The following is a 56,192-nucleotide window of genomic DNA, read 5'->3' on the forward strand; positions in this document are numbered from 1 at the left end:
ACGGAGTAGTTGGTCCGGTGCATCTCCCGGAGGATCTGCTCGCGCGCCTCGGGCCGGGAGTCGTAGAACTCGTCCACGAACGCCGGGTAGTACAGCTCGTTGGTGAACTTGCTCGACTGGTCCGAGCTCAGCCCGATGGACCGCATCAGCCAGGCGACGTCGCTGTCGGGCAGGTCGTCGCGCAGCGCCCGGAAGATCTCCGCCGCGCTCTGCGAGCTGCCCACCACGGCGACGCGGTACGGCATCTCGCCGGACAGCTCGGCGACGCGCTGGCGGTACTGGGTGCTGTGGACGACACGGTTCGGCGGCAGGTCGGCGAGCGCCGGCGGGATGTTGGCCTCGCGGCTACCGCCGTACACGAGGTACCGGCTGGTGATCGTGCTGCCGTCGGCGAGCGTGGTGACCCAGCCGGTCACCACCCCGGCCTCGTCCCGCCGGGCGCGCATCGAGACGACCTGCTTGCCGAGCTCGATCCGGACCTTCTCGAGCGACCCTGCGACCCAGCGCAGGTACTCGGTGAACTCCACCCGGTACGGCGTGAAGGTGCTCATGTTGACGAACTCGTCCATCCGCCCGGTCTCGAACAGGTGGTTCAGGAACGAGAACCTGCTGGTGGGATCGCGCTGGGTGACCAGATCCTTGAGGAACGACACCTGGCTGGTCGCCCACGGCATCAACATGCCCTGCTGCCAGGCGATCGTCGAGTTCCGGTCGATCAGCAGACTGTTCGCCGCCAACTCCGGCGCCAACTCCTCGAGCGCCACCGCCAGCCCCAGGTTCGACGGCCCGGCACCGATCGCCAGCAGTTCGACTTCCACGCTCTGTACGGACATCTACGCCGCCCTCGTCTCGGGTCTGAATCACCTCCCTTCGAGAGCACCTGACCGGCGTCCGCTGATACACCGACCCTGTTCACCATGGTTTCGGGGAAGCAGGATGCGGTCGCGGACGCGGTCAGGAGCGACAGCTCAGCTGAGGCGGCGGGCCGGGGGGACAGGGTGGACCGGCTGGCCGGGGGCGACGGTGTTTTCGATGGTGCCGAGGGCGGTGACCTCCATGGTCACGGTGTCGCCGATCGCCAGGGACGGGGGGACTCGCTCGCCGCCGTTGCGGCCCCAGAGCTCGACCAGGCAGCCGCTGCCGCAGGTGCCGGAGCCGAGGATGTCGCCTGGGTGGACCACGGTTCCGCGGCTGGCGTAGGCGATCATCTCCGGGAACGACCAGGCCGCGTTGGCCAGCGAGTCCTTGCCGATCGCGGTTCCGTTGATCGACACCGACATGGTGAGGTCGAAGCGGTCGCCCTGGCGGTACGGCTCGAGTTCGTCCGGGGTGACCAGGTACGGGCCGAGGGTCGAGGCGGTGTCCTTGCCCTTGGCCGGGCCGAGGCCGATCCGCATCTCGTGGATCTGGAGGTCGCGCGCCGACCAGTCGTTGAAGATGCTGTAGCCGGCGATGTGCTTCTCGGCCTCTTCGACCGGCAGGTTGCGGCCCTCGGTGCCGATGATGGCGGCGACCTCCAGTTCGTAGTCCAGCAGGTTCGACCCGGGCGGTACCGGGACCGGCTGGCGCGCGCCGATCAGGCTGTACGGGTTGGTGAAGTAGAAGGTCGGGATGTCGTACCACTCGGGAACGACCGCCGGCTCGCGGATCCCCTGGAACGAGCCCTCGACGTGCTGCTCGAAGATCATGAAGTCGCGGATCGACGAAGCCTTGATCGGCGGCAGCAGGGCTTGCTCGTCCAGGTTGACGGGTGCGGCACACCGGGCCAGCACTTCCTGCTCACTCGGCTTGGCGGCCAGTACTTCGAACAGGTCGGTGCCGGCCGGCAGCGGATGCAGCCGGTCGTCGTGTACGAGTGCCTGCCGGTACTGCCCGTCCAGTAGCAGTGCTGCGAATTTCACGAGTTCTCCTCGGGGTCGTCGATGATGGCCACGGCGCGCGTCCAGCCTGCGGACGCGGCGTGGATCTTGTGCGGGAAGCAGGAGATCTTGAAGCCGGTGGCGGGCAGGGCTTCCAGGTTGTGCAGCTTCTCGATATGGCAGTAGCCGATCTCGCGGCCGGCCTTGTGGCCTTCCCAGATCAGCGAGCCGTCGCCGGTCTCGGCATACTTGCGAGCCGTGTGGACGAACGGCGCGTCCCAGCTCCAGGCGTCCGTACCGGTGACCCGGACGCCCTGTTCGAGCAGGTGGATGGTGGCGTCGCGGCCCATCCCGCAGCCACGGGCGAGATAGTCGTCCTCGCCGTACCGGACGCCCGCGCTGGTGTTGATCACGACGATCTCGAGCGGGCTGAGCGTGTGCCCGATCCGCTTGAGCTCCAGGTCGATGTCATCAGGCGTGACCACGTAACCGTCGGCCAGGTCGCGGAAGTCCAGCTTCACGCCGGGCTGGAAACACCATTCGAGCGGTACTTCGTCGATGGTGATCGCCCGTTCGCCGTTGTCCATCGTCGAGGCGTAGTGGTACGGCGCGTCCAGGTGGGTGCCGGTGTGGGTGGTCAGCTTGATCCGCTCGATCGCCCAGCCCTCACCGTCGGGCAGTACCTCGGGGCCGGCGCCGGGGAAGTGCGTCAGCATGTCGGCCACGCTGTCCTGGTGGGTGATGTACTCGATCTCCGGGGTCCCACCAGGCGGGTCGGAGGCGATACCGGACATCAGCGACACCGAGATGTCGACGAAGGTGGTCATGATGCTCCTTCGGTTTCGAGCACGGCTCGGGCGGGGACTCGCGCGGGGTTGCTCAGGTTGGGGAGCGCCGTCATCACGACTGCCCCGCAGAGGAAGATCCCGGCGCACAGGAGGAGCCCGGTGCCGAGGCCCGCTCCGGTGGCCAGGGCGCCCAGGGCGAACGGCGCGAAGGCGGACACCCCGCGGCCGACGTTGAAGCAGAAGCCGGCGCCGGTCGCTCTGACCCGGGTCGGGTAGAGCTCGCCGAGGTAGGCGCCGAAGATGCCGCTGAAAGCAGCGAAGAAGGCGAACAGCGGACCCAGCCACAGCAACGCACTACGGTCTGCTGCCACTACATAGAGAGGCAAGGTCAGGCCCACTCCCACGAGCGACAGGACGAGGGCATACTTGCGGCCGATCCGGTCGGCGATCAGCCCGAAGACGTTGTAGCCGACGAACATGCCCAGGTTCAGGACCGTCATGAACAGGGCGACGGTCGCCGTCGGGATGCCTCGGTCGGTGTGCAGGTAGGTCGGCAGCCAAGTCGACGCACCCCACCAGCCGAACAGGGCCAGCGATGCGACGGCAGTGCCGAGCAGGGTCTTGCGGCGAAGATCGGCGGAGAAGATCTCGGTCACCTTCACCGGCGTGCTCTTCTGCGCGACCCATTCGGCGGACTCCTTGAAGAAGAAGCCGATGATCAGTATCGGCACGATCACGCCTGCCCCGGCCAGGAAGAACAGCAGCCGCCAATCGGGCAGCAAGGCAGCGGCGACGACGGCGGCGATCGCTCCACCCGCTGGGAACGAGCTCAGCACGAAGGCTGCTGCCCGGCCCCGCTGGGCGGTCGGCCAGGTTTCGACCACGTACGTCGACACCACGCCCCAGACGCCGCCGAGGCCGAGGCCGGCCACGAAGCGCAGTACGAGGAACACCCCGAAGCTCGGCACCAGGGCGAGCGCGGCGGTGAAGACCCCGAAGACCGCGAGCGAGAGCATCAGCGCCCGCTTGCGGCCGTAGTTGTCGGCCAGCCAGCCGACGGTCAGGCTGCTCACTCCGATGCCGAGCAGCGTGGCGGTGGCGAGCAGACCGCCTTCGGCCTTGGTCAGCCCGAACTCCAAGCGGATGTCCGGGAGCGCGAAAGACAGCAGCAGGATCTCCAGCGCATCGAACATGTAGGCCACGAAGGCGCCACCCAGCACCACCCATTTACCGGAATCTCTCATCCGGACCAGTCCCTTCGGTTAACGCCGTGTTTCGGTCCCGAGAATCCAGACTGTACGTACGTTCAGTGTGCTCGGCAAGACCCAAACTGTACGTACGTGCAGTAAGCTTTTTCGGGAGAGAGCGAGGTGCCGGATGACGGAGACTGCCGAGGGCGGCAAACGGATGGTGATCCTGCGGGCCGCGGAGAAGGTGTTCGCGCAGGACGGCTACCACGGAACGACGATGCGGCGGATCGCCGCCGAGGCCGACGTGAAGCTGTCCCTGGTCGTCTACCACTACACCTCGAAGCTGGCGCTGTTCGTCGCGATCTTCGAGCACCGGCAGTACGTCAACGAGCAGCGGCTGGCTCAGCTCCGGGCGATCCCCGACCTGAGCGCGCCGGATGCCGTCGAGCAGATCGTGCACGCATTCGTCGACCCGGTCCTGGTCCTGCACTTCGAGCCGGAGGACGCCTGGTTCGCCAAGCTCGTACTACGTGAGGCCGGCGACCCGTCGAACCAGGACCGGCCGGTCCTCAAGGTGCTCTTCGACCCGATGGCGCGCGAGTTCATCGAGGCCTTCCGCGAGGCGCTGCCGGGCAAGCCCGACGGTTTCTACCAGTGGGCGTACCTGTTCTCGGTCGGCGCGCTGACCCAGAGCGCCTCCGAGGACCGGGTCCGGAACCTGACGGACAAGGCCTACCTGGAGCAGAAGCACGACCTCCTTCGTTCCTACGTCACCGCGGCCCTGCGCTACGGCTGAGCCTCGTGGAACATCCGGCTGGGGCGGGTGGTTGAGTGTCGGTGTGCATGGTGAATACAAGGTGCCCGGTGGGAAGCTGGTCGTAGCCGATCTCGACGTCGTCGACGAGGTGGTGCGACGGGCCCGGATCAGTGGGGACTTCTTCCTGGAACCGGATGACGCCTTGGAGCGGATCAACGGAGCGTTGGCCGGGGTGCCCGTCGAGGCGCCGGTGGCGCAGCTCGCGGCGCGGGTCCGGGGCGTGCTGGGGGATGGCGTCGAGATGCTCGGGTTCTCGCCGGAGGCCGTCGCGGTCGCGGTACGGCGGGCGCTGACCGGGGCGACGGCGTGGACGGATCATACCTGGGAGTTCGTGCACGACGTACCGCGCGAGCCGGCGCTGCAGATGGCGCTGGACGAGGTACTGGCCGAGCAGGTCGGATCGGGCGAGCGCCCGCCGACGTTGCGGATCTGGGAATGGGCGTCGAACGCGGTCATCATCGGCAGCTTCCAGTCGCTGGCCAACGAGGTGGACCTGGCCGGCGCCGCGAAACACGACGTGACGGTGGTACGGCGGATCAGCGGCGGCGGCGCGATGTTCGTCGAGCCGGGCAACACGATCACGTACTCGCTCTATGTGCCCGAGTCGCTCGTCTCCGGGCTGTCCTTCGTCGACTCGTACGCCTTCCTCGACGACTGGGTGGTCGGCGCGCTGAACGAGCTCGGCATCGCCGCGACGTACCAGCCGATCAACGACATCACCTCGCCGGCCGGCAAGATCGCGGGCGCCGCGCAGAAGCGGTTCGCGGGCGGCGCAGTCCTGCACCACGTGACGATGGCGTACGACATGGACGCGACGAAGATGGTCGAAGTACTGCGCATCGGCCGCGAGAAGATGTCGGACAAGGGGACCAAGAGCGCCAACAAACGCGTCGACCCCCTCCGCAGCCAGACCGGCCTGGAGCGCACTGAGGTCATCAAGCGCCTAGTCGGCACATTCGCTGGGCGCTACGGCCTCGCCGACGCGACCATCGACGAAGAAACGGTCGCCGAGGCCCAGCGCCGCGTCGAGACCAAGTTCGGCACCGAGGACTGGCTGACCAGAGTCCCGTAGTCGCGCGATGCGCGGGAAGCGGTGTGATGTCGCAGGACATCGGTGACGGTTCTGCATCAGGACATCGGTGACATTGCGTGGGGTGTTGGTGGTGACACTTCGGTGAGTCGTTGGCGTTGGTGATGCCTGGGGCCGGTCGACTGCGTCGGTGCCGAAGAACGAGCTTGTTGATCCTCGTGTCCGTCTCGCGATCACGCAGTGGCCGCCCCGTGGGGCGGTGACGATCTTCTGTGCCGAGCACCGCACGTGGCCGCCCATGGCGTGCCGCAGCGGCTGCTGTCCGACAACGGGTCCGCGCTCAACCCGTCGCGGCGTGGACTCCTGGGCCAGCTCGTCGTCCACCTGATGGCCCTGGGCGTGGAGCCGATCACCGGCAAGCCCTACAAACCGACCACCCAGGGCAAGAACGAACGCTTCCACCAGACCCTGTTCCGCTACCTCGACAAGCAGCCACTGGCCGCCGATCTGGCCCAGTTGCAGGCCCAGGTCGACACCTTCGACCACATCTACAACACCCAGCGCCCCCACCAAGGACTGCCCGGCCGCGTCACACCACTGACCGCCTGGCAGGCCACCGCGAAGACCGAAGCACCTCGCCCCACCCGCGACCCGATCCGCCGTCCCGTCAACCGGCCCCGACCCACCCGGACACCGCTCCCCACAGACCTGCCCGACGACACCATCGTCAAAAAGCTGACCAGCAACGGCGTCTTCATGCTGAACAAGGTCCAGTACATGGTCGACGGGCGACGAGGCTTCCAACAGGTCCTCGTCATCACCGCCGGCGACAAGATCACCGTCACCGACCTCGAAGGCCAGATCCTCATCGAACACACCAAGCCCGCGCCCGGAGTGACCTGCGTCGGCAACGGCCACCCCCGCGGCCCACGCCAAGACCCCTGAACCGTCACCGATGTCCTGATCCAGAACCGTCACCTATGTCCCGAGACATCACAATGCGCGGGAAGCGGCGATTTGATTTCAATCGAACAGGTGTTCTAATCTAGGCGCATGAATACCGGTGTGGCCGATCGCGAGTACGGCGGGCAGTCGTTCGCCGCTGAGGTCGATGCGCTGTTCGAGTCGGGTGCTGTCTGTGCGCCTGAGGATCCGGATTGTCCTGCTGGGCCGAGGTTCATCGACGAGGTGGGCTTCTTCGGTGATCTGCCACCGTTGTCGGCGGTCGATGTGCTCGAGTGGGAGTTGTGGGCGGGAGTCGAGCAGGACGAGGCTGAGCGAGCCCTGCTGGAGGCGAAGGCGCCTGCGTGGGCGTTACTTCCACCTGGTCCTGAGCTGGCTGCTGCTTTGGCTCAGGTCCGCCCTCAGGTGCTGTCTCCGATCGCGTTGATCGAGTTCATGAAGGCGACCGCGCGGTTGACGGCCTGGAGTGAGTCGATGCGGGTATCGGCGATGGCTTCGTTCTACCGGCAGCGCAAGGCCCAGGCTGTCGAGTTGCCGCGCCCGAGCGAGATCGACTCCAATGGCCGCCCGGTGGATCCGGAGCGGTCGTGGGCCGCGGAGATCGCCTGCGCTTTGAAGCTGTCCCCGCAGACCGTCAGCGGCCATATCGATACCGCGTTGCGTCTGACGGGTGTCTTGTCGGCTACCTATACCGCATTGCGCTGCGGTGCGATCAGTTTGTCGAAGGCGATCTCCATCTCCAACGCGACCCGTGCCCTGGGCGATGCGAAGACCCGGGCCGTGGAGGCCGCGGTGCTGAAGCGGGCCCCGTCGCAGTCGCACGCCAATTTGCAGAGGTCGCTTCGACGCCAGGTCTCCAAGTACAACGCGAAGGACGAGGCCGACCGCCACCGTGAAGCCAAGGCGACCCGAGAAGTCCGCGTCGTGCCGCTGCCCGACGGGATGGCCGGCCTGTGGATCGTCAACACCGCCGACAAGATCCAGCAGATCTGGATCGTCATCCAGGCCATCGCCGACCTCGCCAAGCGACACACCCCCACTCCTGGCCCGGCAACCGCCGCCACCCCCACCACGACACCGACCGCTCCCGGTGCGGACCACGGCGTCCGCGGTGAGGACCAGGGCGCCCAGGGTGGGGATCACGGTAGTTCGAGCGTTGGGGGTTCCGTTGACGAGGAGGTCACCGCGCCAGGGGCCGCCGGCCAGAGCGAATCCGGGCGGGAGACAGATCAGCCCCGCGAACAGGTCGGTATGGATCAGCCCTCTGCGGACCGGCGCAGCGCGGATCACCGTAGTGCGGATCAGCGACGGGCCGATGTCGTCACCGATCTGTTCGACTTCATGTTGTGGAACGGACTCGATTGGCTCGGGCGACGACTACCCGACCAGCACCGACGCCGACCACACATCGAAGTCCTCGTACCGATCACCACCCTGCTCGGCATGAACGACGAGCCCTGCGAGCTGACCGGATACGGGCCGATTCCTGCCGAGATGGCTCGAACCATCGCCACCGACAGCACCTGGCGACGCATCCTGACCGACCCGACCAACGGAACCGTCCTCGAAGCATCCACCACCCGACACGACCCCGGGATGCTCGTCTCGGAGACCCTGCTAGCAGCCCATCCCACCTGCGACTGGCCGAACTGCAACCGGGCCGCCCGCGAATGCGACCGCGACCACGGCATCCCGTTCACCCAGACCGGACTCACCAGACTGACCGACCTGCGCAACTACTGCGAACTACACCACGTCATCAAAGACACCCCCGCCTGGGGCTGGGCCGCCACCAACAACCCAGACGGCTCCACCACCATCACCACCCCCACCGGCCACCGCTACACCACCCCACCCGCAACACCCGGCCCCATTCGCGAATCCGCACCAGCCTCCACCCCCAAGCCCGACGACCCACCACCGTTCTGAGTCGGCGGGGTCACCACACTGCTGCGTGGGCGGGGTCACCACACTGCTGAGTCGGCCGACCCCTCAAGGGCCCAGGCTCCTAGGAGAGAAGATGGGCTTTGTCGCCCCGGTTGATGGTGCCCGCGGTGCTGGGGACGGCGTAGGTGCCGAGGCAGGGCAGTTGGCCGAGGCCGAGGATGTCGAGCCGGTTCGCTGCGGCGAGCGTCCGCAGGATCTGGGAATCCTTGGGCAGCTCTTCCTGGGCGAGATTGGTCATCACGCACCGGGGAACGGGCAGTTCCACGCCGAGCACGACCACCGGCCCGACGGTGAGGCGCTTGCCCACCCAGTCGTTGTCGATCAGGCCGTCCGCGCTGGTGTCGAGGATGATGTTCATCCGGAAGCGGCGGGTGTCCCAATAACCGCCTGGGTACAGCGTGGCGAGCTGCCGGAGGCTGGCGGTGGTCAGCACAGACACCGGGAAGAGGTCGACCAGGGCGCCATCTGGTACCGGAGACGGTCTGCCCAGGGCGGCGAGCAGGGCGGCGCCCAGTCGCTGGTCGACGACGACGTTGCGGTCGCCGCGTGGATTGAAGATGTCGGCCTCGGGGTGGTACTCGTCGATCGTGTACTCCGGGGGTGCCGCGGTGATCAACGCGACCTCGCGCCCGAAGAAGTGGGAGAGGATCGCGTCGACCTCAGGGGCGTCCGTCCGGACCGAGGTGCCGTCGGCGAGCTCGATCCGCGCGGCCGGGATCGGCTGCCCGGTCCGCACCGGTTCGACGTACGACGCCCGGCAGCCGAGCAAGTCTGGCCAGCGCTTCGGGTGCTTGGCGCTCGCGACCTTGCCGGTGGCGACGTCGAGCAGGCCGTAGGCACGGTCGCCGAGGATGCCGCCGGTCGTCACCTCCAGCGAGTCGACGCGTTCCCCCAGCATGGACTTGACCGGGAACAACCACAGCTCACCGACCGAGCCGACCTGCTCGCTCTCATTCATGGGCAGCCCTTCGTTCCTGGTCCGACGAGCCCACCGGCCCGAGTGTCCGGAGGGTGTAGTTGTTCTGGAAGAGTCCGCCGGGATCAAGGCGCGCCCGAACCGCCTGGAATTCGGCCCGGAAGAAGGTCTCGAACTCCATGCCCCGGTACTGATGCACAGCGAGGTAGCAGGTCTCACCGCTGGTAGGCGGTCGACAGATAGGCGTCGTCGGAGGCGGTGAACCGCACTTCGAACGGCAGCAGGATCGGCAGTTTGCGGCGTTCCACCACCGCGAGCTCGGCCACCTCGCCGGACGCTGTCACCAGACGCATCCCGACGACCCGGGCCGACAGGTTCGGGGATGTCGCCCTGGTTCGCCAGGGCGCCAGGCCGCTGCGTTGGTCGACCTCGAGAACCCCTGCAGACCCGAGGTGTCGACCAGCATGCCGTCGCTCCGGCGCACAGTGTTGATCGCCGGTCCAGTTGCTCCAGGTCATGCTTCACCACCTCGGATGTCCAGCCGCGCTGCGGAGTACGTCGACCGTAGGCGCTGGGCCGGGTGTGACAGAAACACCGGTTCGGCGCGCGAGCTACAGCCTGGAGACTGTGGATCGCAGCAGTTACAGTCGGCTGACTGTGGATCTCTCCCCGCGCAAGCTCCGGTACTTCGTCGCCGTCGCCGACGAGCTGCATTTCGGGCGTGCCGCGAGCAAGCTCTACATCGCGCAGCAGTCACTGAGTGCGCAGATTCGTGAGCTGGAGGACGAGGTCGGCTGCCAACGGCTGCATCGGACCACGCGGAAGGTCGAGCTGACCGCGGCCGGCGAGGTGTTTCTCCCTGCTGCCAGGAAGTCGCTGGCGGTCGCAGACCAGGGCGTCGAGGATGCGCGGAGGGTGGCGCTCAAGGCCGGGGCGTCCGCCACTCCCGGGCTTCACCGCCCGCTCTGACGCTCTGAGCAGCCCGGTGCACTGCGCCGCAGATTCTTAGTCGAGTCACAAAGTGGGCCGGGATCGTGGTGCCCATGACAGAAACTGTGAGTTTGCGGCGGCCACGAAGGCAGCCCCGGCCCGGTCCGCCTGCGTGGGCGGCGCGGCTGGTTGCCGATGGCATGGGCGTGCTGGCGATGGCCGCGGTCGTGGTGACGACGTGGATCTGGGCGCGGAATGGCGGGATTCTCCAGACCTTCGTCTATCTGGAGTATTTGGTGGAGTCGCAGGCGCTCTACACCGGGCTGCTGTCGCAGGTGCTGATGGTCTTGATGGTGCTGTTCATGGCCCGGATCCCTTGGGTGGAACAGTCCTGGGGGCACGATGTGCTCGCGCGCCGGCACAAGTGGCTGGGCTACGTGTCGTTCTGGCTGGCGATCACGCACACTGTTCTGTTCGCTCTCAACCGGGTTCAGCGATCGCCCTCGGAGTGGGCCGGGGCGTTGTGGCAGTTGTTCGTCACGGACCCATGGATGCTGTGGGCAACGATCGGCACGCTGCTCATCATCGCGGTCGTGATCACCTCGATCCAGATCGCCCGCCGCCGGTTGCGCTACGAGTCCTGGCACCTGCTCCATCTCTACTCGTACCTGGGGATGGCCTTCGTCGTGCCGCACGAGATCTTCGACGGCCAGCACTTCCACGAAAGGTGGACGCAGCTCTTCTGGTGGGGCCTGTACTTCGGTTCGCTCGCCGCGGTCCTCATCTGGCGGGTCGTGGTGCCGCTGTGGGTGTCCTGGCGGCACAAGCTGGTCGTCGAGGACGTGGTGGCGGAGACACCGAGCGCCTTCTCGATCGTGCTCCGCGGCCGGAAGCTCGATCGGCTGCGGACGAAGTCGGGCCAGTTCTTCATCTTCCGCTTCCTCGGCAGCCCGGGTTGGACCCGCGGTAACCCGTACTCGATCTCCGCCGCACCCACCGACGGCGATCTACGGGTCACGCTCGAAGCGGGTGGCGACGGCGCCGAGCGCGCCCGCACGCTCGCTGTGGGCAGCCGAGTGCTGATCGAGGGCCCGTACGGAACGATGACGGCCGCTCGTCGCCGGCACCCGCGCATGGTCATGCTCGCCGCCGGGGTGGGGATCACGCCGTTCCGTGCCCTGCTTGAGGACTCTGACTACCAGCCCGGCGAAGCGACCCTGATCTACCGCTATACCAACGACGAGCACGCCATCTTCCTGGCCGAGCTCACCGAGCTGGCCGAGCAGCGCGGCATCGAGCTGGTCCTGCTCCCGGGCCGCCGGCGCGACGACGGCTCCTGGCTGCCCGACGGCGTCGACGGAACCGACGTCGAGGCGTTGAAGCGGTTCGTGCCCGACATCGCCGACCGCGACGTGTTCGCCTGCGGTCCCGTGCCATGGCTCAAGTCGGTCCACCGGGCCGCGCGCCGGGCCGGGGTGAAGACCCGCGACTTCCATGACGAGGACTACGCCTGGTGAACCCCTCACCCGGCCGACTACCGAAAGGACAGACCATGCGACGCCTCACCTTCTTCGCCGCCTCGATCGTCTCCGTGCTCGTCATCGCCTACGGCAGCTGGCTCAGCTCGGCCGAATCCGGTGCCTCGGGCAACGGAGGAGAGGGCCACGGCACCGGCCAGACCGGTAAGCCCGGCGAGGCACCCAAACGCTGACTTCCCCCTAGTACAAGGAGATTCGGACCATGAAGAAGATCATCACGTTCGCGGTTGCCACGGTCGCGCTCATCGGCGGCGCCATCGGCGTACAGGCGTTCGCCACGACCAGTCATGACGAAGACAAGCAGCCGCCCGCGGTCACCCAGACCGCACCGGCCGACGGCTCGACGACCAGCCCCAGCGCGGGGGCCACCAAGGAGGACGACGGCGAGCGCGAAGGCTCCACCGAGGACCACACCGGTAAGCCGGGCGAGACCAAGTAGCAAATGCGGGCGCCGGGGATCAGCTACCACGTGATCCCCGGCGCTTTCAGCGTGGTACTTCGGGAAGCTGGTGGTCGGGGTTGATCGGGAGGGCGAGGATCGCGCGGAGGCCCGAGCCTGGCGCGTCGGCGAGGGTGAGGGTGCCCCGGTGGAGGTCGGCCTGTTGCTGGGTCAGGGCGAGACCGAGGCCCGAGCCGTGGCTGCGCGGGTTCGGGCCACGGGCGAAGCGTTCCTTCATCGCCTCCCGGTCCGCGGCCGGGATCCCGGGGCCGTCATCGCTGATCGTGATGAAGGCCTGGTTCTCGTTGCGGTGGAGCATGACGTCGACCCGGCCGTCCGGCTTGCCGTGCAGGGCGGCGTTGTCGAGCAGGTTGTCGATCGCGGTCCGTAGGCCGGCCTGCCAGCCGTCGAGGTACGGCGGCCGCATGTGGTCGACGGTGAGCCGGTACGTCGTGTGCGGATGGCGGTGACCGGCGTGCCGGACCGCCTCGTCGAGCAGATCGGTCAGATCGAGGTTGGCGCGGGCGGGTAGCGCACCGGCATCGCCTCGGGCGAGCGTCTGCAGGCCCTCCAGCAGGGCGGTGATGCGATGGTGCTCGGCCAGCGCCGCGGTCAGGATCTCCAGCCGCTGTTCCGGCGGGAGTTGCGGGTTGCGTTGGAGCGTTTCGAGGTTGATGCCGAGGCTCGTCAGCGGAGTACGCAGCTCGTGGCCCGCGTCGGCGGTGAATCGCCGGGTCGACTGGGTGCTGGTCTCCAACTGGCCGAGCATGCCGTTCAACGCAGCCGACAAGTCGGCCACCTCCTGAGGTCGCGTCTCGTCGGGAAGCCGCTGGCCGCCGTCGGCGGTACGGATCCGCGCCGCTCCCGCCCGCAGGCGTTCCAGCGGCTGCAGCACCAGGCGGGCGACCAGCCAGACGCCTGAGCCGGTAGCAAGCGTTGCCGCGATCGCGACGAGGGTGACCAGCTGGGCGTTGTCGGACAGTCGCTCGTCGATCGGGGCGAGATCCTGCAGTACCTGCAACCGTTGACCGGATCCATCGGACAGCGTCCGGGTCAGCGATCGCCAGGTCTGGTCTCCGACGCGAAGGGTGGTGTAGCCGTCCTCGGCCGGTACAGGTAGAGACACTGCGGGCTGCGCACCGCGTTCGATGATCTGGGTGCCGTCGATCAGCCGGACCAGCGACTGGCTACCGGCGAGCAAACCGCCGTAGTCGTCGTCGTGGCCATCTTCACTGTCTCCGTGGTCTCCTTGCGACCGCAGTTTGTCGACGTCCTGACCGGCCCGCTCAGCCTGGGAATCCAGCTGCTGGTCGACGTCGGCGCGGTCGCGATGATCGATCCGGACGACGATGAGCAGGCCGGCCAGGGCGACCACGATCATCACCAGCAGCGCCACACTGGCGGTGATCTGGGCCCGGAGGCTGCGCGGGACGAGGTTCATGGGCGCAGTACGAAGCCGACGCCGCGGATGGTGTGCAGCAGGCGGGACTCGCCACCGGCCTCGAGCTTGCGGCGGAGGTACCCGATGAACACGTCGACCACGTTGGTGTCGACGTCCCAGGTGTAGCCCCAGACCTGCTCGAGCAGTTGGTTCCGGCTGAGCACCTGGCCCGAGTGATGCGCGAAGGTCAACAGAAGATCGAACTCGCGAGTGGTCAGCCCGAGATCGCGCCCCGACCTGCCGGCGACCCGCCGAGCGGGCTCAATGGTCAGCTCACCGAGCACGAGCGGCCGCTCCTGACTGGTCGCGTGCAGCCGAACGAGTGCATGCAACCGGGCGGACAGCTCGCCAACGGAGAACGGTTTGACCACATAGTCATCAGCCCCGGCGGCAAGCCCCGCGACCCTGTCGTCCACTTCGTCCCGCGCTGACAATATGCAGACCGGGATGGTCCGCCCATCGGCACGCAGCCGCCGAACGACCTCCACACCGTTGAGCCCAGGCATCATCACGTCGAGCAGCACCACAGCCGGCAACTGAGCCCCGATCTCCACCAGCGCGGCTTCCCCGGTCGAAGCCTCCCGCACGGCGAACCCCTCAGCCGTCAGCCCGAACCGCAACGACTGCCGAACCCCGGCGTCATCATCGACAACCAGCACCTCGGGAACAACGATGGCGACACCTCCTCGTCGAGCAACCAGTATCCGCTCGCCAGTGTCACAGCCAATCCACAAAACAGATTAAGAACCCTCAGTGGAGGTCGTCGGAGAACGACTTGGCTGCTTGGGTGAGCATGGGGACGGCGTGGTGGAGGAGGTCTTCGGTCATTCGGCCGGCGGGGCCTGAGATCGAGAGGGCCAGGCGGGAGGGGGCGTCGGGGACCGGTACGGCGACGCAGCGGACTCCTTGCTCCTGTTCGCCCTCGTCGAGGGCGTAGCCGTCGGCCCGGGCCTGGTGGAGTTGGGTGGTGAATTCGTCGACGTCGGTGATGGTCGTCTCGGTGTGTTTGGGCATGCCGGTGCGGTGGAGGAGGTCGCGGACCTCGGGCTCCGGTAGCTGGGAGAGGATCGCCTTGCCGACCGCGGTGCAGTGGGGGAGGACCCGGCGGCCGACCTCGGTGAACATGCGCATCGAGTGCCGGGACTGGACCTGCGCCAGGTAGACGATCTGGTCGCCGTCGAGCATCGCCATGTTGGCCGATTCGCCGAACTGGTCGACCAGGTGGGCCAGGTGCGGGCGGGCCCAGACGCTCAGCATGTGCGAGGAGGTCTCGCCGAGGCGGATCAGCTTCGGGCCGAGGACGTACTGGCGGGACGGCTCCTGGCGGACGTACCCGAGGTCCACGAGCGTGCGGACCAGGCGGTGGATCGTCGGCAGGGGCAGTCCGGACGCGGTGGCGAGCTGGGACAGGCCCATCATGCCGCCCGCGTCCGCCATCATCTCGAGCAGGCCGAAAGCGCGCTCGATGGATTGCACGCTTCCGGTGCGGCTCTTGGTGCCCGTCTCTTCCGCCACAACAGTGCCACCCTCCTGGAAACTTCCGGATCACGGAAGTTTAGCCCCAGCTGGCGGAATAGCTAGGAGCGCAGCGGACGGCGGGCGAGTTTGGCCAGGCCGGCGGTGTCGACGCCGATCAGCCGATCGAGCTCCTTCGTGTCGACGGCGCCGCACTCGAGCCCACGGAGTACGAAGCCAGCGAGGGCGGCAGCCGTCGCAGGCTCGTCCAGGTAGCCAGAGTCGCCGCCTTCGACATAGGCGCGCAGCCGGGCGGCCGCAGTGTCGAGGCCTTCGCGGTAGAACAGGTACGTCGCGACGTAGCGGCTCGGCAGTTGGGCCGGGTGCATGTCCCAGCCCTGATAGATGCCGCGGACGAGCGAGCGCAGTACGAGCCGCTTGTGAAGCCGCCAGGCGGCGTGCACCTTCTCCCGATCGCCGACCGGGAGCACGTTGGTGGAGCCGTCACAGACGAACACCCCCGTACCTGCCGCGGCCAACTGCATCACGTCCTTGGCATGGTCAGCGACCGGATGCTCCATGCTCTGGTACGCCGCCGCGACGCCCAGCGAAGCCGAGTAGTCGTAGGTGCCGTAGTGCAGGCCGGTCACTCGCCCCGCGCCGGCTCTGATCATCCCGGGCAGGGGAGTCGTGCCATCCGGGCCGAGGATCGCCTGCGGCGTCTCCACCTGGATCTCGAACTTCAGCGACCCCGAAGACACCCCGTATGTGCGCTCGACCGCCTCGAGCACGATCACCATCGCCTCGATCTGCTCGACCGACGTGACCTTGGCGAGCGTGATCACGAACCCATCCGTCAACGCACCGGCTCCGGCCAGCTCGCCGACGAACAGGTTGAGCGTCCGCACCCCGCGGCGACGGCTGGGCGCTTCGAGCGATTTGATCCGAAGACCGTGGTACGGCGGCGCCGTTCCCGCCTTGACGAGCTCGGCCAACGCCCGGGCAGCACCAAGCGCAGCCTCATCCTCCTGCTCGTCGGGCCGGTTCCCGTAGCCGTCCTCGAAGTCGATGCGCAGATCCTCGATCGGCTCGCGCTCCAGCTTCGCCCGGACCCGCTCGTACACCTCGACTGCGTGATCGGCCGGCAGGTCGAGCGCCTTGGCCAGGTCGTCCTCCGACTTACCGTGCTCGTCGAGCGCGGCCCGAGCTTGTGCCGCCCACTCGCCCACGGTCGCGGCGTCGAACCGGTCGGCGGGCACATAGACGGTGTGTACCGGCTGCCTGACCCCGCGATCGCCCGGGTAGAGCGACGTCAACGCCGCGTCTGCCGCTGCCAGCCGCTGGTCCAGTTCGGCAAGGAGTGCGTCTTCCACTGGTGCGCCTCTCGATCCTCTTGGTCAGGTCGCTCGGGTGACAAGGGTTTGCTGGGTCTTCGCTACTTGCCGGGCCAGGGCGGATTCGTCGACGGTGATGACTGCGTCATGTTCTACGACGGGCCGTCCGTTGACCAGCAGCAACTCCAGCGGCGGTGGGGTGCCGAGGATCAGCGCGGCCACGGGGTCGGCGATGCCGGCGTGCGCGAGGGTGTCGAGGCGCCAGACGGCCAGGTCGGCCAGCTTGCCGACTTCCAGGGAGCCGATCTCGTCCGAGCGGCCGAGGATGCGAGCGCCGTCCAAGGTGGCCAGCTCTAGTGCTGTACGGACGTCGAGGGCTTGGGGGCCGCCTCGGGCTCGGGCGAAGAGCAGGGCGTGGCGGGCCTCCTCCAAAAGGCTTCCAGCTTCGTTGCTGGCGGCACCATCCACGCCGAGACCGACCGGGCAACCGGCTGCCCGCAGGTCGGCGACGCGGGCGATACCGGCGCCCAGACGTGCGTTGGAACTCGGACAGTGGGATACGCCGGTGCCTGATTGGCCGAGGCGTTTTACCTCTGCATCGTCGAAGTGGATGCCATGTGCGAACCACACGTCCGACCCGGTCCAGCCCAGCTCAGCGGCGTACTCCGATGGCGTACAGCCGAATCTCTCGTCGCACCAGTCGGCCTCGTCGGTGGTCTCGGCGAGGTGGGTGTGCAGCCGGACGCCCTTGCGGCGGGCGAGTTCGGCCGCCTCGCGCATGAGCTCGCCGGTGACGCTGAACGGCGAACACGGTGCGACCACGATCTGCAGCATCGAGCCAGGCGCGGGATCGTGCCAGCGGTCGATCGCTGCCTCGGTGGCGAGCAGGATCTCGTCACGATCCTCCACCACCGAGTCGGGCGGGAGCCCACCGTCCTTCTGGCTGAGGTCCATCGAGCCACGCGCCGGGTGGAACCGCAGTCCCACCTTCGCGGCGGCGGAGATCTCCGCTTCCAGCAGGTCGCCGGCGCCGCGCGGAAAGACGTAGTGGTGATCCGCCACCGTCGTGCAGCCGGTGCGGGCGAGCTGGGTCAGCGCGCCCTGGGCCGCCACGTGCACGGACTCCTCGTCGATGCCGGCCCAGACCGGGTAGAGCGTGTTGAGCCAGCCGAAGAGAGTCGCGTCGGCGGCGAGGCCACGCGTCACCCACTGGTACAGGTGCTGGTGGGTGTTGACGAAGCCGGGCGTGACGAGGCAACCGTGCCCGTCGATCACCCGGGCTCCCTCGTACGCCGGTGCCGGGCCGGGGTCGACCGCGATGATGCGGTTGCCTTCAGCAACTACGTGGCCGGTGGTCAGTTCGCGTCGGTCCCGGTCGAGCGTGACGACGGTTGCGCCGTCGATGACGATCAACAGAACCCCGGTACCGCGTGCCAGGCCGCTCCCGCATCGCTGGCGTCGTCGCGCACCACGCTGGCCTCGATCAGCCCGTAGGGCCGGTCGGCGGCGATGAAGACCTCACCAGGGTTCTCCACGTCGAAGGGGCTCAGGTCGACCAGGAAGTGGTGCTTGTTGGGTGCCGAGAACTTGATCTCCGCGACCTCGGGGTGCTGCTGCAGGACGGCCTCGCCCATCCCGTACAGGGTCTGCTGGAGCGCGAGGCTGTGGATGCGGGCGAACTGCTCGAGCAGCAGACCCTTGATCTGGTCGTACGACTTGTCCCAGTCGACCTCGGTGTGGTCGTAGCGCCAGCGGGCGACGAGCGAGGTCGCCAGGATGCGGTCGTCGGTCTCCTTCAGGGTCGTGTACTTGTCCTTGAGGAAGCCGTGGAACTCCGAGCCGGTGGACTTGAGCACGGTGAGGTCGCGGATACCCGACACCACGTACGCCTTGCGGGTGTCGCCGCGGCCCTCGACGTTGACGACGGTCGTACGGATGCCGCTGCCGCTGCGGACGAACGAGTGGTCGTGGCCGGTGCCGTCGACGGAGATCCGCTCCCACGGGTACTCCTCGATCTCGACCCGGGCGCCGTCGGCCGCTTCCGAGGCGTTGAGGAACTGGTCGCCGAGGGTGAGGGCGAAGTCCTCGATCGCGCCGATGCCCTTCTCCTTGGCGAAGGCGAAGGCGGTGTTCTTCTGGCTGTCCGTCGGCAGTACGTCGGACTGGTCGCCGGTCGTGTGCGCGTTCTCGAACCGGCCGCGCAGCGCGGAGGAGACGCTGAGGTCGCGGATCTGGTGCCGGGGGGTGTCACGGTAGATGCGAACGACCCGGCTCTCGGCCTTGCCGTACTGATTGGCTCCCAGGTGGATCGCCATCGGATCAGCTCCCTCGATAGGTGGAAAAGGCGAACGGGCTGAGCAGCAACGGAACGTGGTAGTGCCGCTCGTCGGTGATCAGGAAGGTCACGGTGACCTCGGGGAAAAAGAACTCTTGGCCAGACGCGCGCCCGTAGGCGGCGACGTCGAACCGAAGTTGATAGGTGCCAGGTGCCAGCGCTTCGGCGGTGAACTCGGAGATCCGCCCGTCCTGGTCGGTGGTGTTGCTTCCGACAACCTCGGGTGGGGTGATGCTGGAGAGCTGGACCGTAACTCCTGGGGCGGGTTTGCCTAGGGCGGTGTCGAGGATGTGGGTGCTGACGGTGCTCATGCGGGGACCTCTCGGTCGGCGGTGATGAGTTTGGCCAGGCGGAGTAGGGCTATCTTGCGGAGTTCTTCGCGTACTACGGATGCCTCGGTGCTGGGGTCGTTCGTCAGGCGCCGGTGAAGAGCAGTGAGCATTTCGTCGGCTGACAGGCCGGTGGCGCAGATCAGGAAGACCCGGTTGAAGCGGTGTTCGTAGTCGCGGTTGCCTGCTGCGAGAGCTGCGCGGACCTCCGGGTCGTCGCCTACCCCCGACTGTTCCTTGCGGGACCAGGCGGCTTCGGTGGTGTTGCCGGTGGTGCGGTCCCCGATTCGGGGGTGGGCTGCCAGGGCCAGGGCGACTTCGTCGTCCGAGAGAGCGCGGGCTGCCTGGTCTGCGACTTCGGTGAGCGCGTCGGCGTCGGCGTACGGGCGGCCGGCCAGGACACGATCGACCCAGCTCGGGACGTCGCAGCAGGCGGCTAGTCGGGGGCGCAGTTGGGCGGCTGGGGTGGTGTTGAGGTCTTGCAGGTTCATCCCGCCTCCACGGAGGAATCGGTCAGCAGGCGGCCGTCGATCCAGACGGCGCGGATGTCGGCGGGAGTGCCGAGCGTGAAGACCCGCGCCAGAGCGTCCTCGGCATCCTCGGCGTGCTCCAGCCCGACCGCCAGCGGTGAGCCTGCGGCCGGCCGCAGGAGTTGGGCATCGAAGCGCTTGCCGACACTCAAGTCACCGACCTCGCTGAGCCCGAGCGCCTCCGCACCGGCGGCAGTTGCCAGATGCAACAAATGTGCCGAGTTGAGTGGAAGACCGTGATCGCCCATCAGCTGCTGACAGAAATAGGCCTGCAAACCTTCCTTCAGCAACGAGAAGCCGGTACCAGCGCCGACATCCGACCCGAGCGCAACCCGTACGCCGTGCTCGAGATGCCGCGTGAGCGGGAACAGCCCACTCCCCAACGCGGCATTGCTCGTCGGGCAGTGCGCCACCGTGGCCCCCGCATCCGCGAGTAGTTTGAGCTCGCCGTCGGTCGGGTGGACATTGTGCGCGAGCACACTCCGATGGTCGACCAGCCCGTGCTTGTCGTACGTGCTGACGTAGTCGCTGCCACCGAAAAGCTCCGCCACGGTGGCGATCTCCGCCAGGTTCTCATTGAGGTGTGAGGTGAACAGCGAGCCCGGGATCTCCGCCAGCATCGTGTGGCAGGCCGCGAGGAGATCGTCGGTGCAGGACAGCGAGAAGCGTGGCGTCACGGCGTACCGGTTGCGCCCGACGCCGTGCCAGCGCGACGCCAGCGCGAGCGACTCGGTGTAGGCGCGCTCCGGCGTGGTGAGCAGGTCCGCGCGGATGATCCGGTCGCTCACGACCAGCCCGCTGGTGATCCGCAGGCCGACCCGCGAGGCAGCCGTGAAGAGTGTGTCGACGGCCGATGCGAAGTGCGCCCCGAAGACCAGCGCGCTCGTCGTACCGGCGGCCGCGAGACCGCTGACGAACTCATCGGCCACCCCCGACGCATACGCACCGTCAGCCATCCGCGCTTCCGCGGGCAGCGCATACCGGTCGAGCCATTCCAGCAGCGGCATCCCCATCCCGCCGACCGCGCGGATCTGCGGGAAGTGCACGTGCGTGTCCACGAACCCGGGCAGCACGAGGCCGCCGGTCAGGTCGACGACCCGCTCGGCGGGGTGTGCGTCGCGCAGTTCCGCGAAGTCCCCGCGGGCGGTGATCAGCCCGTCCTCGACCAGTAGGGCGGCGTCGGTGGCGACGCGCAGTTCGCCACCGGTGAACGGGTTGTGCGGGGTATCGAGGAACGTGCCTCTGAACAGGGTCATGCTTTCGCCTCACGGTGAACCGGCGCGGAGTTGCGCTCGGCAACGAACAGTTGGAGCAGCCAGGCGGCCACGCTGACCGCGATCACGGCCGGCTCCTTGCCGGGCAGGTCGGACAGCCCGATCGGCGTCGTGATCGAGTCGATCGCCTCGACCGAGTTGCCGTCGTCGGCGAGCTTCTGCCGGAACCGGGCCCACTTCGCGCGGGACCCGATCAGCCCGATCGTCGCCAGCTGCCCATTGCGCAGGGCGGCATCGCAGAGGGCGGCATCCTCCGCGTGGTCGTGCGTCATCACCAACGCATGCGTGCCCGGCGGCAACTCGCCGACCACGAGCTCCGGTAGCACCGGTACGTGGTGCACATGCACCCCCGCCACGGCGTCATCAAGCACCGACAACCGCGACGCCACGAGCTGATCCGGTCGCGAGTCGATCAGATGCAGCTCCAGATCGTGGCGGGCCAGGATCCGGGCCAGCTCGAGACCGACATGCCCGACCCCGAAGATCGCGACCGACGGCACCACCGGCAATGGCTCCAGCAGCAACTTCACCTCACCACCGCAACACTGCACCGCCTGCTGGTACGGGGCCTTGTCCGACAACGCGAACTCCAGTACTTCGGGCTCGCTGCGACCCTCAGCCAGCAGAACCCGCGCACGGTCGATCGCCACCGCTTCGAGATTGCCTCCGCCGACAGTCGCCCAGATGCTGTCCGCGGAGACCACCATCTTGGCGCCGGCGTCCCGAGGCGAATGCCCACGGACCGACACCACGGTGACCAGCACGCCAGGCCTGCGCTGCTCACGTAGCCGCTGCACAGCTCGCATCCACTCCATCTCGATCACACCCCACTCAACCTGGCGCATCGTGCCTTCTCCAGCGCCCAGAAGACCGCCTCCGGCGTAGCCGGGCAGCCCAGGTCAACGCTCGTACCAGCCGGGCCGAACGCCGCAGCCGCCTGTCGCAACGCCTCGCGTACGGAGAAGGCGAGCATCAGCGGCGGTTCACCGACAGCCTTCGAGCCGTAGATCGCGCCGTCCTCGTGCGCCTTCTCCAGCAGCCGGACGTTGAAGACCTCCGGCATCTCCGAGAAGCTCGGCAGCTTGTACGTGCTGGCCGCCTGCGTCGCCAGCCGCCCACGATTCGGCCCGTCGCTCTCGTCCCAGCGCAGGTCCTCCAGCGTCAGCCAGCCGGCGCCTTGGACGAAGCCACCCTCGATCTGCCCGATGTCGATCAGCGGGCTCAGGCTGTCGCCCACGTCGTGCACGATGTCGACCTGCCGCAAGGTGTAGGCGCCGGTGAATCCGTCGACCTCGACCTCAGCGGCCGCGACGCCGTACGCGAAGTACTTGAACGGCTCGCCGCGCATCGCATTGGCGTCCCAGTGCAGACCCTCGGTCCGGTAGAAACCGGCCGCCCACAGCTGGACCCGCTGGAAGTACGCCGCGTGCACGACCTCTTCCCAGGTCAGCGTCTCGCCGTCGAAGGTCAGTCCACGGACGGTGCCGTCGACGAAGCGGACGTCGTGCGCACCGATCCCGAGCTTGCCACCGGCAACTTGTTCGAGGCGCTCGCGGATCTGGTCGCAGGCGTTCTTGATCGCCGCGCCGTTGAGGTCGGCGCCCGAGCTCGCCGCGGTGGCCGACGTGTTCGGCACCTTGTCGGTCCGGGTCGGCGCCAGCCGCACGCGCGCCAGTGGAACGCCCAGGGTCGTGGCTGCCACCTGCAGCATCTTGGTGTGCAGCCCCTGGCCCATCTCGGTGCCGCCGTGGTTGATCAGCACCGAGCCGTCCTTGTAGACGTGGACCAGCGCGCCGGCCTGGTTGAACGCGGTGAGGTTGAACGAGATCCCGAACTTCACCGGCGTCATCGCCACCGCGCGCTTGGTGTGCTCGCTGGCCGCGTTGAACTGCGAGATCTCGGCCTGGCGGCGGGCGATCTCGCCGTTCTCGATGACCTCGCTCCAGCACGCCTCCAGTCGCTCGGCATGACGAACGGGCATCCCGTACGGCGTGCTGTCCAGCGGCTGGTACAGGTTGCGCCGGCGCAGCTCCATCGCGTCGTACCCGAGCAGCGGCGCGCACCGGCCGAGGAGATCCTCGATGACGAGCATGCCCTGCGGTCCGCCGAAGCCACGGAAGGCGGTCTGCGACGTCTTGTTCGTCTTGGCGATCCGGCCGTCGACGCGGACGTTGGGGATCGAGTAGCTGTTGTCGATGTGGCACATCGCGCGCGCCAGCACCGGCTCGGACAGGTCGAGACTCCAGCCACCGTCGGCGGTGAGAGTGGCTTCGAGAGCGAGCAGATGGCCCTCGTCGTCGAAGGCCACCCGCCAGTCGCTGTGGAAGCCGTGGCGCTTGCCTGTCATGGTGACGTCCTGCGTGCGGTTGAGCCGCAGCCGCACCGGCCGCCCGGTCAACGTCGCACCAAGAGCTGCGATGGCTGCGAACCCGTGCGGCTGCATCTCCTTACCGCCGAAGCCGCCGCCCATCCGGAGACACTGGACGGTCACCGCATGGCTCGCGACGCCGAGGACGTGCGCGATGATCTCCTGGGTCTCCGACGGATGCTGGGTGCTGCTCTGGACGAAGATCTGGCCGCCCTCGTCGATCAGCGCGAGCGCAGCATTGGTCTCCAGGTAGAAGTGCTCCTGCCCGGCGAACTCGAACTCACCTTCAAAGACATGCGGAGCCGTGGCGAACGCAGCCTCGACATCCCCGCTCTCGAGATGCCGCCCGATCCCCTGGAAGTTGCCCGCGGCAATCGCTTCGCGAACGCTCACCAGCGAGGGCAGCTCCTCGTACTCGACCTCGACAGCCAAGGCGCCGAGCCGGGCAGCCTCCAAAGTCTCGCCAAGCACCCAGCAGATCGCGTGCCCGTGGAACATCGCCTCCGACGGGAACAACGGCTCGTCATGCTTGACCCCGGCATCGTTGATCCCCGGCACATCCTCGGCGGTCAGCACCCGGACCACTCCCGGTACGTCGTACGCAGGCTTGACCCGGAGCTCGACGATCCGGGCATGAGCATGCGGAGACTGAACCGGCCAAGCGTGCAAGACATTGCGCGTGCGGAAGACGAGATCGTCGGTGTAGAGCGCCTCGCCGGTCACGTGCAGCGCCGCGCTCTCGTGCGGCAACGGCAGTCCGACGACTGCGTTCTCAGGTCGTAGCGACAGCGAGCTCATGCGTGGACCCCCTCGGCGGCGAGGTGCTGGGCATAGAAGCGGAGCAGCGACTGGCCGAGCATCGCCGACCGGTACGCCGAACTGGCGCGGTGATCGTCCATCGGGGTCCCCTCGGCAGCCAGTACTACGGCCGCTTCGCGGACGGTCTGCTCGGTCCATGGCCGGCCGGTCAACGCGTCCTCGGTCGCCCTGGCGCGCAACGGCGTGGCGGCCACTCCGCCGAGCCCGATGCGCGCCTGGCGAACGACGCCGTCGACGACCTCGACGCAGTACCCGAGTGCGACGCTCGAGATGTCGTCGAAGCGTCGCTTGGCGATCTTGTGGAACGCGGACATGGATGCCAACGGCAACGGCACCAGGATGGCCCGGATCAACTCGTCCGCAGCCTTCAACGTCTGGCGATACCCGGTGAAGTAGTCGGCCAGCGCCACCACGCGCTCACCGCGACGGGAGGCGAGGACGAGCGACGCGTCGAGAGCCAGCAACGCGGGTGGCGTATCGCCGATCGGTGAGCCGGTGCCGAGGTTGCCGCCGATCGTGGCGCCGTTACGGATCAGCCGTGACGCGAACTGCGGGAACAGCTGCCCGAGCAACGGCACCCGCCCGGCGAGCAACTGCTCGATCTCGCTCAGCGTCAACGCGGCGCCGATGCGCACCTCGTCGTGGCCGAAGCTGAACTCCCTCAACTCGGACAGCCGGTCCACGCCGACGACCAAGGCCGGCCGGACGCCGCGAATGTTGACTTCCACCCCGGCGTCGGTCGACCCGGCGACGATCCTCGCGTCAGGCCGCTCGGCGAGCACCTCGAGTACATCGCTCAGGCTCGCCGGCCGGAGGTACTCCGATCCGTTGACCGACAGTTTGGTGGCAACCGGCGGAGGTGGCGGGCTGGACCTGCGAGCCGCCAGCGCGTCGTCGGCGGCGGGCTCACCAAGCGCATAGGCGGCATCCCGGATCGGGCGGTATCCCGTGCACCGGCAGAGGTTTCCGCTGAGCGCATGGAGGTCGAACCCGTTGGCCCCGTGCTCGTGGTCGCAGTGGCCGTCAGCGGGCGGCGTACGGTCAGGCCGGTAGTACTCCGCGGCCATGCTGCAGATGAAGCCTGGAGTGCAGTAGCCGCATTGCGATCCGCCCCGGATGGCCATCTCCTGCTGCACCGGGTGCAGCTCGGTGCTCTTCCCCAGGCCCTCCGAGGTGACGATCTCCTGTCCGTCGAGGGACGCCACCGGGATCAGACAAGCGTTGATCGCGGTCCATTGAGTCGGAGTCTCGATCCCGGGACGGGCGACGAGGACCGAGCAGGCGCCGCACTCGCCTTCGGCGCAGCCTTCCTTCGCGCCCGTCAGGCCGCGGTCGCGGAGCCAGTCCAGCGCGCTCGTGTGGACGGGCACACCGTCGAGGCCGGCGTCCTGGCCGTTCACCTTGATCGTCGTCATGGTCTGCTCCAGCGGGTCCGTGCACTGTGGATCGGGTTCGCGTCCTGGAGGAAGTCGTCGAAGCGATAACCGGCGATCTTCGCGATCTCCAGCAGGGCGGCGGCGTGTTCCTGGTTCTCGCAGTTGGCGAGCCGCACCCGGCCCTGCTCGACGATCCGGTCGAAGGAGTCCGCGTCCCGTACCGAGATAACGAGCGGGAAGCCGAAACGCTCCTTGTACTCCGCGGTGAGCGCCGCCAGCTCGTCCCGGTCGGGCTCGGCCAGGAAGGTCAGGCCGCGGGCCGACTGGTCCCGCAGCGACGCCTCGCCGCTGAGGCCGTCGGCGACCAGTTGCGACCCGAGCTGCGGGTAGGCGCCGATCAGCTCGCGCTGCTCCTCGGGCGAGCCGGAGAAGAGCGCCTCCTGGAACGACCGCCGCAGCGCGTGGGTGTCGGCGAACGGCCGCATCTCCCAGGCCCGCTCGACCATCCAGTTGGGTCCCTGGAACAGGTCGGCGAAGGTCTCCACGAACTCGTCGCGGGTCATCTTGTTCACCTGGTCGAGCCGGATCAGGCCGCTGCGGTTCGGCTGGCCGGCCACCGCGGGGCCGAAGTCCTTGCCGACGTGGTGGAAGAGGAGGTTGAGCCCGATCGCGGTCAGGCTGCCGAGCGTGATGCCGCTGCCGAAGATGATCTCGGCCCAGTCCGGTACCGCCTGGGAGATCTGCGGCTGCGCCGTGACGTACATGGCCAGGCCGACGCTGGTCGCCACGATGACGACGTTGCGGTGGTCGTTGAAGTCGACCTTCGCGAGCGTCTGGAAGCCGACGACCGCGACGGTGGCGAACATCGCGAGCGCGGCGCCGCCCAGGACGGGGTGCGGGATGCCGGCCACGATGGCGCCAGCCTTGGGCACCAGGCCGAGCAGGATCATGATGGCGCCGGCCGACGCGACCACCCAGCGGCTCTTCACCCGGGTCAGCCGGACCAGACCGACGTTCTCGGCGAAACACGTGTAGGGGAAGGAGTTGAAGACCCCGCCGATCGTGGTGGCCAGGCCGTCGGCGCGCAGCGCCCGGGCGATGTCGTCGCGGGTGATCCGCTTCTGCACGATCTCGCCGGTCGCGAAGACGTCGCCGGTGGTCTCCACTGCGGTGATCAGCATGACGACGATCATCGAGATGATCGCGGCGATCGAGAACTTGGGCCAGCCGAAGTAGAACGGCGAGGTGACGCCGACCCAGGCCGCCTCGCCCGCCGCGCCGAAGTGCGCGTCGCCGAAGGCCCAGGCGACCAGGGTGCCGACGACCAGCCCGGCCAGTACGGCGACCGTCGCCATGAAGCCCTTGAAGACCCGCTGGATCAGCACGATCAGGGCGAGCGTTCCGAGCGCGTAGGCGAGGTTCTTGCCGCTGGTCGGGTCCGAGGTCGGACCCGCGCCGCCCGTCGCGTCGCCGGCGGCCACCGGCAGCAGGGCCAGCCCGATGATCGTGATCACCGAGCCGGTGACGACCGGTGGGAAGTACCGGATCAGGCGGCTGAAGTACGGGGCGATGAAGAAGGTGGCCAGGCCGGCGACGAGGACCGCGCCGTAGATCACCAGCAAACCGTTGGTGCCACCGCCCGCGGCCAGGCCGATCGCGATCATCGGCGAGACCGCCGTGAAGGTGACGCCCTGCAGCAGCGGCAGCCGGACGCCGACCTTCCAGAAACCGACCGACTGGATGATCGAGGCGATCCCGCAGGTGAACAGGTCGGCGTTGATCAGGTGCACCAGCTGCGCCGTGCTCAGGCCGATCGAGTTCGCCAGCAGGATCGGCACGATCACCGCGCCGGCGTAGAACGCGAGCACGTGCTGGGTGCCGTACACGGCGAGCCGCCCGGGCGACAGGACCTCGTCGACGGGATGACGGGGAGCGCGGCTCGGTCGTGGTTCTGCCTTCATCGGGCACCTTCCAGGGGTCGCGGCGGATCTGACCTGCACGACAGCTTGGGCTCAGGCGAGGTCCGATTGCACCCGAGAATCCTCCGAACTTGCGCCGTTTCGCAGGGGCCGGATTTGGAGGATCCTCCAACTGTGTCCGCGCGGAGGGGTCCGCTCAGAGCGACTTGAGGGCGAGGAACACGTCGACCCGGTCCTCGAACTGCGACAGATCGCGACCGGTCAGTTGCTCGATGCGTTCGATCCGGTACCGGACGGTGTTGACGTGCAGGTGCAGCGCCTCGGCGGTTCGCGACCACGAGCCCGACCAGGCGAGGAACTCGTCCAGCGTGGCGATCAGGTCGGCGCGGTTCTTGCGGTCGTGCTCGAGGACCGGCCCGAGCACCCGGTGCGCGTAGGTGCGCCGGACGTCGTCGGGCACGGTGGCGAGCAGGAGTACGTGCGAGGCGACCTCGTCCGAGGTGACGACGGCGACGCGGGTACGCCCGGCGAGCGCCGCCCGCTGGGCGAAGCGCGCCTCCTCCAGAGCGCCGGTCAGCGCATCGACGGTGGTCGCGGCACTGAGGCCGACGGTGAGTCTCGCCTTGGCCAGGCCGGGGGAGAGCCGGCCGAATGCCCGGCGCAGAAGGTCCGGGAGCCCGGGCGAGGACGGCAGTAGTGCGACGAGCAACCCGTCTCGGCTCGCTGCGACCACGGCTGGGCCGACCGTGAGGGCGACGTCCTCGAACAGCGTCAGCGCGATGTCGACAGGGCCGTCGTCCCGCAGCTCGGCCACTGCGACGGCCATCGGCTGACCGGAGTGCACGCCGGCTTGCCGCAGCCGCGTGGCCACTTCGGCCTGGGAGCCACCGGACTCGACCAGGGCCAGCGCGTCGGCGACCAGCGGCCGTAGTGCGAGCCGGCCCTCGTCGCGGCGTACCCGGTCGAGTGCGGCGATGGCGCACAACTCCTGAACGGCCTCGACGTGGGTGCGGGACCACTGCGCGTGATCGCCGTCGACGACCAGCAACCAGGCGGTGAGCCGGTTGCCGAGACCTGACCCGATCGGGAACAGGCTGTATGAGGCATCGCCGGCCTCGGCGACGGTGGGCGTTCGATCGGCGGTCAGGAACCGGCGGGTGATCGCGTCGAGGGTGTCGTCGTCCAACGGCCCAGGACCCGGTACGACGTGCCTGCCCGTGGGTGTGATGACTCGGCAGTCGTGGCCGATCTCGGTGGAGATCCGGGCGGTGAGCTCGTCGAGGCTACGGCCGGAGGCGATCGCCGAGAGCAGCTGGCGCTGGCGCACGAGACTCGCGGACAGCCGGGCGCCTGTACCGGCCGAGCCGACTGCTGCGACGTACTCCGTCACGTCCGCGAACGCGACCTCCACGGGCACCTCGACCAAGGTGACCTGGTGGCGGCGGCAGGCCTCGAGCAGGTCGTCCGGAATCGCGCCGAGCAGGGCGGCGCCGGCGAGGATCGTGGTCGCACCCCGGCCGGCGAGCGAGGCCACGAAGGTCTCGCTGTCCGCGGCGCTGCGCCGCCAGACCAGGCCGGTGAGGACGAGTTCGCCGCCGTTGAGGTAGTTGCCGGGCTCGAGCAGGTCCGTGGTGATGAGCCGGCCGATCGGCCGGTCGTACGCGCCGCGGGCCGCGTGCAGCAGTTGCAGGCGCAGTTCTGGTGCGTCGAACAGTTCTGAGAGCAGCATCTGCGCCTCCGGTAGCCGAACAGCGGTGCGAAAACGCGAACCGGGTTCTTGGAGGAACGTACAACGCAGGCCCGCGCGCGCGGAAAGGGTGCTTGCCAGAAGTTGGTCCGTCGGGGCACCGATGAGGCCTCTTCGGGCTTCCGGGGAGGTGCTTGACGGGCTGGCGAGTGGCATTCTATGGTCCTTCCGCAGAGCAGAATCAAGTTTCCACAATGCGGAATATGAGAGAAGGACTCCATGAGCCACGCGCTGCGCCACGCCGTGAACTGCTCGATCCTGTTCACCGAGCTGCCGCTGCTGGAGCGCCCGGCGGCCGCCCGGGAGGCCGGGTTCGAGGCGGTCGAGTTCTGGTGGCCGTTCGCCGGGGCGGTGCCGTCGGATCACGACGCCGACGCGTTCGTGCGGGCGATCGAGGATGCCGGGGTGCGGCTGATCGGGCTCAACTTCTTCGCCGGGGACATGCCCGGCGGCGATCGCGGCCTGGTCTCGTGGCCCAAGCGGTCGGAGGAGTTCCGGGACAATGTCGAGGCCACCATCGGCATCGGCGAGCGACTCGGCTGCCAGGCGTTCAACGCGCTCTATGGCAACCGGGACGACAGCTACCCGGCGGCTGAGCAGGACGATCTCGCGGTTGAGAACCTCGTCTTCGCGGCACGCGCCGCGGCCAGGATCGGCGCGACCGTTCTGGTCGAGCCGGTCAGCGGGGCCGAGCGCTATCCGCTCCGGACCGCCGCCGACGTGCTGACCGTCATCGACCGGGTGCAGGCGGCGTACGGCGTACCGAACCTCGGGTTGCTCGCCGACCTCTACCACCTCGCGGTCAACGGGGACGACGTCGATCGGGTGGTCGCCGCCCACACCGACCGGATCGCGCACGTCCAGATCGCCGACGCTCCGGGCCGCAACGAGCCCGGTACCGGCACGCTCCCGCTCGACGCCCAGCTCGCGGCGCTCGAGAGCAACGGGTACGCCGGCTGGGTCTCGCTGGAGTACAAGCCGGCCACCACCACCATCGACAGCTTCGGCTGGCTGCCGCGTTCGCGCCGCGGCCTTTAGGAGATAAGACATGACGAACATCGCCTTCATCGGGCTCGGCATCATGGGCGACCCGATGGCAGTCCACCTCGCCGAGGCCGGCCACGCCGTCGCCGGCTTCGATCGCACCCCGGAGCGCGCCGCGGCACTGGTCGCCGCCGGCGGAAGGGCCGCGACCTCGCTCGCCGACGCAGTCAAGGGCGCCGATGTGATCTGCGTGATGGTGCCCGACTCGCCCGACGTCCAGCAGGTGCTCGCCGCGGACGAGGCAGTCTTCCAGCTGGCCGAGACCGGCACGCTGATCATCGACTTCTCCAGCATCCGGCCCGACGTCACCCAGCAGCTCGCCGAGCAGGCGCGGGCGCTCGGCTTCCGGATCCTCGACGCTCCCGTCTCGGGTGGTGAGGCCGGTGCGAAGAACGCCGCGCTGTCGATCATGGTCGGCGGTTTCGCGGACGACTTCGCGATCGCCAAGCCGCTCTTCGACGTGGTCGGCAAGACCGTCGTGCACGTCGGCCCGAGCGGTTCGGGGCAGACGGTCAAGGCCGCCAACCAGCTGATCGTCGCCGCCAACATCCAGGCGGTGGCCGAGGCGCTGATCTTCCTGGAGGCGTACGGCGTCGACACCGAGGCCGCGCTGGAGGTGCTCGGCGGCGGACTGGCCGGGTCGGCGGTGCTGAACCAGAAGAAGGCGAACATGCTCTCGCGGTCCTTCGAGCCCGGTTTCCGGATCGATCTGCATCACAAGGACATGGGCATCGTCACCGCTGCGGCGCGCGAGGCGGGCGTCGTCGTACCGCTTGGTGCGCTGGTTGCTCAGCTCGTTGCCTCCGCGCGAACCAACGGCGACGGCGGCCTCGACCACTCCGCGCTGCTCCGCGGTGTGGAGCGCCTGTCTGGACTGTCTGAGTCTTCTGGAAAGGCGCTGGCCTGATGGCCCGGATGCGCGCGGTCGATGCCGCGGTACTGATCCTGGAGAAGGAAGGCGCGACGCAGGCCTTCGGTTTGCCTGGTGCCGCGATCAATCCGTTCTACAGCGCTCTGAAGAAGCACGGTGGGATCAAGCACATCCTGGCTCGCCACGTCGAAGCCGCCTCGCATATGGCTGAGGGGTATACCCGGGCCGCCTACGGGAACATCGGCATCTGCATCGGCACGTCGGGTCCTGCGGGGACCGACATGATCACCGGCCTGTACTCCGCTTCGGCCGACTCGATCCCGATCCTGTGCATCACCGGTCAGGCGCCGGTGGCCAAGCTGCACAAGGAGGACTTCCAGGCGGTCGACATCGCCTCGATCGCGAAACCGGTCGCCAAGTGGGCCGTCACGGTGATGGAGGCGGCTCAGGTCCCGGGGACGTTCCAGCGGGCCTTCTGGCTGATGCGCGAGGGGCGACCGGGGCCGGTGCTTGTTGATCTGCCGATCGACGTTCAGTCGGCCGAGATCGAGTTTGACATCGAGACTTACGAACCGCTCTCAGTACTTCGGCCTGCGGCGACCCGGGCTCAGGCAGAGAAGGCGCTCACGTTGCTCAACTCGTCTGAGCGGCCGCTTCTCGTTGCGGGCGGTGGAGTGATCAATGCGGATGCGGCCGACTTGCTCGTCGAGTTCGCCGAGCTGGTCGGAGTACCGGTCGTACCGACGTTGATGGGGTGGGGGACGATCCCGGATGATCATCCGTTGGCGGCGGGGATGGTCGGGCTGCAGACTTCGCATCGGTATGGGAATGCCACGTTGCTCGCGTCGGACTTCGTGCTCGGGATCGGGAATCGGTGGGCGAATCGGCATACCGGGTCGATCGCGAAGTACACCGAGGGTCGCAAGATCGTGCACGTCGACATCGAGCCGACGCAGATCGGGCGGGTGCTGGCGCCGGACTACAGCATCGTCTCCGACGCCCGAGCGGCGTTGAAGGCCTTCATCGAGGTGGCGCGCGAGTGGGCGGCCGAGGGGCGGCTGGCCGATCGGACCGACTGGGCTGAGGAGTGCCGGGCGCGGCGAGGGTCCTTGCAGCGGAAAACGCATTTCGGTGAGGTGCCGATCAAGCCGCAGCGGGTCTACGAGGAGATGAACCGCGCGTTCGGTCCCGAGACGCGGTATGTGAGCACGATCGGGCTGTCGCAGATCCAGGCCGCGCAGATGCTGCATGTGTATCGGCCCCGGCACTGGATCAACGCTGGGCAGGCCGGTCCGCTCGGGTGGACGGTGCCGGCGGCGCTCGGCGTGGCGGTCGCCGACCCGGAGGCGACGGTCGTGGCTTTGTCGGGCGACTACGACTTCCAATTCCTGATCGAGGAGCTGGCGGTCGGGGCGCAGTTCAACATCCCCTACATCCACGTGGTCGTGAACAATTCGTACCTGGGCCTGATCCGCCAGGCGCAACGCGGTCTGGAGATGGACTATTGCGTTCAACTCTCCTTCGAGAACCTCAACAGCCCAGAACTCAACGGCTACGGCGTGGACCATGTGAAGGTTGCCGAAGGCCTCGGCTGCAAGGCCCTCCGAGTCTCGGCTCCCGACGAGATCCTCCCCGCCTTGGAGGAGGCAAAGAAGCTCCTGGCCGAGTTCCGCGTGCCGGTGGTGGTAGAGGTCATCCTCGAGCGCGTCACCAACGTCTCCATGGGCACCGAACTCGACGCCATCACGGAGTTCGAAGCCCTGGCCGAACGCCCCGAGGATGCCCCGACGGCAATCGTCGGCCTCGGCCGGCTCGCGGAGCACGCCGGAATCAGGCCTCCGGCCGGCAGCTGATGCAGGTAGTTGTTGCCTCGGACAAGTTCAAGGGGTCGGTTGGGAGCGATGAGGTCGCTGCTGCCGTCAGCGACGGGGTTCGGCGGGCTCGGCCTGATGCTGTGGTCGGGTGGGTGCCGGTGGCCGATGGTGGTGACGGGACTCTTGCTGCGGTAGTTGCCGCTGGGTTCGAGTTGGTACCTGTGACAGCCACCGGTCCGACTGGTGACCCGGTCGAGAGTGGGTTTGCGCGGCGGGGGGATACGGCGGTCGTCGAGTTGGCTGATGCCTGTGGGCTGGTTCGGTTGCCTGGGGGTGCACCGGCTCCGATGGCTGCTTCTTCCCGCGGTGTGGGGGAGGTGATGGCGGCGGCGATCGACAGCGGTTGTCGGCGGGTGATTCTTGGGCTCGGTGGGAGTGCCAGTACCGATGGTGGTGCTGGGATGGTGCGGGCGCTCGGAGCGAGACTGCTTGATGCGCGAGGTGATGAGGTTGCCGAGGGCGGCGCGGGGTTGATCGCAGCGGCATCCCTCGACCTGACCGCACTCCATCACCGGTTGAAGGGTGTGGAGATCGTGGTCGCCTGCGATGTGGACAACCCGCTGACCGGCGCGGCCGGCGCCGCAGCGACGTACGGGCCGCAGAAAGGCGCCAACTCCTCCGACGTCGAAGAACTCGACACGGCCCTGACCCATTGGGCCGATCTGGTGGCGGGCACAGTTGCTGGTGACCTCCGTGAGGTGCCCGGCGCGGGGGCGGCTGGGGGAGTGGGGTTTGCGGCGGTTGCGGTGCTTGGCGGGGTGTTGCGGCCGGGGATCGAGCTCCTGCTGGATCTCGTCGGGTTTCAGGAGCGGCTCGCTGGTGCCGACCTCGTGATCACCGGCGAGGGGAAGCTTGATGAGCAGACTCTGCGCGGTAAGGCGGTGGCTGGGGTCGCCGGGGCGGCGCGGGCGGCCGGAGTACCGGTGGTGGCTGTTTGTGGGGTCAACACGCTGGGGGCTGATCAGCTGCTTCAGGCTGGGATAGCCAAGGCGTATGCGCTCACCGACCTCGAGCCGGACGTACGGCGGTGTATCGCCGATCCCGTGCCGTTGCTGCGTCAGCTCGGTGAGCGGATCGCGCTCGACCTACGATGAGTTCAATCGAGAGGGGGACCGCATGACCATGCTGGATCTCGTCATCCGGGCCCGCCGGGTGGTCAGTACCGCGGGTGTCGTGCCGGGGGTGATCGGCGTCAAGGACGGTCGGTTCGTCGCCGTCGCGCCTGGGGACACCGCCCGTGAAGAGCTCGAACTGGCCGACGACGAAGTACTGATGCCAGGCCTCGTCGACTCCCACGTGCACGTCAACGATCCCGGACGCACCGACTGGGAGGGCTTCACCAGTGCGACCCGGGCGGCCGCGGCGGGTGGCGTCACCACGATCATCGACATGCCGCTCAACAGCATCCCGCCGACCTGCGACGTACCGGCGCTGGACCTCAAAAGAAAGACAGCCCAGAGCCAGGCGTACGTCGACGTCGGCTTCTGGGGCGGCGCGATCCCTGGCAACGCCGAGCAGTTGCGGCCGTTGCATGACGCCGGCGTGTTCGGGTTCAAGTGCTTCCTGCTGCACTCGGGTGTCGACGAGTTCCCGCCGCTGGACCAAGCTGAGGTCGAGCGGGCGATGCGCGAGATCAGCTCCTTCGACGGGCTGCTGATCGTGCATGCCGAGGACGCTCACCACATCGACGACGCCCCCGCGCCGGACGGTGCGAGCTATCAGCGCTTTTTGCACTCCCGCCCGCCCGAGGCAGAGAACGCCGCGGTCGCTCAGGTCATCGAGTTGGCGCAGCGGACCGGTTGCCGGGTGCACATCCTGCACGTGTCCAGCGCGGCCGTCCTCCCGATGCTGGCCGACGCCCGGGCGGCCGGTGTGCGGATCACCGCGGAGACCTGTCCGCATTACCTGACCTTCGCCAGCGAGGAGATTCCCGACGGCGCGACGCAGTACAAGTGCTGCCCGCCGATCCGTGAGTCCGCCAACCGTTCGCTGCTCTGGGACGGTTTGCGGGCCGGGGTGATCGACCTGGTCGTGTCCGATCACTCGCCGTCGACGATCGACCTCAAGCGACTGGACACCGGTGATTTCGGCGCGGCCTGGGGTGGCATCGCGTCGCTCCAGGTCGGTCTGCCCGCAGTCTGGACGGGAGCGCGCGAGCGTGGCTTCACGCTGACCGACGTCGCCCGCTGGATGTGCCAAGCCCCGGCAGCGCAGGCGGGTCTGCCGCGCAAGGGCCGGCTCGAGGCCGGGTACGACGCCGACTTCTGCGTCTTCGCGCCCGACGAGGAGTTCGTCGTAGACGTCAACGCGCTGCACCACAAGAACGCTGTCACGCCGTACGCCGGACGCGCGCTCGCCGGCGTGGTTCGCAGCACCTGGTTGCGTGGCTTGCCCATCGACATCGTCGCCGAGCCCCAAGGCCGGTTGCTGACCCGAGGAGACGACGCATGAACTACTACGCCCCAAAGGGCGGGCTGCCCGCGCAGACCGAGCTGACCACCGACCGGGCGGTCTTCACCGAGGCGTACGCCGTACTGCCCCGCGGCACGATGCGGGACATCGTCACCAGCCAGCTGCCGTTCTGGGAGAACACCCGGCTCTGGGTGATCGCGCGGCCGCTGTCGGGATTCGCCGAGACGTTCTCGCAGTACATCGTCGAGGTCGGTCCGGGCGGTGGCAGCGACAAGCCCGAGACGGATCCGGGGGCCGAGGCTGTGTTGTTCGTAGTCTCCGGCAACTTGGTACTGACGGTCGGCGGCGAGAAGCACGAGCTGGCACCTGGCGGCTATGCGTTCCTGCCGCCGAGCTCGGACTGGACCCTGCGCAACACCAGCGACCAGGTCGCCACCTTCCACTTCGTCCGCAAGGCCTACGAGCCGGTCGACGGAATCGACGTACCGGCGCCGTTCGTCACGAACGAGACCGATGTCGAGGGCATCGAAATGCCCGGCACCGAAGGCCGCTGGCGCACCCAACGCTTCGTCGACCCGCTCGACGTCCGCTACGACTTCCACGTCAATATCGTGACTTTCGAGCCGGGCGGAGTGATCCCGTTCCCGGAGACGCACGTGATGGAGCACGGCATCTACATCCTCGAAGGCAAGGCGGTCTACCTGCTCAACAAGGACTGGGTCGAGGTCCAGGAGGGCGACTTCCTCTGGCTCCGCGCCTTCTGCCCGCAGGCCTGCTACGCGGGCGGCCCGGGCCGGTTCCGCTACCTCATCTACAAAGACGTCAACCGCCACGCCAAACTGCCCCGCCTGAGTTGACGCTCCAGCGGAACAATTTTGTCCGCCCGTACGTCTATCTGCACACAGGAGTATCAGCGGATTCCTTCCCAAGGAGCACGAGATGACCGACGAGACGCCCGGCGCCCCGGAAGAATCCGACGCTGACAAGTTCAAGCACCTCCCGCCGGCGGTGAAGCTCGAAGACACCATCGCCACCCACAACCCCGACGCCCCCGCCGATCCCACCTTCGGCCGGGACCCGGAGACAGAGTTCCTCCTCCGCCACGGCGTCGGCTGACCACGCGCCTCGTACTACGCGGCAAAATTACATTTGCCGGCACCGTGGTAATGGCTTGGTGATTACCGGGGTGAATTCTCCGAATAGAGATTCTCCGATGGGAGACTCTCCGATCGGAGAGTCATAAGAAATTAAAGTGTAAAGTTATTGCAAGGCTCGCTGAATGCGGTTTTCGCGCGTCTGTCGCTGGGCGTAACTTCCCAATCACGCCCCGACGGATGCGATGGGAACCAGAGATGATCCATCGAAGAGCTGTCACCACGCACGTGCACGGAACAGCCGCGCGGATCGGCTGGTTCCTGCTCTATCTCGAGGCCTTACTGGTGCCGCTCGCTCTCACCTGGCTGTCGCTCGGCCCCCAGGAGCTGAACCTCGGCGAGGCGGTCGCGATGAGCCTCGGCCTGGTCGCCTTCTCGGCCCTGGTGGTCGCGGTGATCCTGCCGGCCAGGGTGTCACCGCTGATCGCCGCGTTCGGGATCGAGACGATCCTCAGGATCCATCGGTCCATCGCCAAGGCCGCGGTGGTCCTGGTGTGGTTGCATCTGGTCGCGGTGCTGATGGAAGACCCGCGCGGCTTTGCCATCTTCGACCTGGCGCACACGACCTGGGCCGCGCGAGCGGCGACCTGTTCGACGGTGGCGCTGTTCCTGATGGTCGGCCTGGCGATCACCAGGTCCCGCCGCCAGCCGCGGTACGAAGGATGGCGACTGGTCCACAACGCGCTGGCGTGGATCGTGTTGCTGACTGCCTGGTTGCACGTCTGGTGGCTGCGGCACCTGATCTCGAAGCCACTGCTGGCCGCCTGGTTCTTCGGTACCGGGCTGCTGGTGGCGGCGCTGACGGTACGCCGCTGGCTGTGGTTGCCGCTCCGCGCCCGCCGGCGGTCGTACCTGCTCGAAGAGGTTCGGCGTGAGCCCGGCGACGGAGTCACCCTGACGATCCGGGCGGACCGGCACCACGGCGTGCCGTTCAACGCCGGACAGTTCGCCTGGCTCAAATTCGGCTCGACGGCCTTCGTCTTCGAGGAGCATCCGTTCAGCATTACCTCGACGGCGGTCCGCCCGCACCTCAAGCAGTTCACGATCAAGGCACTCGGCGATTTCACCGAATTGCTGAGTGCGCTACGGCCGGGACGCAGGGTTTTCCTGGACGGCCCGTACGGCGGGTTCACGATCGAGGGGCACAACGGCGCGTCGGGGTTCATCATGATCGCGGCCGGGGTCGGCATCACCCCGATGCTGAGCATGCTGCGAACGCTGGCCGATCGCCGCGACTGTCGCCGGCACTGGCTGATCGTCGCGGCCCGGACGGTGGAGGAGTTGATGCTCCGGCCCGAGATCGAAGAGGTCCGCAACCGCCTCAACCTCAAGGTCGTCGAGGTGATCAGCAAGCCGGGGCCGGACTGGATCGGCGAGACGGGCCGGATCAGCGGCGACCTGCTCGCCCGCTACCTGCCGCGCAACCCCGGTCGCCTCAACTACTTCCTCTGCGGCCCGGCCCCGATGGTCCATGCCGTCAGCCACGATCTCGCCGCCCGCGGCATCCCACTCCGCCGCATCCACACCGAACGCTTCGGCGCAGTCTGAAGGGTGGGTGTGGGTCGGGTGCAAGGTTGCTGCAAGGTGCAGGGCGGATTGTGGCGGCATGGTGACCGGGGTGGTTTGTCGGGTGTTGGGGGAGCTGGAGTTCGAGGTCGACGGGGTCGGGGTCCCGTTGAGTGGGAGTTTGTCGCGGCGGTTGGTGGCTGGGTTGGCCACGGCGGACGGGTTTGCGATGTCCGATTGGTTGCTGGCCGAGTACGTCTGGCGGGATGAGCCACCGGCGGCCGTGGTACGGGCGTTGCGGGGGATGGTTTGGCGGTTGCGGAGTACTGCTATCGGTGACTTGTTGCGGCGGACGCCGGCTGGGTATGTGCTCGCGGTGCCGGTTGACCAGACGGATCAGGGGCAGTTCGTGGCCGGGGTGACTCGCGGGTTGCAGCAATTGCGGGGGAGCGATGCGGCCGGGGCTGCGGCGAGTCTGGAGTCGGCGTTGGCGCTTTGGCGCGGTACGCCGTGGTCGGATCTCGGTGACTCGCCGTTGGTCGTCGGGGCGCGGGCGCGGTTGGAGGAACTGCGGCAAGTGGCCGTGGAGGAGTTGCAGGCGGCGCGACTTGCTCTGGGTGATGTCAGGCGAGCTATACCGGCGCTGCAACTAGCCGTTGCCGAGAGCCCTTATCGCGAACGCCGGTGGGAACTCCTCGTCCTCGGGCTCTGCCAAGCAGGACGGCCCGAAAGGGCAATCGCCGAGCTGCATCGCGTCCGCGGCCTGCTGGCCGATGGAGTCGGCCTCGATCCCGGTCCGTCCCTGTGCGCCTTGGAAGACCGCCTCACCCAGCGTCGCCGGGTGCCCGTGCGCAGCGGCCGCTGGCGTTAATGCACGGCGTCGGTCGGCCGTCTCGGCGTATGCTCGGCCGGTGCTCGAGTGCCGGGTTCTGGGGCCGATCGAACTGGTTGTTGACGGGGTTCAGATCGATGTCGGGGGCGCGTTGCCGCGTCGGCTGGTGGCTGCGTTGGCGGCTGCCGGCGGCTCTGCCGTGTCCAACGATCGGCTGGCCGCAGCCATGTGGGACGACACCCCGCCGCCCAAACCGTCGGCGGCGATGCAGGCGTACGTCTCCAGGCTGCGCTCGGCCCTCGGCGCGGAGTACAGGGATCGTCTGGACCGTACTGCGACCGGCTACCGCCTGACCGTCGACGAGCTGGACGTACTGCGGTTCGCCGAGCTGATCGAGTCGGCCAGAGCCGCCAGGCCGGACGTCGCGCGGAGGCAACTCACAGAGGCGCTCGCCTTATGGCGTGGCGAGCCCTATGCCGAGCTGCCCGACGAGCTCGCCCACGCGGATCGCAGTCGGCTGCAAGAACTCCACGAGGTCGCCGCCGAGGAACTCGTCTCGGCCCGGCTGGACGATGGAGATGCCGCTGGCGCCGTGGCGCAGCTGGAGCAGTTGGTGAGAGAGCAGCCATTGCGCGAGCGGCGCTGGGCCTTGCTGGTGCTCGGTCTCTACCGTTGCAACCGGCAAGGAGACGCGCTCGCGACCCTGCGCAAGGTCCGCGATCTGCTCGCCGACCAACTCGGCGTCGACCCCGGACCCGAGCTGCAGATGCTCGAACAACAGGTCCTCGCCCAAGACCCACGGCTGCGGCTCGCAACGCTGGCCACGCCTATGACCCCGGTACCACGTCCGCTGACCTCCTTCGTCGGACGCGCCGCCGACCTCGCCCAGCTCGCCGACCGATTGACCCGTCAGAGGCTGGTGACGCTGATCGGGCCGGGCGGAGTGGGCAAGACGCGACTGACCGTCGAGTACGTCTCGACCTTGCCGCCGACGGACGAGCTCTGGTTCGCGAAGCTGGCGGACGTGTCGGATCCGGCGGCCGTACCGACAGCTGTGGCCGATGCGGTCGGCCTGGTGGCCAGGGACGGCGACCCGACCGCGCTGCTGATCCGCACGATCGGGACCCGCCCGGCTCTGTTGGTGCTGGACAACTGCGAGCACCTCGTGGCCGCGGCAGGCAGCTTGGTGGCCAGCCTGATCCAAGGATGCCCGCGGCTGAGAATTCTCGCGACGAGCCGTGAGCCGCTGGGAGTCGAAGGCGAGCTCACCCTGCCGGTCGATCCATTGCCTTGGGCAACCGATGGCGATGCCGCCGTAGGACTGCTGGTCGATCGCGTTCAAGCGGTCCGCCCCGGCTGGTTGCCATCGGCCACCGAGCTGATGGACGCCCGCCGGGTCGCGGCCGCGCTGGACGGCCTTCCGCTGGCCATCGAGCTGGCGGCGGCGCGGGCGCGAGTGCTCGGCCTGGGCGAGATCGCCGACCGGCTCGACGATCGCTTCGCGCTGCTCGGGGCGGTGCCACGGGGCTCGGTGGCCAGACACGAGACGCTGGCGGCGGCGATCGGCTGGAGCGTCGATCTGCTGGATCCCGCGGATCGCGGGCTGCTGCTCAGGTTGTGGGCGTTCGAGGGCGGCTTCACGCTCGAGGCGGCGGAGAGCCTGGGGGTTCGCGGTACCGCGGTCGAAGTACTGGAGTCGCTGTCGGCGTTGGTGACCCGGTCGGTCGTGGTCGCCGATACGACGGCCGAGCCGACCAGATACCTCCTGCTCGAGAGCATCCGCGCGTACTGCCGCAAGATCGATCCGGATCCGGACGGGACACTCAAGCTGCAGGCTCGCTGGGTGCACCTGCTCACCGAGCACTGCGCCGTGGCGATCCGCGAGCACCGGGGTGGCTGGTTCATCCGGAGGATGAATCGGGAGCTGCCGAACGTCCGGGCAGGTTTTGCTCATGACCTCGCCCGCGATCCTGCCGCAGCCCTGACCACCGCCGTCGGCCTGGGTGTCTACCTCTACCGCAGCGTGCATCACGGCGAGGCGATCCGGATGCTCCGCGCCGCGCTGGACGCCGCGCCGGACGGGCCCGCGATCGACCGCGGGCGGGCGCTCAACTCGCTGACCGCGCTCACCTACTTCTCCGGCGATCTGCGCGGAGTGGACGAACTGGTCGACACGGTGGTCGAGTTGCTCCCGGCGGCGTCGACCGAATCGCCGCGCGACTACGCGGAGCTGTGCCTCTTCCTCGCGGTCGGCTGCGCGGTCGGCGGCCGGACCGAACTGACCGCCGACATCGCCGGCCGGGTGGAGACGATCAGCACCGACCACGGCCTGACCGGGTTGGTGTCCTCCGCCCGCTCCGTGTACGGCGTCGCCCTGCTGAAGGCAGCCCATCAGGCGGGGGACGAGGAAGCCATCCTGGTGCAGGCGGACCTCATCGAGCAGACGGGGCGCGGCTTCATGCGTGCCTGGGCCAATCTCGCGGTCGCCGAGACGTTCCTGCTCCATCCCCGGGCGGTATCCCCGGAGCGCGCGATGGAGCGGGTCCGCGTCTCGCTCGCGAAGTTCCTCGAGCACGAGGACTATCCCTACGCGTTGAACGTACTGCGGATCGGCGCGCTGGCGATGATGCGCGTCGGCCGGTCGCCGGAGGATGCCGCGCGGCTGCTGGCCGCAGTACGGACGCATGCTGAGCTTCTCGGCCTGCGGACCCGTGGACTGGTCAACCCGGCGGAGCCATGGGTCGAGGATGCCTTCGAGGGCATCGCCGTGCCCGCGGGTGTCGAGCTGTCCTGGAGCGAGATGGTCGCGCTGTTCCTCGGCGACTGACTGCAAGCCGGCTGCAAGGCCGTCCGGCCACAGTTCTGACTGATTCCGAACCCGGACGGACGGCGGGACGATGCTCGACTATCTGACAGGAGCCGGTGGTCGCCGGCTGGATCATGTACGGCGCGGGCGGGGTGCGCCGTTGTTGCTGATCCACGGGATGGGCGCCCATCACGCGATGTGGGGTGAGGAGCTGTTGTCGCTGCTGGAGCCGGACTTCGACATCGTCGCGTACGACCATCGGGGGGTCGGGCGCGGCGACCGGGCGGACGAGGCGTTCAGCACGGCCGATCTGGCCGACGACGCGGCCGCGGTGATCGAGTCGCTGGGGTGGAGCGACGCGCTGGTGTTCGGGATCTCGCTGGGCGGGATGGTGGCGCAGGAACTCGTCCTGCGCCACCCGGAGCTCGTCCGCGCGCTCGCGATCGGGTGCACCTGGGCGGGCGGGCCGGAGGGGGTGATGTCGGAGACGTCGCGCCGGATGGTCGAGGCGTGCGCGACCCGGGACCCCGACCACGCGACCAAGACGAGTTTCGAGGCCAACTTCTCCCGGCGGTTCGCTGCCGAGACACCGGGGCTGTTCGAGGAGTACCAGAACCGTGCGCTCTCGGTGAAGATTCCGGTACCGGTGATCCAGCTGCAGTGGCAGGCCGCGCTCGCCCACGACACGGGTGACCGGCTCGGCGCGATCACGACACCCACCATGGTCCTGCACGGTACTGCGGACGCCGGCATCCCGGTGGTGAACGGGCGCCGCCTGGCCGGGCTGATCCCGGACGCCCGGCTGGAGCTGTTCGAAGGCGCCGGCCACTTCTTCTGGTGGGAGGACCCAGCCCGGGCCGCAGCACTTCTGACCGGGCTGGAGGGACGCGCGGCCGACCGTAATGACGCATAGGGGTGGACAACCTGGGTAACCTGGCGGGCGCCGCCTGCCAGGCGGTCGAGCGGATAGGAGACGATGGCCACCGTGACGCCACCACGTGCCCAGGACTCGCAGCCTCGGCCGGACTCGCAGCCTCGGCCGCCCGAGGTCGAACCGGCCGTCGCGCGCCTGACTGTGGGCCTCGGCGGTCCCGCCGGCAGGTTCGCCCGGCTCAGCTCGTCCTGGTGGACGCCGCTGCGGATCGCGCTCGCGGTGTGCACGATCACCTTCGCGCTCGGCGTATTGCAGAAGGCGCCCTGTATGGACGCCGGCTGGGACCGGCAGAGCTGGCGGCCGTTCAAGGCGCTGTGCTACTCCGACATCGGCTACCTCTACCAGGAGCGCGGCTTCGCCGAGGGCAATCGGCCCTTCCTGGACACCGGTAACTACCCGGTCCTGGAGTACCCGGTGCTGACCGGCGGCTTCATGGAGGTCGCGGCCAGGGTCACCTGGGTGTTCACCGGTGACCCGAAGAAGGACCTGACCGCCGAGCAGAAACGCGACACGGCCGGCGTCTTCTTCGTCGTCAACGTCGCGATGCTCTTCCTCTGCGCGCTGCTGCTGGTCGGCCTGACCGTGGCGACCGCGCGCGGCGTCGCCAAACGCCCCGGCGGGGCCCGTGGGCAGCCGATGGTCGCCCTGTACGTCGCCGCCGCGCCGGTGCTCGCCTTCACCTCCACGATCAACTGGGACCTGTTCGCGGTGGTACTGACAGCGGGCGCGATGTGGGCCTGGTCGCGAGGGAAACCGATCTGGTTCGGCATCCTGCTCGGGCTGGGGACGGCGGCGAAGTTCTACCCGTTCCTGCTGCTCGGGCCGCTGCTGATCGTCTGCCTGCGCGGCCGGAAGCTGTGGCACTGGTTCCTCGCCGCCGTGGCCACGGCGTTCAGCTGGGGGCTGGTGAACGCGCCCATCTATCTGCTGGCCAAGAACGAGTGGCTGTCGTTCTGGGTCTTCAACGACGAACGCGAGAGCGACTACGGCTCGATCTGGTACGTCCTGAAGCTGGCCAAACACGAGGTCGCCGACGTCAACCAGCTCAACATCGTGATCTTCGCCGGCCTGTGCCTGTCGATCGCGATCCTCGGGCTGATGGCACCGCGGCCGCCGCGGTTCGCGCAACTGGCGTTCCTGGTGGTCGCCGCGTTCCTGCTGGTCAACAAGGTGTACTCACCGCAGTACGTGCTCTGGCTGCTGCCGCTGGTCGCGCTGGCTCGCCCGAAGCTGCGGGACTGGCTGATCTGGCAGGCGTGCGAGACGTTCTACTGGATGATGGTCTGGCTGCATCTGGCCCAGTTCCTGGCGCCGGGGTCGCCGGATCAGCCGGACAAGATCTACTGGCTGTCCGTCGTCCTACGGATGGCCGGCACGCTGTGGCTGATGCTGGTCGTCGCCCGCGACATCCTGCTCCCGGAGAAGGATCCGGTTCGTCAAGGCGACCTGGTCAACGACCCGGGTGACGGCGTCGTCCCGGACCTGCCACCGCGGCAGCTGGATCCTGCTCACGCCTAGAGGGCCAGCTTTGCGACGTCCAGGTTGCCGCCGCTGACCACGCTGGCGGTCAGGCCGTCGCCCAGCTCGAGCTTCTTCTCGAGCAGGGCGGCGAACGGCGCGGCCGCGGCCGGCTCCAGCGCGAGCTTGGTGCGGGACATGACGAGCTTGGTCGCCTCGATGATGGCTTCCTCGCTCACCCGCACCACCTGGTCGACGTACTGGGTGATGATCGCGTAGTTGTGCGTGCCGCAGATCGGGGCGGCGAGGCCGTCGGCGACGCTCTTGGCCGTCGGCAGCTTCTGCGGTGAGCCTGCCGCGAGGCTGCGGCTGACGACGTCGGCGTTCTCGGGCTCGATGCCGATCACGCGGATCCCGGGCTTGAGCAGCTTGACCGCCAGCGCGACACCGGAGATGAGCCCGCCACCGCCGACGGGTACGAGCACGGTCTCGATCTCCGGCCGGTCTTCGAGCAGTTCCAGCCCGAGGCTGCCGTGCCCGGTGATCACGTCGAGGTCGTCGAACGGATGCACCCCGGTCAGCTTGCGCTCGTCCCGGATCGACTCGTAGGCGCCGATCAGATCGCCCTCGACCAGCTCCACCTGAGCCCCGTACGCACGAGCAGCCGCGATCTTGGCCGGTACTGCGGTCTTCGCCATCACCACGGTCGCCGGTACGCCGGCGTCGCGAGCAGCCCAGGCGAGGGCGCCGGCCGCATTGCCGGCCGAGACGGTGATGACGCCGCGCTCGCGTTCCTCGGGAGACAGCTTGAGCGTTTTGTTGAGCAGCCCGCGGACCTTGAAGCTCCCGGTCTTCTGGAACAGCTCGGCCTTCAGCGTGAGCCGCCCGCCGAAGAGCTCGTCGAGGGCCGACGACTCGACCATCGGGGTCCGGTGGATCCGCCCGTACAGTCCGGCGGCGGCGCTGCGAACGTCCTCGATGCTCGGCATACCTCAGACATTAACGGTTGTGAGAAACCTGACGGCGATCGCGTTCGTCTCACCAGGTACGACAGAGTGGAGGCGTGGACATGGGGTTCGGAGGTGAGGTGGCCGGCTTCTACCAGCGCTATCGGCGCGGGTATCCGGCTGAGGTGATCGATGGCCTGGTGAGTGCCTTCGAGCTGACCCGGGACGACGTGGTCGTCGATCTCGGCTGCGGCACCGGACAGCTCGCACTACCGCTCGCGGAGCGGGTCCGCGCCGTCATCGGGATGGATCCGGAGCCCGACATGCTCGCCGAGGCCCGCCGGGTGGCGGCCGACCGGAGCAACCTGAGCTGGATGGTCGGCTCCGACGCGGATGTGTCCGTGCTCGGCGCGCTGCTCGGCAAGGAGTGCCTCGGCGCCGTCACGATCGGCCAGGCACTGCACTGGATGGATCACGACACCTTGTTCCACGCGCTCCACCCACTGCTCCGCGCGGGTGGCGGCGTCGCCGTCGTGACGAACGGGACGCCGCTCTGGCTGCAGGACAGCGACTGGTCCCGAGCACTGCGACGCCACCTGGAGCTGTGGCTGGACTCCGAGGTCACCGCGACCTGCGGCACAGACCCGGACAGCCGCACCCGGTACGCCGAAAGCCTGTCCGCCGCCGGCTTCACCGTGAACCAGCGCCAGTTCCACTACACCGACGTACTCGACCTCGACCACATCATCGGCGGCGTCTACTCCGCCCTCCCGGTCAACCTCCTCCCGCCCCTCGACCAACGCTCGTACTTCGCCAAGCAGGTCGGCCGGGCCTTGGAGGGGCACGCGCCGTTCGACGAACGGATCGACGTCACCCTCCTGACCGGAACGCGCTCAGCTCGCGGCTGACTCCGGGTGGCCGCGGCGGCGGCCGTAGAGGAGGCGTTGGCCGGCCGCGGTACCGGTGAACTTCTCGCGGCGAGCCCACGCTTGGCACTCGGTGAGCACTGGGCAGCTGGACAGGCAGAGCTCGCGCGCCTTGCGCTGTTCCCAGGGCGTTGCAGTCTCGTCGTACAAGGATGCTTGTCCGACGCAGGCTGCCTTGGTCATCCAGCGGTCCGCGGGGTCTGCGATCACTGTCAGGGTCGGCCTCATGGTGTAAACGCTAAGTGCCTTCACGGGTGGTCCGCGTCGCGTCTTAGAATATGAGAGCTAGTCGACTTAATTACTACACTATGAGCCGGCTGTCCGGTACCCGCGAACAGGCCCGACGTCTCTGCTGAGAACACCACCCAGCGGAGAGGAACGACCATGACGATCAACCGGACGGCGTACTGCGGAGTACTGGCGGCGCCGCTCTTCCTGACGCTCTGGGCCTTGCAGGCCTTCACCCGCGACAGCTTCGACCCGGCCAAGCACCCGATCAGCCTGCTCGCCCTAGGCGACGCCGGCTGGATTCAGATCACGAACTTCATCCTCACCGGCAGCCTGTAGCACCGCATCCTGCATGAGATCGGCTTCGGGGTCGCTCAACTCGCCTGGACGGCGGCCGCGATCGTGTTCGCCCGGCGCCTCACTGGTACTCGGCGCCTGGCGTCCATCGCGGCGATCGTCGGCGCGCTGGTGATCGCCGCCTGGCCGGACGTCGACACCTTGAGCGTGCGACTGGTGGTCGCCACGGCCGTCCAGCTCGGCTTCCTGGCGGTGCTGTCAGCTCAGGCGGCCGGCTATCGCGGTGGCGAAGCGGGTCGCGGAGTCGGCGGCCAGCGGGAGGAACAGGTAGGGCTCGATCAGTTCGAGCTCCATCAGGAGGTACCGGCCGTTGCTGACGATGCCGTCGACGCGGGCATAGACGGGCGCGCGGCGGGTGTTCGCCGCGGCCAGGGCCTCGGTTGAGCCGTTGAGGACGATGGCCGGCGGGTCGAGCAGCTCGGCAGTGCCGCCGAAGTCGTTCTGCACCCGGTAGTCACCAGCTGCCGGTTGCTTCAGGACCGCGTGGCTGAACTCGCCGCCGAGGAAGATGAGCGACCACTCGCCCTCGCTCTGGATCTCCGGCTGGAAGGGCTGCACGAGGTAGACGTCGTCGGGCAGCTCGTCCATCGCGCGGTTGAGGTCGGCGGAGCCCGCAGTGCCGCGGATCGTGTGGTGCGCGGTCGCGCTGACGGTCGGCTTGATGACGATCTGCTGGCCGTCCAGCCCGGCGACGACCTCGCGCAGGCACGCGCCGGCCGCGACCTGGGACGGCACGATCGCGACGCCCCGCTCGCGCAGTTCCAGCAGGTAGCGCTTGTCGGCGTTCCAGCGGACCAGGTCTGCGTCGTTGAGAACCTTGACACCGGCCTTGTCGAGCTGGCCGAGCCACTCGGTGAATTCGAGATAGCGCCGGTGGTAGTCCCAGACGGCACGCAGCAGGACTGCGTCGTAGGAGGACCAGTCGACCGACGGGTCGGTCCACACCTCGGCCACCGGCTCGAGGCCGGCGGCCTGGAGGGCGGCCGCGAGCGGCAGGTCGTGCGGGTGCAGCTCCGCATGGTCAGCAGAGTTCGCCAGTGCGATACGAGGACTCACGCCGATCAGTGTTGGCGTGCCTCGATCAGTTCGTCAAACCGGGCCGGTGTGGCTCTCTGATGACGCAGGGTGATGGTGATGACAACGATGACAAGGGCGGCGGCGTAGATCAGGCCCTGGCGCTGGTCGTGGCCGAAGCTGGCGTAGGCGAGGTAGGCGGCCACCGGTACGACGAGCCACTCGAACCGGCCGGCCAGGACTGCGAGGGCGATCAAGGGCAGCCCGTACCAGGGGTAGGTCGGCGTGGTGATCAGCAGCGCGGCGCCGTACAGCCAGCAGCAGGTGACGGCGATCGGCTCGCGGCCGTGGCGATGGAGGGCCAGGACGGCGAGCGTCACGGCGAGTAGCCCGGCGGCGAGCTGGCGGGCCTCAGGAGGCAACAGCAGCGCGAGAATCGCCGAGCGGGAGCTGCCGTCGTCGAAGCCTTCCTGGGTCAGGTAGCCGGGGAGGAAGCCGATCACGAGAGTGCCGGCCGCCAGCAGGTGCGGGAGGTAACTGGCGATAAAGGTGCCGATGGCAACTACCGGCGTACGGAGGTCTCGTTGCTTGAGTGCTGTGAAGGCTGGGAGCAGGAGGAGAGGGAGGAGTTTCGTGGCTGCGGCGGCGCCGAGGAGGATGCCGGCGAGGATCGGCCGGCGGCGGGTCGCCAGGACTGCGGCGGCGATGATGATGAGGGCTGCGAGTACGTCGACGTGGGCGGCGCTGCCGGCTTCCAGGGCCACGATCGGTGACCAACCCCACAGCAAGGCCCAGCGTGGGTCGCGGTTGCGGCGCTTCAGTTCGAGGGCGAGGAGTGCGGTCAGGGCGACGGCGAGTGCTGCGGCGGCTACCTGGAGTCCGAGGGTGCCTGCTGACCAGGGGGTGAGGAGCGCGACGGCCGCGAAGTACGCCTGGGCGACGGGCGGGTAGATGGTCGGGACTCGCGGGCGGTTGATCTTCGTGCGTGGATCGTCTGCTGACAGCGCGGCGACCGCGGCAGGATCGTGCGGAACTCGCGGCGGCCCGGTCACCCCGGACCGATCTGTCGGTGAGAGCCCGGGGAACAGCACTGGGTCCCGCAGTTGCGCCAACTCGTCAGCGAGCGGGACGTGCGAATACGGCGAACTCCCGGACAGTTGCACCCGCCCGTCCCAGACATACCGATAGGCGTCGGTACTGGTGATCGGCGCGCTCAGCAGCCCGGGCACCTGACAAACAGCCGCGATCGCAACCACGGTCAGCACCGCGTGGCGGCCGGCCGGGCGCCGCGTCACCGCCCAGCCGACCCCGCCAACCACACCGCAAGCGGCTAGTAGAGCGAGATTCGGCCACCACCCAGCAGCCTCGGCCGCAATCACGCCCGCCGAAACCCCAACCGCAACCGCCCCACCCATCACCAACTTCACCGGTAGGTCGCTTGGCGGAGGGTGGTGGTGACGGGGGAGCGGCGGAAGGTCAGGAAGGCTCGGTTGGCGGCTCGCCAGTCTTCGGTGGCGAGCAGGTCGGCGGCGAGGGCGTGGCGGATCACGGCGCGCGTTCCGGCTCTTGCCCAGGGCAACGGTCGGGAGCGGCGGCCGCCGTTGCTGTGCAGCACGATCGGGGAGTCGTCGTCGAGGTCGTCGTCGGGATCCACCTCCACCAGGACCATGCCGTCGGGGCGGACCAGCTCAGCGCAGCGTCTCAGGAGCAGGTCGGGCGCACCCCCGATGCCGATGTTGCCGTCCATCAGGATGACGCTGCCCCAACGGCCTTCGCCCGGCAGCGGCTCCTGCACCGGGCGTCTGAGGGCTGGTGCGCCCCGGTTGGTGGTGAGCAGGACCGCCTCGGCGGAGATGTCGACGCCTAGCGCGGGGATGCCGCGCTCGGCCAGTGCGGTCACGATCCGGCCCGGCCCGCAGCCGATGTCGAGCACCGGACCTTCGCACCGGCTCAGCGCCAACCGGTCGACCTCGTCAGCCGGGGCCTGCCACCGATCCACCTCGCAGAGCGACGGTAGCCGCTGCCCATCGGTGCCGGTGGCAACTACTCGCGCGCCGGCGAGCGCCTTCTCGAACAGCAACCCCGGCGACGCCGAGTGCTGCAACCGCCGATGCAACCGCGACATCCGCAACGCGGGGAAGAGCGCTGCCAACGCCGCCGCATCGTCCGGTGTGTCCATGTCCCGCAGTGTCGGCAGCAGCAACACCTTGTACCCGAGCAACCGCAGGCGAGCTAGCTGGTCGGCGCCGGTGTGGTCAGTAGACATCGGTACGCCGACCAGCGCTCGCCGGTCCGGTTGACGCAACCCGAGGCACCAGTAGCCGCCGTCCTCGGTCAGCCCGAGTACTGCGTCATGCCCGGCCCAGTCGACCTCCAGGAGCTCTGGCGTCAGCTGGGGAGTGTCCATCCCGACCAACAGCATCGGCCCGCCGGCGTACGCGTCCTCGAATGCTTCTGCAAGTCGCTCTGCCAAGCCATCACCCCGTTGCTGGAGGACCTGGAACCCCATGGGCAACCACGGGCCGGTCTGCCCGTCCAGCGCGAGTACCTGGCGGCGTACCGGCGTGGACTGGACAGCGGCGAGCGTGTCGGCCAGCGAGGCGCGTGCGAGCGCCGCCGCCTCCGCCGGGGTGAACTCGGTCTGCAACCGCGTCTTCACCCGCCCCGGCACTGGCTCCTTGGCGATGACGATGAGCGTGTCCGTTCTCATGCCGACAACACCTTTGACATGTCCAGCACGGCCCGCGCGGCCCCTAGCGGCGTACCGGTGACCTTGGAGCGTCCAGAGCGCGGCAGGTAGTCGACGTCGACCTCTGCGATTCGCCAGCCCGCGTCGGCGGCCTTCACCACGGTCTCCAGCGGGTAGCCGGAGCGACGGTCGCGCAGATCCAAGCCCAGCAAGGCCTCTCGCCTCGCCGCGCGCATCGGCCCCAGATCACGGAGCTGTACTCCGGTACGGCGGCGTATGCGCCTGGATAGCTCGGCATTGGCCAGCCGTAGGTGCCACGGCCACACATCGCGCGACACCGGTCGCCGCCTGCCGAGCATGAGGTCGAACTGACCGGCCAGGACGGGCGCGGTTACCCGTACGAGCTGCCGGGGATCCAGGGAGGCGTCTGCATCGAGGAAGGCGACCATTGGCGCAGTACTGGCTTCCAGACCCGCGTGACATGCAGCGCCGTACCCGCGGATCTCACAGGGCACCACTAGAGCGCCCAGACCGGCAGCGATCTCGGCAGAGCCGTCAGTGGAACCGTTGTCGGCGACAACAGCCCGTACGCCGGCTGGCAGCCGGGCGAGCACCCACGGCAGCGCGGCGGCCTCGTTGAGGCACGGGAGGATGAGATCGACTTCGGCTGCGGGTTCGGCTGGCACTCTTCGACGGTAGGGAGAATCGGCCGGTTTCCGGGGCCGGAAGCGCCTACCGCTCGCTTACGTCCCACTCCGGAGCTCGCATGGTCGCGCTTTCGGCCGGACGGAAGATCTACGCTCGACCAGTGGCTACTCGTGTGCTCGTGGTGGACGACGACCCGACCGTGTCGAATGTCGTCTCGGCGTACCTGACCAAGGCCGGGTACGACGCCCGCGTGGTCGCCGACGGCGTGACGGCGGTCGAGGTGTGGCAGCAGTGGAAGCCGTCGGTCGTAGTACTGGACGTGATGCTGCCCGGACTGTCCGGCCTGGAGGTACTGCGCCGCATGCGTGCCGCCGACGACGGTGCGGCGGTGATCATGCTGTCGGCCCGGGGCGAGGAAGAGGATCGCCTGGTCGGGCTGGAGTTCGGCGCGGACGACTACGTGGTCAAGCCGTTCAGCCCGCGCGAGCTGACGCTGCGGGTGCAGGCGATGCTGCGGCGCGAGGAGCGGCTGGCCGGGCTGGATCTGACGCCGACCAAGGTGAGTGGCGGGCCGATCACCGTGGACACGGCGGCCCGGATCGCCACGCTGGACGGTCGCGAGCTGTCGTTGACGCATCGCGAGTTCGACCTGCTGGCGTTCCTGGTCTCGCATCCGGGCAAGGCGTACACGAAGGCCGAGTTGTTGCGGCGGGTGTGGGGCTGGGACTTCGGGGACTCGTCGACGGTGACCGTGCACGTGCGGCGGCTGCGCGAGAAGATCGAGGTGGATCCGTCCGATCCGCAGCTGGTACTGACCGTGCCGCGGACCGGCTATCGCTTCGCAGGTGAGGCCGAATGAACCGCGACCAGATCACGATCCTCGCGCTCACCGCCGGCTGGACGCTGGTGGTCGGGGTGCTCGGCGGGGCGGTGCTGTGGCGGTTCCGGCGGAAGTCGCTGCGGATCACGATGATCGTGGCGGGCGTCGTACCGATGCTGGCGGCTCTGGCCGCGGTGACTCAGAGCGTGCAGGCGATGTTCATCTCGGCACACGACTCGCTCGTCGTGCTGTGGACCCTGGCGTTCTCCGGGCTGCTGGGCCTGGCGATGTCGGTGCTGCTCGGGCATTGGGTCAGCACGGGCTCACGTGACGTCGGGCGACGCCTGCGACACCTCGGTACATCGTACGAGCCGGTGACGGGCAGTACCAACGTGCCTGCCGAGCTGTCGGCGATCACTGACGAGCTGGAGATGACACGCAAGAAGCTGGCCGCGTCGAATGACCGCGAGCGAGCGCTGGAAGCAAGCCGGCGAGAGTTGGTCGCCTTCATGTCCCACGATCTCCGGACTCCGCTCGCCGGGTTGCGGGCGGTCTCGGAGGGGTTGGAGGACGGCGTCATCGACGACGTGCCCGGCGCGTTGCGGCAGATGCGGACGACGGTCGACCGGATGACCGGGCTGGTGGACGATCTGTTCGAGCTGTCGCGGTTGTCGGCCGCGCCGCCACCGCGTCGACGGTCGGCCGTCAGCCTGCGGGAGCTGGCCGAGGACGTGGTGGGGGAGAGCTGTGAGCACGCTCGATCGGAGGGCGTGGCGCTGACGGTGTCGACGCCGGCGGACGACGACCGCCTCGCGGTCCATGGCGACGCGGACGAACTGACGCGCGCCGTCACCAACCTGGTCGGCAACGCGATCCGCCACACCGAACGAGGCGGCACGGTCAAACTCACCGTCGACCGCGAAGAAGACGGCCGAGTCCGCCTGGCCGTGACCGACGCCTGCGGCGGCATCCCCGACGACGACCTGGACCGAGTCTTCGACATCGGCTGGCGAGGCGACGAACAACGCACGCCCACCAACGCGTCGGCTACTACCGGTGCCGGTAGTAGCGGAGGCGGCCTGGGGTTGGCCATCGCCCGAGGGGTGGTCGAATCCCACGAAGGCAACATCGCCGTAGCCAACACCCCCGGCGGCTGCACCTTCAAAATAGAACTCCCCCCAGTAACCGCCACCCCCTGACAACCCCCGCTGTTCGCCAAGTGCGTCGACTGCTCCGGACCGCCAGCACATGCCAACCATCGCTGGCGGCGTTGTGGACGCCGGGGCCGACGGTGCTCTTGGGCCAGAGGCAGCGTTGGTGTTTGGTGGGGCTCCGGGTCAGCTGTGTTTCAGCAGGTCTGCCAGGCCTGAGCGTAGGTCGTAGTCGGGCTTCCAGCCGAGCTCGTCCCGCAACCGCTCGGACGACGCGGTGATGTGCCGGACGTCGCCGAGGCGGTAGGCGCCGGTGACCACGGGCGCGGGACCGTCGTACGCACGCGACAGCTCAGCCGCGAGGTCTCCGATGGTGCGGACCGTTCCGCTCCCCACGTTGTAGGCAGTGAACGGCGAAGGCGCGGTGAGCGCGGCTGCGGCGGTCGCTGTGGCGGCGGCCGTGGCTGTGGCGGTGGCGACTGCGGTGGCGATGTCGGTGACGTGGATGAAGTCTCGGCGTTGGTTGCCGTCCTCGTAGACCTTCGGGGCCTCGCCACGTTCGAGCATGGAGCGGAAGATGGCGGCCACTCCGGCATACGGAGTGTTGCGGGGCATACCGGGGCCGTAGACGTTGTGGAAGCGGAGCGCGGTGACCTGGCCGCCGGTTTCCCGAGCCCAGGTCGCGGCGAGGTGTTCGCCGTGGAGTTTGGTGGCGGCGTAGGTGTTGCGGGGATCGAGGCGCGCGTCTTCGCTGACCAACCCGGGACGCAGTGGCTCAGCGCAGATCGGGCAAGGCGGTTCGAACTGCCCCAGAGCCAGATCCTCGACGCGACGCGGCCCGGGGGAGACGGCGCCGTGGCGGTTGCACTCGTAGTGGCCTTCGCCGTAGACGACCATCGAGCTGGCAAAGACCAGCCGCCGCACCTTCTGACGACCCATCGCGCGAAGCAACACGGCGGTACCGAGGCTGTTGGTACTGACGTAGTCGTCCATATCGTCGAGGTCGACCCCCAGCCCGACCTTCGCCGCGAGATGGAGCACCGCATCCACGTCATCCAACGCCCGGGAGACCGCTTCGAAATCGCGGATATCGGCGACGATCAACCCATCGATGACCGGCTTGATCTGGTGGACATCCGGACGCAGCGAGTCGAGCACCCGAACCTCATGACCGTCCGCGACCAACTGCGCGTGCACATGCCGTCCGATGAACCCGGCACCACCCGTGAGCAGAATCTTCACCAGAGATCCTCTCCATCGGTCCCATCCAGGGCGTGCCGGCAACTGCAATCCTCATCCGGCTTGGGCAGTTGCCCGATCACCTCGGTCAGCAGTCCCTTCAGTCGCTCGATGCTGCGACCGAAGACCTCAAACACCTCCGCCTGGGTCACGCCTCCGCCGGCCTCGACACCGGCATCGTGATCGGTGACAACGGCAACCGAGGTGTAGCAAAGCGCGAGCTCGCGAGCCAGCGACGCCTCCGGAGCACCCGTCATCCCGACCACCGACCACCCCTGCGCCGCATGCCAGCGAGACTCCGCCCGGGTCGAGAACCGAGGCCCGTTGATCACCACCATGGTGCCCTCGGCAACCACCGACCCGTTGCCCGCGGCAAGGACGGCTGCCCGCCCGGCAGCGCAGTACGGATCAGCCACCGACACATGCACGACCGGCGCGGCCACGCCGGAGCCGCCGCCGAGTCCGTCGTAGACGGTGTGCTCGCGTCCCCAAGTGCGATCGACGTACTGGTCCGGGACGAGCATCGTCCCCGGCGTCAGCGAAGCGCGCAGCGAGCCGACCGCGCAGGGTCCGAGCACCTGCCGTACGCCGAGGTGTCGCAGCGCCCACAGGTTGGCGCGGTAGTTGACGCGATGGGGCGGCAGGCGATGGTCCGCGCCGTGTCGGGGGATGAACGCGACCTCGCGCCCGTTGACGAGCCCGACCACGGGCGGTTGGCTCGGCGGGCCGAACGGCGTTTCGACCTCGACCGGTCGCGCCCCGGTCAGGAACGAGTAGAAGCCGGACCCACCGATCACACCGATTTCTGCCATGCGATCGACCCTAGGATCCCGCGACCCGGCAACTACCCGATCCGCCCGGACCGTCAGGGCTCCGTAATCGACGACCGGGGGCGGTGGGGGTGGGGAAGGTATTGATGGTCGAATGGCCCCGTGACGGTCTCCGGAGCGCTGATTGTGGTAGGAGTCCTGCTGCTCCTGCTCGGCGCCTACAGCAGCTGGACCGCCGGCCGCATCGACCGCCTCCACCACCGCGTCGCCACCGCCCGCGCCTCCCTGGAGACGGAACTCGCCCGCCGCTCCGCCCTGGTCGCCGAGCTGGCCGGCAGCGGCGTACTCGACCCCGCCTCCTCCCTACTCTTGCTGGATGCAGCCCACCGAGCCCGTACTGCGAACAGCGACGAGCGCGAGCGATCCGAGTCGGCGTTGACGCGCGCGATCGGGGCGACTGCGACCGACCTGGAGCCGTGGGCGACAGAGCTCGGTACTGCGTCGCGGCGGGTCCAGTTGGCCAGGCGGTTCCACAACGACATCGTGGTGTCGACCCGCGAGCTGCGGCGGCGCCGGATCGTCACCTGGTTCCGGCTGGCCGGTCACGCGCCGATGCCCGGCACCATCGAACTCGAGGACGGCAGCTGATGACCGTGACCGAGGGGACCTTCGCGGAGCAGGCGGAGCAGTTCCGGTACGAGCTGCGCGTGCACTGTTACCGGATGCTCGGCTCGTACGACGACGCCGAGGACCTGGTCCAGGAGACCTTCCTGCGCGCCTGGCGCAAGCGCGAAGACTTCAGGGGTGAACACAGTGAGGGCCGGTCGTCGTTCCGCGCCTGGCTCTACAAGATCGCGACCAACGCCTGCATCGACGACGTACGCCGCCCGCAGCGCGTCCTGCCGCATCAGCTGGAGCCCTCGTCCTGGCCGACCGGCGAGGCCGTTGCCCGCGACGACCTGCCTTGGCTGCAACCGTTCCCGGATGTGCTGCTCGACTCCAGCGTCGCCTCGGTCAACAGTGCCCTGCAGCGGGCTCGGCCGGTACTACGGGAGCACCTGCCGGCCCGGCGTACGGAGTGGGCGCCGACGGGGGATCCGTCAGCGGACGAGCAGGCGTTACTGGCGAAGTACATGACTGCCTGGGACCGGGCCGACTCGGCCGGGAT

The 56,192-nt window shown here is 68.4% G+C and carries 55 protein-coding genes and 2 pseudogenes (2 of these 57 running past the window's edge); 26 read left to right on the top strand and 31 right to left on the bottom strand.

The genetic code is table 11. The features are described from left to right. The 4 genes from G3I17_RS01010 to G3I17_RS01025 form a co-directional block, all read right to left on the bottom strand. Positions 1-833, bottom strand: partial view of a SidA/IucD/PvdA family monooxygenase gene (locus tag G3I17_RS01010; protein ID WP_164592972.1) — the 5' portion only. 475 nt of this gene lie to the left of the window's left edge; the window shows 833 of its 1,308 coding nt (coding positions 1-833); the start codon lies at positions 831-833; the stop codon falls past the left edge of the window. Between the two features lie 135 nt (positions 834-968). Next, entirely contained in the window at positions 969-1,901 is a 933-nt protein-coding gene (locus G3I17_RS01015; protein ID WP_343238178.1) for a fumarylacetoacetate hydrolase family protein, read from the bottom strand. Further along, positions 1,898-2,686, bottom strand: a complete 789-nt coding sequence (locus G3I17_RS01020) for a cyclase family protein (protein ID WP_164592974.1) — start codon at positions 2,684-2,686, stop codon at positions 1,898-1,900. The genes G3I17_RS01015 and G3I17_RS01020 overlap by 4 nt, the downstream gene beginning before the upstream one ends. Further along, the gene (locus G3I17_RS01025; protein WP_164592976.1) at positions 2,683-3,891 is read right to left on the bottom strand and encodes an MFS transporter; all 1,209 of its coding nucleotides are present in this window, start codon (positions 3,889-3,891) and stop codon (positions 2,683-2,685) included. The genes G3I17_RS01020 and G3I17_RS01025 overlap by 4 nt, the downstream gene beginning before the upstream one ends. 133 nt (positions 3,892-4,024) lie before the next feature. Here G3I17_RS01025 and G3I17_RS01030 point away from each other — a divergent pair, with 133 nt between their 5' ends. From G3I17_RS01030 to G3I17_RS01045, 4 genes and pseudogenes are all read left to right on the top strand, one after another. Continuing rightward, positions 4,025-4,633: a TetR/AcrR family transcriptional regulator gene (locus G3I17_RS01030; protein WP_164592978.1), complete on the top strand. Its 609-nt coding sequence runs from the start codon at positions 4,025-4,027 to the stop codon at positions 4,631-4,633. A 43-nt stretch (positions 4,634-4,676) separates the two neighbouring features. After that, the gene (locus G3I17_RS01035; RefSeq protein ID WP_164592980.1) at positions 4,677-5,726 is read left to right on the top strand and encodes a biotin/lipoate A/B protein ligase family protein; all 1,050 of its coding nucleotides are present in this window, start codon (positions 4,677-4,679) and stop codon (positions 5,724-5,726) included. A 246-nt stretch (positions 5,727-5,972) separates the two neighbouring features. Then, positions 5,973-6,302: pseudogene (locus G3I17_RS40290) on the top strand (integrase core domain-containing protein); the annotation flags it as partial. A gap of 435 nt (positions 6,303-6,737) precedes the next feature. Continuing rightward, complete coding sequence (locus G3I17_RS01045; protein WP_164592982.1) at positions 6,738-8,576, top strand: DUF222 domain-containing protein; 1,839 nt, start codon at positions 6,738-6,740, stop codon at positions 8,574-8,576. Between the two features lie 79 nt (positions 8,577-8,655). Here G3I17_RS01045 and G3I17_RS01050 read toward each other — a convergent pair whose 3' ends face one another. From G3I17_RS01050 to G3I17_RS41470, 3 genes are read right to left on the bottom strand one after another with little or no spacing between them, the layout of a single operon-like run. Next, positions 8,656-9,552 carry an MOSC N-terminal beta barrel domain-containing protein gene (locus G3I17_RS01050; RefSeq protein WP_164592984.1) on the bottom strand — a complete coding sequence of 299 codons (897 nt, stop codon included), beginning with the start codon at positions 9,550-9,552 and terminating at the stop codon, positions 8,656-8,658. After that, positions 9,545-9,691 (bottom strand): hypothetical protein, encoded by a 147-nt coding sequence (locus G3I17_RS41465; RefSeq protein WP_164592986.1) that lies wholly within the window; start codon positions 9,689-9,691, stop codon positions 9,545-9,547. The genes G3I17_RS01050 and G3I17_RS41465 overlap by 8 nt, the downstream gene beginning before the upstream one ends. A 34-nt stretch (positions 9,692-9,725) precedes the next feature. Next, a complete protein-coding gene (locus G3I17_RS41470; protein ID WP_164592988.1) occupies positions 9,726-10,028 on the bottom strand; it encodes a hypothetical protein in 303 nt (100 codons plus the stop codon). Positions 10,029-10,167: 139 nt separating this feature from the next. Here G3I17_RS41470 and G3I17_RS40300 point away from each other — a divergent pair, with 139 nt between their 5' ends. The 4 genes from G3I17_RS40300 (at position 10,168) to G3I17_RS01080 (ending at position 12,417) form a co-directional block, all read left to right on the top strand. After that, on the top strand, positions 10,168-10,479 hold the full coding sequence (locus G3I17_RS40300; RefSeq protein ID WP_343238179.1) for a LysR family transcriptional regulator: 312 nt from the start codon (positions 10,168-10,170) through the stop codon (positions 10,477-10,479). A 74-nt stretch (positions 10,480-10,553) separates the two neighbouring features. Next, a complete protein-coding gene (locus G3I17_RS01070) occupies positions 10,554-11,957 on the top strand; it encodes a ferredoxin reductase family protein (protein WP_164592992.1) in 1,404 nt (467 codons plus the stop codon). A 35-nt stretch (positions 11,958-11,992) separates the two neighbouring features. Further along, positions 11,993-12,151, top strand: a complete 159-nt coding sequence (locus tag G3I17_RS01075) for a hypothetical protein (protein WP_164592994.1) — start codon at positions 11,993-11,995, stop codon at positions 12,149-12,151. Between the two features lie 29 nt (positions 12,152-12,180). After that, positions 12,181-12,417: a hypothetical protein gene (locus G3I17_RS01080; protein WP_164592996.1), complete on the top strand. Its 237-nt coding sequence runs from the start codon at positions 12,181-12,183 to the stop codon at positions 12,415-12,417. Between the two features lie 46 nt (positions 12,418-12,463). Here the strand turns inward: G3I17_RS01080 and G3I17_RS01085 are convergent, their stop codons facing one another. The 14 genes from G3I17_RS01085 to G3I17_RS01150 form a co-directional block, all read right to left on the bottom strand. Continuing rightward, a complete protein-coding gene (locus G3I17_RS01085) occupies positions 12,464-13,858 on the bottom strand; it encodes a HAMP domain-containing sensor histidine kinase (protein ID WP_164592999.1) in 1,395 nt (464 codons plus the stop codon). Then, positions 13,855-14,517: a response regulator transcription factor gene (locus G3I17_RS01090; RefSeq protein WP_164593001.1), complete on the bottom strand. Its 663-nt coding sequence runs from the start codon at positions 14,515-14,517 to the stop codon at positions 13,855-13,857. Before G3I17_RS01090 ends, G3I17_RS01085 begins: the two co-directional genes overlap by 4 nt. A gap of 91 nt (positions 14,518-14,608) precedes the next feature. Then, positions 14,609-15,373, bottom strand: a complete 765-nt coding sequence (locus G3I17_RS01095) for an IclR family transcriptional regulator (RefSeq protein ID WP_164593003.1) — start codon at positions 15,371-15,373, stop codon at positions 14,609-14,611. 62 nt (positions 15,374-15,435) lie between these two features. Further along, positions 15,436-16,662, bottom strand: coding sequence for an aldolase (locus G3I17_RS01100; RefSeq protein WP_203589676.1), 1,227 nt, complete (start codon positions 16,660-16,662; stop codon positions 15,436-15,438). Positions 16,663-16,710: 48 nt separating this feature from the next. Next, positions 16,711-18,057 (bottom strand): 8-oxoguanine deaminase, encoded by a 1,347-nt coding sequence (locus tag G3I17_RS01105; protein ID WP_343238194.1) that lies wholly within the window; start codon positions 18,055-18,057, stop codon positions 16,711-16,713. Further along, on the bottom strand, positions 18,057-18,962 hold the full coding sequence (gene pucL, locus G3I17_RS01110; RefSeq protein WP_164593009.1) for a factor-independent urate hydroxylase: 906 nt from the start codon (positions 18,960-18,962) through the stop codon (positions 18,057-18,059). Before pucL ends, G3I17_RS01105 begins: the two co-directional genes overlap by 1 nt. A gap of 4 nt (positions 18,963-18,966) precedes the next feature. Next, positions 18,967-19,293 carry a hydroxyisourate hydrolase gene (gene uraH / locus G3I17_RS01115; protein ID WP_164593011.1) on the bottom strand — a complete coding sequence of 109 codons (327 nt, stop codon included), beginning with the start codon at positions 19,291-19,293 and terminating at the stop codon, positions 18,967-18,969. Beyond that, positions 19,290-19,802: a 2-oxo-4-hydroxy-4-carboxy-5-ureidoimidazoline decarboxylase gene (uraD, locus tag G3I17_RS01120; RefSeq protein WP_164593013.1), complete on the bottom strand. Its 513-nt coding sequence runs from the start codon at positions 19,800-19,802 to the stop codon at positions 19,290-19,292. The genes uraH and uraD (G3I17_RS01120) overlap by 4 nt, the downstream gene beginning before the upstream one ends. Beyond that, positions 19,799-21,097, bottom strand: coding sequence for a guanine deaminase (gene guaD / locus G3I17_RS01125; RefSeq protein ID WP_164593015.1), 1,299 nt, complete (start codon positions 21,095-21,097; stop codon positions 19,799-19,801). Before guaD ends, uraD (G3I17_RS01120) begins: the two co-directional genes overlap by 4 nt. Continuing rightward, positions 21,094-21,930 carry a xanthine dehydrogenase accessory protein XdhC gene (gene xdhC, locus G3I17_RS01130; protein WP_203589678.1) on the bottom strand — a complete coding sequence of 279 codons (837 nt, stop codon included), beginning with the start codon at positions 21,928-21,930 and terminating at the stop codon, positions 21,094-21,096. The genes guaD and xdhC overlap by 4 nt, the downstream gene beginning before the upstream one ends. A 5-nt stretch (positions 21,931-21,935) precedes the next feature. Continuing rightward, entirely contained in the window at positions 21,936-24,281 is a 2,346-nt protein-coding gene (xdhB, locus tag G3I17_RS01135) for a xanthine dehydrogenase molybdopterin binding subunit (protein ID WP_164593017.1), read from the bottom strand. Continuing rightward, on the bottom strand, positions 24,278-25,717 hold the full coding sequence (locus tag G3I17_RS01140) for an FAD binding domain-containing protein (protein ID WP_164593019.1): 1,440 nt from the start codon (positions 25,715-25,717) through the stop codon (positions 24,278-24,280). Before G3I17_RS01140 ends, xdhB begins: the two co-directional genes overlap by 4 nt. After that, on the bottom strand, positions 25,714-27,639 hold the full coding sequence (gene uraD / locus G3I17_RS01145) for a 2-oxo-4-hydroxy-4-carboxy-5-ureidoimidazoline decarboxylase (protein ID WP_164593021.1): 1,926 nt from the start codon (positions 27,637-27,639) through the stop codon (positions 25,714-25,716). Before uraD (G3I17_RS01145) ends, G3I17_RS01140 begins: the two co-directional genes overlap by 4 nt. Positions 27,640-27,793: 154 nt before the next feature. Next, a complete protein-coding gene (locus G3I17_RS01150) occupies positions 27,794-29,326 on the bottom strand; it encodes a PucR family transcriptional regulator (protein WP_164593023.1) in 1,533 nt (510 codons plus the stop codon). 237 nt (positions 29,327-29,563) lie between these two features. Between G3I17_RS01150 and G3I17_RS01155 the strand changes: the two genes are divergently transcribed. From G3I17_RS01155 to G3I17_RS01205, 12 genes are all read left to right on the top strand, one after another. Further along, entirely contained in the window at positions 29,564-30,382 is an 819-nt protein-coding gene (locus G3I17_RS01155) for a TIM barrel protein (RefSeq protein WP_164593024.1), read from the top strand. A gap of 10 nt (positions 30,383-30,392) precedes the next feature. Continuing rightward, positions 30,393-31,295 (top strand): 2-hydroxy-3-oxopropionate reductase, encoded by a 903-nt coding sequence (locus G3I17_RS01160; protein ID WP_164593026.1) that lies wholly within the window; start codon positions 30,393-30,395, stop codon positions 31,293-31,295. Then, positions 31,295-33,112: a glyoxylate carboligase gene (gene gcl / locus G3I17_RS01165; protein WP_164593028.1), complete on the top strand. Its 1,818-nt coding sequence runs from the start codon at positions 31,295-31,297 to the stop codon at positions 33,110-33,112. Before G3I17_RS01160 ends, gcl begins: the two co-directional genes overlap by 1 nt. Then, on the top strand, positions 33,112-34,227 hold the full coding sequence (locus G3I17_RS01170; RefSeq protein ID WP_164593031.1) for a glycerate kinase: 1,116 nt from the start codon (positions 33,112-33,114) through the stop codon (positions 34,225-34,227). The genes gcl and G3I17_RS01170 overlap by 1 nt, the downstream gene beginning before the upstream one ends. A gap of 22 nt (positions 34,228-34,249) precedes the next feature. After that, positions 34,250-35,584, top strand: a complete 1,335-nt coding sequence (allB, locus tag G3I17_RS01175; RefSeq protein WP_164593033.1) for an allantoinase AllB — start codon at positions 34,250-34,252, stop codon at positions 35,582-35,584. After that, positions 35,581-36,402, top strand: coding sequence for a bifunctional allantoicase/(S)-ureidoglycine aminohydrolase (locus G3I17_RS01180; RefSeq protein ID WP_164593035.1), 822 nt, complete (start codon positions 35,581-35,583; stop codon positions 36,400-36,402). The genes allB and G3I17_RS01180 overlap by 4 nt, the downstream gene beginning before the upstream one ends. 82 nt (positions 36,403-36,484) lie before the next feature. Further along, entirely contained in the window at positions 36,485-36,661 is a 177-nt protein-coding gene (locus G3I17_RS39615) for a hypothetical protein (protein WP_203589577.1), read from the top strand. 236 nt (positions 36,662-36,897) lie between these two features. Then, entirely contained in the window at positions 36,898-38,247 is a 1,350-nt protein-coding gene (locus G3I17_RS01185; protein WP_164593036.1) for a ferredoxin reductase family protein, read from the top strand. A 58-nt stretch (positions 38,248-38,305) separates the two neighbouring features. Next, positions 38,306-39,076 carry a BTAD domain-containing putative transcriptional regulator gene (locus G3I17_RS01190; RefSeq protein ID WP_203589578.1) on the top strand — a complete coding sequence of 257 codons (771 nt, stop codon included), beginning with the start codon at positions 38,306-38,308 and terminating at the stop codon, positions 39,074-39,076. 40 nt (positions 39,077-39,116) lie between these two features. After that, positions 39,117-41,864 carry a BTAD domain-containing putative transcriptional regulator gene (locus G3I17_RS01195; RefSeq protein ID WP_164593040.1) on the top strand — a complete coding sequence of 916 codons (2,748 nt, stop codon included), beginning with the start codon at positions 39,117-39,119 and terminating at the stop codon, positions 41,862-41,864. A gap of 70 nt (positions 41,865-41,934) precedes the next feature. Next, positions 41,935-42,756: an alpha/beta hydrolase gene (locus G3I17_RS01200; RefSeq protein WP_164593042.1), complete on the top strand. Its 822-nt coding sequence runs from the start codon at positions 41,935-41,937 to the stop codon at positions 42,754-42,756. A gap of 72 nt (positions 42,757-42,828) precedes the next feature. Further along, positions 42,829-44,295, top strand: coding sequence for a glycosyltransferase 87 family protein (locus G3I17_RS01205; RefSeq protein ID WP_203589579.1), 1,467 nt, complete (start codon positions 42,829-42,831; stop codon positions 44,293-44,295). On the opposite strand, the gene G3I17_RS01210 is transcribed toward G3I17_RS01205, so the two are convergent. Next, entirely contained in the window at positions 44,292-45,224 is a 933-nt protein-coding gene (locus G3I17_RS01210) for a threonine/serine dehydratase (protein WP_164593046.1), read from the bottom strand. The two genes, G3I17_RS01205 and G3I17_RS01210, sit on opposite strands and share 4 nt — an antisense overlap. Positions 45,225-45,304: 80 nt before the next feature. Here G3I17_RS01210 and G3I17_RS01215 point away from each other — a divergent pair, with 80 nt between their 5' ends. After that, entirely contained in the window at positions 45,305-46,090 is a 786-nt protein-coding gene (locus tag G3I17_RS01215) for a class I SAM-dependent methyltransferase (RefSeq protein ID WP_203589580.1), read from the top strand. Here the strand turns inward: G3I17_RS01215 and G3I17_RS01220 are convergent. Then, the gene (locus tag G3I17_RS01220) at positions 46,076-46,336 is read right to left on the bottom strand and encodes a WhiB family transcriptional regulator (protein WP_164593050.1); all 261 of its coding nucleotides are present in this window, start codon (positions 46,334-46,336) and stop codon (positions 46,076-46,078) included. The two genes, G3I17_RS01215 and G3I17_RS01220, sit on opposite strands and share 15 nt — an antisense overlap. A gap of 156 nt (positions 46,337-46,492) precedes the next feature. On the opposite strand from G3I17_RS01220, the gene G3I17_RS01225 reads away from it, so the two are divergent. After that, a complete protein-coding gene (locus G3I17_RS01225; protein WP_164593051.1) occupies positions 46,493-46,675 on the top strand; it encodes a DUF998 domain-containing protein in 183 nt (60 codons plus the stop codon). Positions 46,676-46,710: 35 nt separating this feature from the next. On the opposite strand, the gene G3I17_RS01230 is transcribed toward G3I17_RS01225, so the two are convergent. The 6 genes and pseudogenes from G3I17_RS01230 to G3I17_RS01250 all read right to left on the bottom strand — a co-directional run bounded on the left by G3I17_RS01230 (position 46,711) and on the right by G3I17_RS01250 (position 51,082). Then, positions 46,711-46,860, bottom strand: a complete 150-nt coding sequence (locus tag G3I17_RS01230) for a hypothetical protein (RefSeq protein WP_164593053.1) — start codon at positions 46,858-46,860, stop codon at positions 46,711-46,713. Between the two features lie 31 nt (positions 46,861-46,891). Continuing rightward, the gene (locus tag G3I17_RS01235) at positions 46,892-47,749 is read right to left on the bottom strand and encodes a hypothetical protein (RefSeq protein ID WP_164593055.1); all 858 of its coding nucleotides are present in this window, start codon (positions 47,747-47,749) and stop codon (positions 46,892-46,894) included. Between the two features lie 5 nt (positions 47,750-47,754). Further along, positions 47,755-49,134 carry a glycosyltransferase 87 family protein gene (locus G3I17_RS01240; protein WP_203589581.1) on the bottom strand — a complete coding sequence of 460 codons (1,380 nt, stop codon included), beginning with the start codon at positions 49,132-49,134 and terminating at the stop codon, positions 47,755-47,757. Then, positions 49,131-49,832 (bottom strand): class I SAM-dependent methyltransferase, encoded by a 702-nt coding sequence (locus G3I17_RS39620; RefSeq protein ID WP_203589679.1) that lies wholly within the window; start codon positions 49,830-49,832, stop codon positions 49,131-49,133. Before G3I17_RS39620 ends, G3I17_RS01240 begins: the two co-directional genes overlap by 4 nt. A gap of 21 nt (positions 49,833-49,853) precedes the next feature. Next, positions 49,854-50,417: pseudogene (locus tag G3I17_RS39625) on the bottom strand (TIGR04282 family arsenosugar biosynthesis glycosyltransferase); the annotation flags it as partial. Further along, a complete protein-coding gene (locus tag G3I17_RS01250; protein ID WP_164593061.1) occupies positions 50,414-51,082 on the bottom strand; it encodes a glycosyltransferase family 2 protein in 669 nt (222 codons plus the stop codon). The gene G3I17_RS01250 and the pseudogene G3I17_RS39625, both read right to left, overlap by 4 nt. Positions 51,083-51,204: 122 nt before the next feature. On the opposite strand from G3I17_RS01250, the gene G3I17_RS01255 reads away from it, so the two are divergent. Both G3I17_RS01255 and G3I17_RS01260 read left to right on the top strand, forming a co-directional pair. Continuing rightward, on the top strand, positions 51,205-51,903 hold the full coding sequence (locus G3I17_RS01255) for a response regulator transcription factor (protein ID WP_343238180.1): 699 nt from the start codon (positions 51,205-51,207) through the stop codon (positions 51,901-51,903). Continuing rightward, positions 51,900-53,063 carry a HAMP domain-containing sensor histidine kinase gene (locus G3I17_RS01260; protein WP_164593065.1) on the top strand — a complete coding sequence of 388 codons (1,164 nt, stop codon included), beginning with the start codon at positions 51,900-51,902 and terminating at the stop codon, positions 53,061-53,063. Before G3I17_RS01255 ends, G3I17_RS01260 begins: the two co-directional genes overlap by 4 nt. 138 nt (positions 53,064-53,201) lie before the next feature. Here G3I17_RS01260 and G3I17_RS01265 read toward each other — a convergent pair whose 3' ends face one another. Together G3I17_RS01265 and G3I17_RS01270 are read right to left on the bottom strand one after the other, a co-directional pair. Further along, positions 53,202-54,257, bottom strand: coding sequence for an NAD-dependent epimerase/dehydratase family protein (locus G3I17_RS01265; protein WP_164593067.1), 1,056 nt, complete (start codon positions 54,255-54,257; stop codon positions 53,202-53,204). Continuing rightward, the gene (locus G3I17_RS01270; protein WP_164593069.1) at positions 54,254-55,066 is read right to left on the bottom strand and encodes an S-methyl-5'-thioadenosine phosphorylase; all 813 of its coding nucleotides are present in this window, start codon (positions 55,064-55,066) and stop codon (positions 54,254-54,256) included. The genes G3I17_RS01265 and G3I17_RS01270 overlap by 4 nt, the downstream gene beginning before the upstream one ends. A 120-nt stretch (positions 55,067-55,186) precedes the next feature. Here G3I17_RS01270 and G3I17_RS01275 point away from each other — a divergent pair, with 120 nt between their 5' ends. Together G3I17_RS01275 and G3I17_RS01280 are read left to right on the top strand one after the other, a co-directional pair. Next, positions 55,187-55,672, top strand: a complete 486-nt coding sequence (locus tag G3I17_RS01275) for a hypothetical protein (protein ID WP_164593071.1) — start codon at positions 55,187-55,189, stop codon at positions 55,670-55,672. Continuing rightward, positions 55,672-56,192, top strand: the 5' portion of a protein-coding gene (locus tag G3I17_RS01280) for a sigma-70 family RNA polymerase sigma factor (protein WP_203589582.1). It continues 325 nt past the right edge of the window; the window shows 521 of its 846 coding nt (coding positions 1-521); its start codon is at positions 55,672-55,674; its stop codon lies beyond the right edge, outside the window. Before G3I17_RS01275 ends, G3I17_RS01280 begins: the two co-directional genes overlap by 1 nt.

Origin of the sequence: Streptomyces sp. SID13031 (assembly GCF_010548305.1) — a bacterium.
Lineage (GTDB): Bacteria > Actinomycetota > Actinomycetes > Propionibacteriales > Kribbellaceae > Kribbella.

Excerpts from the sequence above, each read along its gene's own strand:
- G3I17_RS01020 (WP_164592974.1), bottom strand. The coding sequence starts at position 2,686 with ATGACCACCTTCGTCGACATCTCGGTGTCGCTGATGTCCGGTATCGCC.
- G3I17_RS01025 (WP_164592976.1), bottom strand. The coding sequence starts at position 3,891 with ATGAGAGATTCCGGTAAATGGGTGGTGCTGGGTGGCGCCTTCGTGGCC.
- G3I17_RS01030 (WP_164592978.1), top strand. The coding sequence starts at position 4,025 with ATGACGGAGACTGCCGAGGGCGGCAAACGGATGGTGATCCTGCGGGCC.
- G3I17_RS01045 (WP_164592982.1), top strand. The coding sequence starts at position 6,738 with ATGAATACCGGTGTGGCCGATCGCGAGTACGGCGGGCAGTCGTTCGCC.
- G3I17_RS01050 (WP_164592984.1), bottom strand. The coding sequence starts at position 9,552 with ATGAATGAGAGCGAGCAGGTCGGCTCGGTCGGTGAGCTGTGGTTGTTC.
- G3I17_RS41465 (WP_164592986.1), bottom strand. The coding sequence starts at position 9,691 with ATGGAGTTCGAGACCTTCTTCCGGGCCGAATTCCAGGCGGTTCGGGCG.
- G3I17_RS41470 (WP_164592988.1), bottom strand. The coding sequence starts at position 10,028 with ATGACCTGGAGCAACTGGACCGGCGATCAACACTGTGCGCCGGAGCGA.
- G3I17_RS01070 (WP_164592992.1), top strand. The coding sequence starts at position 10,554 with ATGACAGAAACTGTGAGTTTGCGGCGGCCACGAAGGCAGCCCCGGCCC.
- G3I17_RS01075 (WP_164592994.1), top strand. The coding sequence starts at position 11,993 with ATGCGACGCCTCACCTTCTTCGCCGCCTCGATCGTCTCCGTGCTCGTC.
- G3I17_RS01080 (WP_164592996.1), top strand. The coding sequence starts at position 12,181 with ATGAAGAAGATCATCACGTTCGCGGTTGCCACGGTCGCGCTCATCGGC.
- G3I17_RS01085 (WP_164592999.1), bottom strand. The coding sequence starts at position 13,858 with ATGAACCTCGTCCCGCGCAGCCTCCGGGCCCAGATCACCGCCAGTGTG.
- pucL (WP_164593009.1), bottom strand. The coding sequence starts at position 18,962 with ATGGCGATCCACCTGGGAGCCAATCAGTACGGCAAGGCCGAGAGCCGG.
- uraH (WP_164593011.1), bottom strand. The coding sequence starts at position 19,293 with ATGAGCACCGTCAGCACCCACATCCTCGACACCGCCCTAGGCAAACCC.
- uraD (WP_164593013.1), bottom strand. The coding sequence starts at position 19,802 with ATGAACCTGCAAGACCTCAACACCACCCCAGCCGCCCAACTGCGCCCC.
- guaD (WP_164593015.1), bottom strand. The coding sequence starts at position 21,097 with ATGACCCTGTTCAGAGGCACGTTCCTCGATACCCCGCACAACCCGTTC.
- xdhC (WP_203589678.1), bottom strand. The coding sequence starts at position 21,930 with ATGGAGTGGATGCGAGCTGTGCAGCGGCTACGTGAGCAGCGCAGGCCT.
- xdhB (WP_164593017.1), bottom strand. The coding sequence starts at position 24,281 with ATGAGCTCGCTGTCGCTACGACCTGAGAACGCAGTCGTCGGACTGCCG.
- G3I17_RS01140 (WP_164593019.1), bottom strand. The coding sequence starts at position 25,717 with ATGACGACGATCAAGGTGAACGGCCAGGACGCCGGCCTCGACGGTGTG.
- uraD (WP_164593021.1), bottom strand. The coding sequence starts at position 27,639 with ATGAAGGCAGAACCACGACCGAGCCGCGCTCCCCGTCATCCCGTCGAC.
- G3I17_RS01150 (WP_164593023.1), bottom strand. The coding sequence starts at position 29,326 with ATGCTGCTCTCAGAACTGTTCGACGCACCAGAACTGCGCCTGCAACTG.
- G3I17_RS01155 (WP_164593024.1), top strand. The coding sequence starts at position 29,564 with ATGAGCCACGCGCTGCGCCACGCCGTGAACTGCTCGATCCTGTTCACC.
- G3I17_RS01160 (WP_164593026.1), top strand. The coding sequence starts at position 30,393 with ATGACGAACATCGCCTTCATCGGGCTCGGCATCATGGGCGACCCGATG.
- gcl (WP_164593028.1), top strand. The coding sequence starts at position 31,295 with ATGGCCCGGATGCGCGCGGTCGATGCCGCGGTACTGATCCTGGAGAAG.
- G3I17_RS01170 (WP_164593031.1), top strand. The coding sequence starts at position 33,112 with ATGCAGGTAGTTGTTGCCTCGGACAAGTTCAAGGGGTCGGTTGGGAGC.
- allB (WP_164593033.1), top strand. The coding sequence starts at position 34,250 with ATGACCATGCTGGATCTCGTCATCCGGGCCCGCCGGGTGGTCAGTACC.
- G3I17_RS01180 (WP_164593035.1), top strand. The coding sequence starts at position 35,581 with ATGAACTACTACGCCCCAAAGGGCGGGCTGCCCGCGCAGACCGAGCTG.
- G3I17_RS39615 (WP_203589577.1), top strand. The coding sequence starts at position 36,485 with ATGACCGACGAGACGCCCGGCGCCCCGGAAGAATCCGACGCTGACAAG.
- G3I17_RS01185 (WP_164593036.1), top strand. The coding sequence starts at position 36,898 with ATGATCCATCGAAGAGCTGTCACCACGCACGTGCACGGAACAGCCGCG.
- G3I17_RS01190 (WP_203589578.1), top strand. The coding sequence starts at position 38,306 with ATGGTGACCGGGGTGGTTTGTCGGGTGTTGGGGGAGCTGGAGTTCGAG.
- G3I17_RS01200 (WP_164593042.1), top strand. The coding sequence starts at position 41,935 with ATGCTCGACTATCTGACAGGAGCCGGTGGTCGCCGGCTGGATCATGTA.
- G3I17_RS01210 (WP_164593046.1), bottom strand. The coding sequence starts at position 45,224 with ATGCCGAGCATCGAGGACGTTCGCAGCGCCGCCGCCGGACTGTACGGG.
- G3I17_RS01215 (WP_203589580.1), top strand. The coding sequence starts at position 45,305 with ATGGGGTTCGGAGGTGAGGTGGCCGGCTTCTACCAGCGCTATCGGCGC.
- G3I17_RS01220 (WP_164593050.1), bottom strand. The coding sequence starts at position 46,336 with ATGAGGCCGACCCTGACAGTGATCGCAGACCCCGCGGACCGCTGGATG.
- G3I17_RS01225 (WP_164593051.1), top strand. The coding sequence starts at position 46,493 with ATGACGATCAACCGGACGGCGTACTGCGGAGTACTGGCGGCGCCGCTC.
- G3I17_RS39620 (WP_203589679.1), bottom strand. The coding sequence starts at position 49,832 with ATGTCGCGGTTGCATCGGCGGTTGCAGCACTCGGCGTCGCCGGGGTTG.
- G3I17_RS01260 (WP_164593065.1), top strand. The coding sequence starts at position 51,900 with ATGAACCGCGACCAGATCACGATCCTCGCGCTCACCGCCGGCTGGACG.
- G3I17_RS01270 (WP_164593069.1), bottom strand. The coding sequence starts at position 55,066 with ATGGCAGAAATCGGTGTGATCGGTGGGTCCGGCTTCTACTCGTTCCTG.